This window comes from Streptomyces sp. NPDC090022, assembly GCF_044748145.1.
GTDB lineage: Bacteria > Actinomycetota > Actinomycetes > Streptomycetales > Streptomycetaceae > Streptomyces.
Genome location: NZ_JBIVFN010000022.1, coordinates 54,543 through 110,706, shown reverse-complemented (window position 1 = coordinate 110,706; position 56,164 = coordinate 54,543). Strand labels below are relative to the sequence as shown.

Annotated in this window: 50 protein-coding genes, 1 tRNA gene, 2 pseudogenes and 1 riboswitch (1 of these 54 running past the window's edge); of the genes and pseudogenes, 32 read left to right on the top strand and 21 right to left on the bottom strand. The window is 72.2% G+C overall.

Features of this window, described 5'->3' with window-relative positions:
* The 15 genes from ACIPXB_RS29370 to ACIPXB_RS29300 all read left to right on the top strand — a co-directional run.
* Window positions 1-875, top strand: partial view of a DUF5941 domain-containing protein gene (locus tag ACIPXB_RS29370; RefSeq protein ID WP_401454624.1) — the 3' portion only. Its footprint begins 907 nt before the window's first position; 875 of the gene's 1,782 nt are visible here — the last part of the coding sequence; the start codon falls outside the window, past its left edge; it ends in the stop codon at window positions 873-875.
* Window positions 872-1,624, top strand: a complete 753-nt coding sequence (locus ACIPXB_RS29365; RefSeq protein WP_401454592.1) for a sugar phosphate nucleotidyltransferase — start codon at window positions 872-874, stop codon at window positions 1,622-1,624. The genes ACIPXB_RS29370 and ACIPXB_RS29365 overlap by 4 nt, the downstream gene beginning before the upstream one ends.
* Complete coding sequence (locus tag ACIPXB_RS29360; RefSeq protein ID WP_401454591.1) at window positions 1,612-2,673, top strand: iron-containing alcohol dehydrogenase family protein; 1,062 nt, start codon at window positions 1,612-1,614, stop codon at window positions 2,671-2,673. The genes ACIPXB_RS29365 and ACIPXB_RS29360 overlap by 13 nt, the downstream gene beginning before the upstream one ends.
* Window positions 2,651-3,430 (top strand): CDP-alcohol phosphatidyltransferase family protein, encoded by a 780-nt coding sequence (locus tag ACIPXB_RS29355; RefSeq protein WP_401454589.1) that lies wholly within the window; start codon window positions 2,651-2,653, stop codon window positions 3,428-3,430. The genes ACIPXB_RS29360 and ACIPXB_RS29355 overlap by 23 nt, the downstream gene beginning before the upstream one ends.
* Before the next feature lie 50 nt (window positions 3,431-3,480).
* Window positions 3,481-4,335, top strand: a complete 855-nt coding sequence (locus ACIPXB_RS29350; RefSeq protein WP_401454623.1) for a glycosyltransferase family 2 protein — start codon at window positions 3,481-3,483, stop codon at window positions 4,333-4,335.
* Window positions 4,336-4,431: 96 nt separating this feature from the next.
* The gene (locus ACIPXB_RS29345; RefSeq protein WP_401454588.1) at window positions 4,432-5,361 is read left to right on the top strand and encodes an ABC transporter permease; all 930 of its coding nucleotides are present in this window, start codon (window positions 4,432-4,434) and stop codon (window positions 5,359-5,361) included.
* Window positions 5,354-6,133: an ABC transporter ATP-binding protein gene (locus ACIPXB_RS29340; protein WP_401454587.1), complete on the top strand. Its 780-nt coding sequence runs from the start codon at window positions 5,354-5,356 to the stop codon at window positions 6,131-6,133. The genes ACIPXB_RS29345 and ACIPXB_RS29340 overlap by 8 nt, the downstream gene beginning before the upstream one ends.
* Window positions 6,134-6,437: 304 nt before the next feature.
* Window positions 6,438-7,352, top strand: a complete 915-nt coding sequence (gene hpnC, locus ACIPXB_RS29335) for a squalene synthase HpnC (protein ID WP_401454586.1) — start codon at window positions 6,438-6,440, stop codon at window positions 7,350-7,352.
* Window positions 7,349-8,299, top strand: coding sequence for a presqualene diphosphate synthase HpnD (gene hpnD, locus ACIPXB_RS29330; RefSeq protein ID WP_401454584.1), 951 nt, complete (start codon window positions 7,349-7,351; stop codon window positions 8,297-8,299). Before hpnC ends, hpnD begins: the two co-directional genes overlap by 4 nt.
* Window positions 8,300-8,402: 103 nt before the next feature.
* Window positions 8,403-9,803: a hydroxysqualene dehydroxylase HpnE gene (gene hpnE, locus ACIPXB_RS29325; RefSeq protein ID WP_401454581.1), complete on the top strand. Its 1,401-nt coding sequence runs from the start codon at window positions 8,403-8,405 to the stop codon at window positions 9,801-9,803.
* Window positions 9,804-9,862: 59 nt separating this feature from the next.
* On the top strand, window positions 9,863-10,957 hold the full coding sequence (locus ACIPXB_RS29320) for a polyprenyl synthetase family protein (RefSeq protein ID WP_401454579.1): 1,095 nt from the start codon (window positions 9,863-9,865) through the stop codon (window positions 10,955-10,957).
* A 126-nt stretch (window positions 10,958-11,083) separates the two neighbouring features.
* Window positions 11,084-13,270, top strand: a complete 2,187-nt coding sequence (gene shc / locus ACIPXB_RS29315; protein WP_401454578.1) for a squalene--hopene cyclase — start codon at window positions 11,084-11,086, stop codon at window positions 13,268-13,270.
* Window positions 13,270-14,022: a 1-hydroxy-2-methyl-2-butenyl 4-diphosphate reductase gene (locus tag ACIPXB_RS29310; protein WP_401454576.1), complete on the top strand. Its 753-nt coding sequence runs from the start codon at window positions 13,270-13,272 to the stop codon at window positions 14,020-14,022. The genes shc and ACIPXB_RS29310 overlap by 1 nt, the downstream gene beginning before the upstream one ends.
* Window positions 14,023-14,027: 5 nt before the next feature.
* Window positions 14,028-15,059: an adenosyl-hopene transferase HpnH gene (gene hpnH, locus ACIPXB_RS29305; RefSeq protein ID WP_401454574.1), complete on the top strand. Its 1,032-nt coding sequence runs from the start codon at window positions 14,028-14,030 to the stop codon at window positions 15,057-15,059.
* Window positions 15,056-16,462 carry an aspartate aminotransferase family protein gene (locus ACIPXB_RS29300; protein ID WP_401454573.1) on the top strand — a complete coding sequence of 469 codons (1,407 nt, stop codon included), beginning with the start codon at window positions 15,056-15,058 and terminating at the stop codon, window positions 16,460-16,462. Before hpnH ends, ACIPXB_RS29300 begins: the two co-directional genes overlap by 4 nt.
* Before the next feature lie 77 nt (window positions 16,463-16,539).
* Here ACIPXB_RS29300 and ACIPXB_RS29295 read toward each other — a convergent pair whose 3' ends face one another.
* Window positions 16,540-17,346, bottom strand: a complete 807-nt coding sequence (locus ACIPXB_RS29295; RefSeq protein ID WP_401454572.1) for a tyrosine-protein phosphatase — start codon at window positions 17,344-17,346, stop codon at window positions 16,540-16,542.
* A gap of 279 nt (window positions 17,347-17,625) precedes the next feature.
* Window positions 17,626-17,825: riboswitch (cyclic di-AMP (ydaO/yuaA leader) on the top strand.
* 2 nt (window positions 17,826-17,827) lie between these two features.
* Between ACIPXB_RS29295 and ACIPXB_RS29290 the strand changes: the two genes are divergently transcribed.
* The 6 genes from ACIPXB_RS29290 to ACIPXB_RS29265 all read left to right on the top strand — a co-directional run bounded on the left by ACIPXB_RS29290 (window position 17,828) and on the right by ACIPXB_RS29265 (window position 24,020).
* A complete protein-coding gene (locus tag ACIPXB_RS29290) occupies window positions 17,828-18,802 on the top strand; it encodes a peptidoglycan DD-metalloendopeptidase family protein (RefSeq protein WP_401454570.1) in 975 nt (324 codons plus the stop codon).
* Window positions 18,803-18,996: 194 nt separating this feature from the next.
* On the top strand, window positions 18,997-19,794 hold the full coding sequence (locus tag ACIPXB_RS29285; RefSeq protein ID WP_401454620.1) for an SGNH/GDSL hydrolase family protein: 798 nt from the start codon (window positions 18,997-18,999) through the stop codon (window positions 19,792-19,794).
* Between the two features lie 149 nt (window positions 19,795-19,943).
* A complete protein-coding gene (locus ACIPXB_RS29280) occupies window positions 19,944-21,137 on the top strand; it encodes an MBL fold metallo-hydrolase (RefSeq protein ID WP_401454567.1) in 1,194 nt (397 codons plus the stop codon).
* Window positions 21,138-21,516: 379 nt separating this feature from the next.
* Window positions 21,517-21,837: an acyl carrier protein gene (locus ACIPXB_RS29275; RefSeq protein WP_401454564.1), complete on the top strand. Its 321-nt coding sequence runs from the start codon at window positions 21,517-21,519 to the stop codon at window positions 21,835-21,837.
* 4 nt (window positions 21,838-21,841) lie between these two features.
* Entirely contained in the window at window positions 21,842-22,813 is a 972-nt protein-coding gene (locus tag ACIPXB_RS29270) for an acyl-ACP desaturase (RefSeq protein ID WP_401454563.1), read from the top strand.
* Window positions 22,803-24,020, top strand: coding sequence for a beta-ketoacyl-[acyl-carrier-protein] synthase family protein (locus tag ACIPXB_RS29265; protein WP_401454561.1), 1,218 nt, complete (start codon window positions 22,803-22,805; stop codon window positions 24,018-24,020). Before ACIPXB_RS29270 ends, ACIPXB_RS29265 begins: the two co-directional genes overlap by 11 nt.
* A 40-nt stretch (window positions 24,021-24,060) precedes the next feature.
* Here the strand turns inward: ACIPXB_RS29265 and ACIPXB_RS29260 are convergent, their stop codons facing one another.
* From ACIPXB_RS29260 to ACIPXB_RS29250, 3 genes are all read right to left on the bottom strand, one after another.
* Entirely contained in the window at window positions 24,061-24,366 is a 306-nt protein-coding gene (locus ACIPXB_RS29260) for a hypothetical protein (RefSeq protein ID WP_401454559.1), read from the bottom strand.
* A gap of 73 nt (window positions 24,367-24,439) precedes the next feature.
* On the bottom strand, window positions 24,440-25,096 hold the full coding sequence (locus tag ACIPXB_RS29255) for an alpha/beta fold hydrolase (protein ID WP_401454557.1): 657 nt from the start codon (window positions 25,094-25,096) through the stop codon (window positions 24,440-24,442).
* A gap of 154 nt (window positions 25,097-25,250) precedes the next feature.
* The gene (locus ACIPXB_RS29250; protein WP_401454556.1) at window positions 25,251-26,201 is read right to left on the bottom strand and encodes a pirin family protein; all 951 of its coding nucleotides are present in this window, start codon (window positions 26,199-26,201) and stop codon (window positions 25,251-25,253) included.
* A 344-nt stretch (window positions 26,202-26,545) separates the two neighbouring features.
* Between ACIPXB_RS29250 and ACIPXB_RS29245 the strand changes: the two genes are divergently transcribed.
* From ACIPXB_RS29245 to ACIPXB_RS29220, 6 genes are all read left to right on the top strand, one after another.
* Complete coding sequence (locus tag ACIPXB_RS29245) at window positions 26,546-28,996, top strand: ATP-binding protein (protein ID WP_401454554.1); 2,451 nt, start codon at window positions 26,546-26,548, stop codon at window positions 28,994-28,996.
* 29 nt (window positions 28,997-29,025) lie between these two features.
* Window positions 29,026-29,454 carry a roadblock/LC7 domain-containing protein gene (locus ACIPXB_RS29240; protein WP_401454617.1) on the top strand — a complete coding sequence of 143 codons (429 nt, stop codon included), beginning with the start codon at window positions 29,026-29,028 and terminating at the stop codon, window positions 29,452-29,454.
* Window positions 29,451-29,837 carry a DUF742 domain-containing protein gene (locus ACIPXB_RS29235; RefSeq protein ID WP_401454552.1) on the top strand — a complete coding sequence of 129 codons (387 nt, stop codon included), beginning with the start codon at window positions 29,451-29,453 and terminating at the stop codon, window positions 29,835-29,837. Before ACIPXB_RS29240 ends, ACIPXB_RS29235 begins: the two co-directional genes overlap by 4 nt.
* Window positions 29,815-30,462, top strand: coding sequence for a GTP-binding protein (locus ACIPXB_RS29230; RefSeq protein ID WP_401454549.1), 648 nt, complete (start codon window positions 29,815-29,817; stop codon window positions 30,460-30,462). Before ACIPXB_RS29235 ends, ACIPXB_RS29230 begins: the two co-directional genes overlap by 23 nt.
* Window positions 30,459-31,010, top strand: coding sequence for a GAF domain-containing protein (locus ACIPXB_RS29225; RefSeq protein WP_401454546.1), 552 nt, complete (start codon window positions 30,459-30,461; stop codon window positions 31,008-31,010). The genes ACIPXB_RS29230 and ACIPXB_RS29225 overlap by 4 nt, the downstream gene beginning before the upstream one ends.
* A gap of 179 nt (window positions 31,011-31,189) precedes the next feature.
* A complete protein-coding gene (locus tag ACIPXB_RS29220) occupies window positions 31,190-31,546 on the top strand; it encodes an MmcQ/YjbR family DNA-binding protein (protein WP_401454544.1) in 357 nt (118 codons plus the stop codon).
* Between the two features lie 34 nt (window positions 31,547-31,580).
* Here the strand turns inward: ACIPXB_RS29220 and ACIPXB_RS29215 are convergent, their stop codons facing one another.
* Together ACIPXB_RS29215 and ACIPXB_RS29210 are read right to left on the bottom strand one after the other, a co-directional pair.
* Entirely contained in the window at window positions 31,581-32,486 is a 906-nt protein-coding gene (locus ACIPXB_RS29215) for a transketolase family protein (RefSeq protein ID WP_401454543.1), read from the bottom strand.
* 13 nt (window positions 32,487-32,499) lie between these two features.
* A complete protein-coding gene (locus ACIPXB_RS29210) occupies window positions 32,500-33,201 on the bottom strand; it encodes a transketolase (RefSeq protein ID WP_401454542.1) in 702 nt (233 codons plus the stop codon).
* A 136-nt stretch (window positions 33,202-33,337) separates the two neighbouring features.
* Here ACIPXB_RS29210 and ACIPXB_RS29205 point away from each other — a divergent pair.
* Window positions 33,338-33,411 (top strand) — tRNA-Pro (locus ACIPXB_RS29205).
* Between the two features lie 112 nt (window positions 33,412-33,523).
* On the opposite strand, the pseudogene ACIPXB_RS29200 reads toward ACIPXB_RS29205, so the two are convergent.
* Window positions 33,524-33,910: pseudogene (locus ACIPXB_RS29200) on the bottom strand (tyrosine-type recombinase/integrase); the annotation flags it as partial.
* Window positions 33,911-34,184: 274 nt separating this feature from the next.
* On the opposite strand from ACIPXB_RS29200, the gene ACIPXB_RS29195 reads away from it, so the two are divergent.
* Window positions 34,185-34,886 carry a hypothetical protein gene (locus ACIPXB_RS29195; protein WP_401454541.1) on the top strand — a complete coding sequence of 234 codons (702 nt, stop codon included), beginning with the start codon at window positions 34,185-34,187 and terminating at the stop codon, window positions 34,884-34,886.
* Window positions 34,887-36,101: 1,215 nt separating this feature from the next.
* Window positions 36,102-36,473, top strand: a complete 372-nt coding sequence (locus ACIPXB_RS29190; RefSeq protein WP_401454540.1) for a hypothetical protein — start codon at window positions 36,102-36,104, stop codon at window positions 36,471-36,473.
* A 33-nt stretch (window positions 36,474-36,506) separates the two neighbouring features.
* Here the strand turns inward: ACIPXB_RS29190 and ACIPXB_RS29185 are convergent, their stop codons facing one another.
* The 5 genes and pseudogenes from ACIPXB_RS29185 to ACIPXB_RS29165 form a co-directional block, all read right to left on the bottom strand.
* Window positions 36,507-38,090: an AAA family ATPase gene (locus tag ACIPXB_RS29185; protein ID WP_401454539.1), complete on the bottom strand. Its 1,584-nt coding sequence runs from the start codon at window positions 38,088-38,090 to the stop codon at window positions 36,507-36,509.
* A complete protein-coding gene (locus tag ACIPXB_RS29180) occupies window positions 38,083-38,949 on the bottom strand; it encodes a universal stress protein (RefSeq protein ID WP_401454538.1) in 867 nt (288 codons plus the stop codon). Before ACIPXB_RS29180 ends, ACIPXB_RS29185 begins: the two co-directional genes overlap by 8 nt.
* Window positions 38,950-39,239: 290 nt before the next feature.
* Window positions 39,240-39,389 (bottom strand): annotated as a pseudogene (locus ACIPXB_RS29175) (RidA family protein); the annotation flags it as partial.
* A gap of 117 nt (window positions 39,390-39,506) precedes the next feature.
* Window positions 39,507-39,821, bottom strand: coding sequence for a hypothetical protein (locus ACIPXB_RS29170; protein ID WP_401454537.1), 315 nt, complete (start codon window positions 39,819-39,821; stop codon window positions 39,507-39,509).
* 614 nt (window positions 39,822-40,435) lie between these two features.
* Complete coding sequence (locus ACIPXB_RS29165) at window positions 40,436-40,876, bottom strand: CBS domain-containing protein (protein WP_401454615.1); 441 nt, start codon at window positions 40,874-40,876, stop codon at window positions 40,436-40,438.
* A gap of 502 nt (window positions 40,877-41,378) precedes the next feature.
* Here ACIPXB_RS29165 and ACIPXB_RS29160 point away from each other — a divergent pair.
* Window positions 41,379-42,098 (top strand): hypothetical protein, encoded by a 720-nt coding sequence (locus tag ACIPXB_RS29160; protein ID WP_401454536.1) that lies wholly within the window; start codon window positions 41,379-41,381, stop codon window positions 42,096-42,098.
* A 19-nt stretch (window positions 42,099-42,117) separates the two neighbouring features.
* On the opposite strand, the gene ACIPXB_RS29155 is transcribed toward ACIPXB_RS29160, so the two are convergent.
* Entirely contained in the window at window positions 42,118-43,167 is a 1,050-nt protein-coding gene (locus tag ACIPXB_RS29155; RefSeq protein WP_401454535.1) for an NAD(P) transhydrogenase subunit alpha, read from the bottom strand.
* A gap of 141 nt (window positions 43,168-43,308) precedes the next feature.
* Between ACIPXB_RS29155 and ACIPXB_RS29150 the strand changes: the two genes are divergently transcribed.
* Entirely contained in the window at window positions 43,309-46,935 is a 3,627-nt protein-coding gene (locus tag ACIPXB_RS29150) for a hydantoinase B/oxoprolinase family protein (protein ID WP_401454533.1), read from the top strand.
* Window positions 46,936-47,411: 476 nt separating this feature from the next.
* Here the strand turns inward: ACIPXB_RS29150 and ACIPXB_RS29145 are convergent, their stop codons facing one another.
* The 8 genes from ACIPXB_RS29145 to ACIPXB_RS29110 all read right to left on the bottom strand — a co-directional run bounded on the left by ACIPXB_RS29145 (window position 47,412) and on the right by ACIPXB_RS29110 (window position 56,050).
* Entirely contained in the window at window positions 47,412-47,663 is a 252-nt protein-coding gene (locus ACIPXB_RS29145) for an acyl carrier protein (RefSeq protein WP_401454531.1), read from the bottom strand.
* Window positions 47,660-49,012, bottom strand: coding sequence for a dihydrolipoamide acetyltransferase family protein (locus ACIPXB_RS29140; RefSeq protein WP_401454530.1), 1,353 nt, complete (start codon window positions 49,010-49,012; stop codon window positions 47,660-47,662). The genes ACIPXB_RS29145 and ACIPXB_RS29140 overlap by 4 nt, the downstream gene beginning before the upstream one ends.
* A 1-nt stretch (window position 49,013) precedes the next feature.
* Window positions 49,014-50,021: an alpha-ketoacid dehydrogenase subunit beta gene (locus tag ACIPXB_RS29135; RefSeq protein ID WP_401454527.1), complete on the bottom strand. Its 1,008-nt coding sequence runs from the start codon at window positions 50,019-50,021 to the stop codon at window positions 49,014-49,016.
* Entirely contained in the window at window positions 50,018-51,088 is a 1,071-nt protein-coding gene (pdhA, locus tag ACIPXB_RS29130) for a pyruvate dehydrogenase (acetyl-transferring) E1 component subunit alpha (RefSeq protein WP_401454525.1), read from the bottom strand. Before pdhA ends, ACIPXB_RS29135 begins: the two co-directional genes overlap by 4 nt.
* Before the next feature lie 29 nt (window positions 51,089-51,117).
* Window positions 51,118-52,914: an acetate--CoA ligase gene (acsA, locus tag ACIPXB_RS29125; RefSeq protein ID WP_401454523.1), complete on the bottom strand. Its 1,797-nt coding sequence runs from the start codon at window positions 52,912-52,914 to the stop codon at window positions 51,118-51,120.
* The gene (locus ACIPXB_RS29120; protein ID WP_401454521.1) at window positions 52,911-53,279 is read right to left on the bottom strand and encodes a hypothetical protein; all 369 of its coding nucleotides are present in this window, start codon (window positions 53,277-53,279) and stop codon (window positions 52,911-52,913) included. Before ACIPXB_RS29120 ends, acsA begins: the two co-directional genes overlap by 4 nt.
* A 75-nt stretch (window positions 53,280-53,354) precedes the next feature.
* Entirely contained in the window at window positions 53,355-54,716 is a 1,362-nt protein-coding gene (locus tag ACIPXB_RS29115; protein ID WP_401454520.1) for a nicotinate phosphoribosyltransferase, read from the bottom strand.
* Between the two features lie 455 nt (window positions 54,717-55,171).
* Window positions 55,172-56,050, bottom strand: coding sequence for a universal stress protein (locus ACIPXB_RS29110; RefSeq protein ID WP_401454517.1), 879 nt, complete (start codon window positions 56,048-56,050; stop codon window positions 55,172-55,174).
* Window positions 56,051-56,164: the final 114 nt, after the last annotated feature.

The window sequence follows — 56,164 nt, the reverse complement described above, 5'->3', positions numbered from 1 at the left end:
ATCACGACGCGACGGCGAACACGAGTCCCACCGCGGCCCTGTCCGACCGGCTCGACAGCGTCGGCTGGACCGTCTGGGTCCGCCGGATGATCATCCTCCCGATCGGTGAGCGCTGGGCGATGATCGCGGTGCTGACCGCCGTCACCACCCCTCGGACCGTCTTCTACGCGCTCCTGATCGGCTGCGCCTTCGGCGCCCTCTACACCACCGCGGGCCGGGTGCTGCGCTCCCTGACCCGCAAGGCGACCCGCACCGACCGGGCCGCCCAGGCGCTGGCCGACCTGGCCGACTCCGGCGTCCTCGCCTGGTCCCGGCCGCCGCGCCCCGCGCGCCACCGGCCGGGCTACAGCTCGCTGCTGATGGCCGCCGCGGGCACCGTGCTGATGGTCGGCGCGGCGGTCACCCGCGACTTCGGCACCCCCTGGCTGATCGCCACCGCCCTGACGTACGCCATCTTCGCGGGCGGAGCCGTCGACGCCCCCCTCAAGGGCACCCTCGACTGGCTGATCCCGCCGCTCTTCCGCGCCGCCGAGTACGTCACCGTCCTCGTGCTGGCCGCCAAGGCGGACGTCCCCGGGGCCCTGCCCGCGGCATTCGGACTGGTCGCGGCGGTCGCCTACCATCACTACGACACGGTCTACCGCATCCGGGGCGGCTCGGGCGCGCCCCCGCGCTGGCTGGTGCGGGCGACCGGCGGCCACGAGGGCCGGGTCCTGCTGGCCGTGGTCCTCGCCGCAGCCCTTCCCCGGGACGCGTTCCCCGTCGCGCTCACGGCCATGGCCGTGTACGTGGCACTCGTGGTGCTCGTGGAGAGCATCCGCTTCTGGGTCTCCTCCGGAGCACCCGCCGTACATGACGAAGGAGAACCAGCATGATCGGCCTTGTACTCGCGGCCGGTGCCGGACGCCGCCTGCGTCCCTACACCGACACCCTCCCCAAGGCCCTCGTGCCCGTCGGCCCCGAAGGGGACGAGGAGAGCCTGACGGTTCTCGACCTGACCCTGGGCAACTTCGCCGAGGTCGGCCTCACCGAGGTCGCGATCGTCGTCGGCTACCGCAAGGAAGCCGTCCACGCGCGCCGGGAGGCCCTGGAGGCCAAGTACGGCGTCAAGATCACGCTGATCGACAACGACAAGGCCGAGGAGTGGAACAACGCCTACTCCCTGTGGTGCGCCCGTGAGGTCCTGAAGCAGGGTGTGATCCTCGCCAACGGCGACACCGTCCACCCGGTCTCCGTCGAGAAGACCCTGCTCGACGCCCGCGGCAACGGCCAGAAGATCATCCTCGCCCTCGACACGGTCAAGCACCTCGCCGACGAGGAGATGAAGGTCGTCGTCGACGGCGCCCAGGGCGTGCGGAAGATCACGAAGCTGATGGAGCCCTCCGACGCCACCGGCGAGTACATCGGCGTCACCCTCATCGAGCCGGAGGCCGCCGAGGCCCTCGCCGAGGCGCTCAAGACCACCTTCGAGCGCGACCCCGACCTCTACTACGAGGACGGCTACCAGCAGCTCGTCGACGACGGCTTCGTGATCGACGTGGCCCCCATCGGCGACGTCAAGTGGGTCGAGATCGACAACCACGACGACCTCGCCAAGGGCCGGACGATCGCATGCCAGTACTGACCAGGCTCATCCCCTCCCCGGTCGTCGTCGACATCACCCGCGGCGCCATGGACGACCTGGCCGGCCTCCTGGCCGACCAGCGGATCTCGGCGTCCGGGAAGCTGGCGATCGCGATCAGCGGCGGCTCCGGCCAGACGCTGCGCGCGAAGCTGGAGCCCGTACTGCCGCACGCCGACTGGTACCCGGTCGTCGACGGCACCATCGACTCCGCGGTCAAGCTCGCCGACGACATAAAGGGACGGCGTTACGACGCCGTGGTGGGCCTGGGCGGCGGCAAGATCATCGACGTGGCGAAGTACGCCGCGGCGCGGGTCGGGCTGCCCATGGTGGCCGTCGCCACCAACCTCGCCCACGACGGCATCTGCTCGCCGGTGGCGACCCTCGACAACGACAACGGCCGCGGCTCCTACGGTGTCCCGACGCCGATCGCGATGGTCATCGACCTCGACGTGATCCGCGACGCACCCGTGCGGTTCGTCCGCTCCGGCATCGGCGACGCCGTGTCCAACATCTCGGCCATCGCCGACTGGGAGCTCTCCCACGAGATCACCGGCGAGACCGTCGACGGCCTGGCGGCCGCCATGGCCCGTACGGCCGGCGAGTCCGTGCTGCGCCACCCCGGCGGCTGCGGCGACGACGAGTTCCTCACCGTGCTCGCCGAGGCCCTCGTCCTCACCGGCATCGCCATGTCGATCAGCGGGGACACCCGCCCGGCCTCCGGCGCCTGCCACGAGATCAGCCACGCCTTCGACCTGCTGTACCCGGGCCGCTCCGCGCTCCACGGCGAGCAGGTCGGCATCGGCGCCGCCTTCGCCATGTACCTGCGGGGGGCCAAGGAGCAGTCCGGGCTCTTCGCCGAGGTGATGCGCCGCCACGGCCTGCCCGTGGTGCCCGAGGAGATCGGGTTCAGCGCGGACGAGTTCGTCGCAGCCGTCGAGTACGCCCCCCAGACCCGTCCGGGACGCTTCACCATCCTGGAGCACCTCAACCTGTCCGCAGCCGAGATCAGGGACGCTTACTCCGACTATGTCAAGACCATCCGTAGCTGAACTCCGGCCCGTCGTGCACCCGGCGGGCGTGAAGGACCGGGTCAGCGGGGAGCACTGGGGCGGGCGCCTCTACATGCGCGAGATCTCCCTGCGCGTCACCCGCGTCCTGGTCACCACGAAGGTCACGCCGAACCAGCTGACCTACGTGATGACCCTCGCCGGCGTCCTCGCCCTCCCGGCCCTGCTGGTGCCGGGCATCTGGGGTGCCGTGCTCGGCGTGGTCGCGGTCCAGCTGTACCTGCTGCTCGACTGCGTCGACGGCGAGGTCGCCCGCTGGAAGCAGCAGTACTCGCTCTCCGGGGTGTACCTGGACCGGGTCGGCGCCTACCTGTGCGACGCGGCGGTCCTGGTCGGCTTCGGCCTGCGCGCCTCGGACCTGTGGGGCGGCGGGCGCGTCGACTGGCTGTGGGCCTTCCTGGGCACCCTCGCGGCGCTCGGCGCGATCCTGATCAAGGCCGAGACCGACCTGGTCGGCGTGGCCCGGCACCAGGCCGGCAAGCCGGTGGTCAAGGACGCGGCGGCCGAGCCGCGCTCCGCCGGCATGGCGCTCGCCCGCCGGGCCGCCGCCGCGCTGAAGTTCCACCGGCTGGTCCTGGGCATCGAGGCGTCCCTGCTCATCCTGGCGCTGGCGGTGGCCGACCAGATCCGCGGCGACCTGTTCTTCTCCCGGCTCGGTGTCGCCGTACTGGCCGGCATCGCGCTGCTGCAGACGGTGCTGCACCTGGTGTCCATCCTCGCCTCCAGCAGGCTGAAGTGAGGGCGCCCGTGAGCGCGCCGCCGCTGCGCCTGGGCGTGGTCATCATCACCATGGGCAACCGGCCCGCCGAGCTCGCCGCCCTGCTGGACTCCGTCGCCCGGCAGGACGGCGACGCCGTCGAGGTGGTCGTGGTGGGCCAGGGCGTCGAGCTCACCGGCCTGCCCGAGGGCGTACGCACGATCGAGCTGCCGGAGAACCTCGGCATCCCGGGCGGGCGCAACGTCGGCATCGAGGCGTTCGGCCGGGACGGCGGCGACGGCTACGACGTGGACGTACTGCTGTTCCTCGACGACGACGGGCTGCTGGAGCGCACCGACACCGCCGAGCTGTGCCGGCGGGCCTTCGCCGAGGACCCGGAGCTGGGGATCATCAGCTTCCGGATCGCCGACCCGGACACCGGCGCCACCCAGCGCCGGCACGTGCCGCGGCTGCGCGCCTCGGACCCCCTGCGGTCCTCCCGTGTGACCACCTTCCTGGGCGGCGCGAACGCCGTGCGGACGTCGGTGTTCGAGCAGGTCGGCGGCTTGCCGGACGAGTTCTTCTACGCGCACGAGGAGACCGATCTGGCCTGGCGCGCCCTCGACGCCGGGTGGCTGATCGACTACCGGGCGGACATGGTGCTGCTGCACCCGACGACGGCCCCCTCCCGGCACGCGGTCTACCACCGTATGGTGGCCCGTAACCGGGTCTGGCTGGCCCGCCGCAACCTGCCGGCCCCCCTGGTCCCCGTCTACCTGGGCGTCTGGCTGCTGCTGACGCTGCTGCGCAGGCCCTCGGTCCCGGCGCTCAAGGCCTGGTTCGGCGGGTTCAGGGAAGGCTGGACGACCCCCTGCGGTCCCCGGCGCCCCATGAAGTGGCGGACCGTGTGGCGGCTGACCCGGCTGGGTCGCCCGCCGGTGATCTGACCAGCTCGCATCTGGGACCATGGGCGTCGGTCCCGACGCCCGTCCCCCTGGACGCGAGACCCCTCCTGCCGCATTTGAAGACGAAAGTTTGCACTTGTGAGTGACACAACCCACGACGGCGCCCTCGCCACGAGCAAGCCGCCGTCCGCCGACGAGGGGCTGACCCCCGCGGAGCTCGCCGAGAAGTACGGACTGTCGGTCAGCGGTGCCCGGCCGAGCCTCCCCGAGTACGTGCGGCAGCTCTGGGGCCGGCGCCACTTCATCCTGGCCTTCTCGCGGGCCAAGCTGGTGGCGCAGTACAGCCAGGCCAAGCTCGGCCAGGTCTGGCAGGTGGCGACCCCGCTGCTGAACGCGGTCGTCTACTGGCTGATCTTCGGCGTGATCATCGGCGCGGGCAAGGAGATGCCCCCCGGCGTCTACGTGCCGTTCCTGATGATGGGCATCTTCGTCTTCACCTTCACGCAGAGCTCGCTGATGGCGGGCGTCCGGGCGATCTCGGGCAACCTGGGCCTGGTGCGGGCGCTGCACTTCCCGCGCGCCTCGCTGCCGATCTCGTTCTCGCTCCAGCAGCTCCAGCAGCTGCTGTACTCGATGATCGTCGTCTTCGTCATCGCCCTCAGCTTCGGCAACTACCCGCGGCTGTCCTGGCTGCTGGTGATCCCGACGCTGGCGCTGCAGTTCGTCTTCAACGTCGGCCTCGCCATGATCTTCGCGCGGCTGGGGTCCAAGACCCCGGACCTCGCCCAGCTGATGCCGTTCATCATGCGTACGTGGATGTACGCGTCCGGTGTCATGTTCCCGATCGCGGCGTACCTCAAGGACCAGCCGGCCTGGATCAGCGACGTGCTGCTGTGGAACCCGGTGGCGATCTACATGGACCTCGTCCGGTTCGCGCTGATCGACGACTACTCCAGCAGCAACCTGCCGCCCCACGTGTGGGCCTTCGCGGTGGGCTGGGCCGTGCTGATCGGCCTCGGCGGCTTCGTGTACTTCTGGAAGGCTGAGGAGCGTTACGGCCGTGGCTGACAACACCCAGGGGCGCGTCCCCACCGTCATCGCGGACGACGTGCACATCGTCTACCGCGTCAACGCCGGTCGCGGCGGCAAGGGCAGCGCGACCGCCGCGCTGAGCAAGATAGTCCGCCGCAAGGGCGATGCGCCGGGCGTGCGCAGGGTCCACGCGGTGCGCGGCGTCTCCTTCACCGCGTACCGGGGCGAGGCCATCGGCCTCATCGGCTCCAACGGCTCCGGCAAGTCCACCCTGCTGCGCGCCATCGCCGGCCTGCTGCCGTGCGAGTCCGGCCGGGTCTACACCGACGGCCAGCCCTCGCTGCTGGGCGTCAACGCCGCGCTGATGAACGATCTGACCGGCGAGCGCAACGTCATGCTCGGCGGCCTCGCGATGGGCATGTCCCGCGAGCAGATCAAGGAGCGCTACCAGGACATCGTCGACTTCTCCGGCATCAACGAGAAGGGCGACTTCATCTCCCTGCCCATGCGCACGTACTCCTCCGGCATGGCGGCGCGGCTGCGTTTCTCCATCGCGGCCGCGAAGGACCACGACGTGCTCATGATCGACGAGGCGCTGGCCACCGGTGACCGCGCGTTCCAGATCCGCTCCGAGGAGCGGATCCGCGAACTGCGCCAGCAGGCGGGCACCGTCTTCCTCGTCAGTCACAGCAACAGCTCGATCCGTGACACGTGCGACCGGGTCCTGTGGCTGGAGAAGGGCGAACTCCTGATGGACGGACCCACCGAGGAAGTCGTCTCCGCCTACGAGAAGGAAACCGGCCGCTAGTTCGGCCCCCGACGAGGTCCGACCGGACCGGCCAGACCCCCGCCGCGCGCGCCCGCGGCGGGGGTCTGCTGCGTGGGGTGCGCGACATCCGGGCTCGGTCGGGCACCCGAGCGGCCCCTCCGACGTTGTACGACGTAAGCTGGAGCGGTCCTGAATCGCGGCAACTGAGGACGAAAACTCCGGCGGCGTGTCCGAAATAGGATGTATTGGGTCGGCAGTGTAGAACGGGAGATGTGACGGCAATGGCTACGGGAACACTCCCGCCCCCAGGCGGACCGGCCGTCCCCGCCCCGGGCGGCGGGCGGTGACCCGCGGGCCCGGCACCCGGCCCGGCGCCGTCGCGCACGCCACCCTCGACAAGGCCACCGCGGAGAACTTCCCCGTAGCCCCCGCCTTCCTGCCGCGCGCCTGGCGCCGGGGACTCATGGCCGTCTACGGGTACGCCCGCCTCGTCGACGACATCGGCGACGGCGACCTCGCCCCCGGCGGAGCCGACGCCGCCCACCTCGGCATCGGCCCCGACCGTGCCGACGACCGCCTCGCGCTGCTCGACGCCCTCGAGGCCGACCTGCTGCGCGTCTTCGACGGCGCCCCGCACCACCCGCTGCTGCGCTCCCTGCAACCCGTGGTCCGCGCGCACCGCCTGACCCCCGAGCCCTTCCTCGCCCTCATCGAGGCCAACCGCCAGGACCAGTACGTCACGCGCTACGAGACGTACGAGGAACTGCGCGCCTACTGCGAGCTGTCCGCGAACCCCGTCGGCCGACTGGTGCTCTCCCTCACCGGGACCAGCACCCCCGAGCGGATCCGCCGCTCGGACGAGATCTGCACCGCCCTGCAGATCGTCGAGCACGTCCAGGACGTCGCCGAGGACCTGCGCGGCCGCGACCGGATCTACCTTCCGGCCGAGGACATGCGCCGCTTCCACGTCACCGAGGCCGACCTGGAAGCCCCCTCCGCCGGAGCCTCCGTCCGCGCCCTGATCGCCTTCGAGGCGGAACGTGCCCGCACTCTGCTGGACGCCGGCACCCCGCTGGTCGGCAGCGTGCACGGCCGGCTGCGCCTGCTGCTCGCGGGCTTCGTCGGAGGGGGGCGGGCCGCCCTGCGCGCGGTCGCCGACGCGGAATTCGACGTCCTTCCCGGTCCGCCCGGGCCCACCAAGACCGGCCTGCTCCGCGAGGTGGCCGCCGTCCTGCGCCCAGCGCCGAGAAAGGGGTGAGCCCGACCGTGGAGGGCCCCACGCACGCGTCCGCACCGGTACTCGCCGCCTACAGCTACTGCGAGGCCGTCACCGGCTCCCAGGCGCGCAACTTCGCCTACGGCATCCGGCTGCTGCCCACCGACAAGCGGCAGGCCATGTCGGCGCTCTACGCCTTCTCCCGGCGCGTCGACGACATCGGCGACGGCGCGCTCCCGCCCGACGCCAAGCTCACCCGGCTGGAGGAGACCCGCGCCTTGCTCGGCCGGATCCGCGAGGGCCGGGTCGAGGAGGACGACACCGACCCCGTCGCCGTCGCGCTCGCCCACGCCGCCGACCGGTTCCCGATCCCGCTCGAAGGACTCGACGAGCTGATCGACGGCGTCCTGATGGACGTCCGCGGCGCCACCTACGAGACCTGGGACGACCTCAAGGCGTACTGCCGCTGCGTGGCCGGGGCCATCGGGCGGCTCTCGCTGGGCGTGTTCGGGACCACCACCGGCGCACGTGACGCGGCACGCGCCCCCGAGTACGCCGACACGCTGGGCCTCGCCCTGCAGTTGACCAACATCCTGCGCGACGTCCGCGAGGACGCCGGCAACGGACGGGTCTACCTGCCCGCCGAGGACCTCGCCAAGTTCGGCTGCGCCGACGGCTTCCACACCGACCGGGCCCCCGCCGGGTCGGACTTCGCCGGGCTCGTCCACCACGAAGTCCGGCGCGCCCGCGCCCTGTTCGTCGAGGGCTACCGGCTGCTGCCCATGCTCGACCGGCGCAGCGGAGCCTGCGTCGCCGCCATGGCCGGCATCTACCGGCGCCTGCTGGACCGCATCGAGCGCGAGCCGGAGGCCGTACTGCGCGGCCGCGTCTCACTGCCGGTGCGGGAGAAGGCGTACGTCGCGGTGCGCGGACTGTCCGGCCTGGACGCGCGGACCATCTCCCGGCAGAACACCAGGCGGCGGGTCTGATGGGTCAATACCGTACGACCGGGACGAACCGGCAGTACCGTGACGCAACCCGGCCCGGCTCCGCCGCGTCCGCCGGGACGGCACGCGTTTCCCTGGAGGGCGTATGACCGGCAACCGTGCGGTGGTCGTCGGCGGCGGACTGGCCGGAGTCACCGCCGCCCTGGAACTCGCCGACGCCGGACTGCGCGTGACCCTGCTGGAGGGCCGGCCGCGGCTGGGCGGACTCGCGTTCTCCTTCAAGCGCGGCGAGCTGACCGTCGACAACGGCCAGCACGTCTACCTGCGCTGCTGCACCGCCTACCGCTGGTTCCTGGACCGGGTCGGCGGCGCCGCCCTGGCCCCGCTCCAGGACCGGCTCGACGTACCCGTCCTCGACGTCGCCCACCCCGGGGGACCGCGGCTGGGCCGGCTGCGCCGCACCGCGCTGCCCGTACCCCTGCACCTGGCGAGCTCGCTGGCGCGCTACCCGCACCTCTCGCTCGCAGAACGGGCGAGCGTGGCCCGCGCCGCGCTCGCCCTGCGCGCACTCGACCCCGCCGACCCGGCCCTGGACGGACTGGACTTCGAAACCTGGCTCGCCCGCTACGGCCAGTCCCCCCGCGCCATCGAGGCCCTGTGGGACCTCGTCGGCATCGCCACCCTCAACGCCACCGCCGACCAGACCTCCCTCGCCCTGGCCGCCATGGTCTTCAAGACCGGGCTGCTCTCCGAGCCCGGGGCCGCCGACATCGGCTGGGCCCGGGTCCCGCTCGGCGACCTGCACGACGCCCTCGCCCGCAAGGCGCTGGACGCGGCCGGCGTCCGGACCGAGGTCCGTACCCGGGTCACCGCCATCTCCCGTGACGCGCAAGGGGATTGGCGGGTGGACACCGAGGGGGACAGCCTGACGGCCGACGCCGTCGTGCTCGCCGTACCGCAGCGCGAGGCGCACGGCCTGCTGCCGCACGGAGCGCTCGCCGACCCCGACAAGCTCCTCGACATCGGCACCGCGCCGATTCTCAACGTCCATGTCGTCTACGACCGCAAGGTGCTCAAGCAGCCCTTCTTCGCGGCGCTGGGCACACCCGTCCAGTGGGTCTTCGACCGCACCGACGCCTCCGGGCTCACCGACGGCGGCCAGTACCTGGCGCTGTCCCAGTCGGCCGCCCAGGACCACATCGACGAGCCCGTGTCCGTCCTGCGCGCCGCGTACCTGCCCGAACTGGAGCGGCTGCTGCCCGCCGCGCGCGGCGCCAAGGTCCGCGACTTCTTCGTCACCCGGGAGCGCACGGCGACGTTCGCCCCCACCCCCGGCGTCGGCCGGCTCCGCCCCGGGGCCCGCACCGACGCGCCCGGCCTCTACCTCGCCGGTGCGTGGACCGCCACCGGCTGGCCCGCGACCATGGAGAGCGCCGTCCGCAGCGGGCAGGCCGCGGCGCACGCCGCACTCGCCGCGCTCGGCCGCCACCGCGAGAACCCTCCCCTCGGCTCCGCCGGGGCGACCCCCAGCAGGAGCTCGGCATGACGATCACGAGTACCACCAGCACGTCCCGCACAGCAGCCACAGGAACCAGAGGAGAGCCAGTGAACCCGGGGAATCCGGATGCCGGGAACGCGACGGACGCGAAGGGCGGGACGCCCGCCGAGAGCGCGGACACCCTCGCCCTCCTGGAGCGCGGCCGCACCCTCTCGACGCCCGTGCTCCGCGCGGCCATCGCCCGTCTCGCCCCGCCCATGGACACCGTCGCCGCCTACCACTTCGGCTGGATCGACGCCCACGGCAACCCGGCGGACGGCGACAGCGGCAAGGCCGTACGCCCCGCGCTCGCGCTGCTCTCCGCCGAGGCCGCGGGCGCGCCGGCCGAGGTCGGCGTGCCCGGCGCGGTCGCCGTGGAACTCGTCCACAACTTCTCGCTGCTGCACGACGACCTGATGGACGGGGACGAGCAGCGCCGCCACCGCGACACCGTGTGGAAGGTGCACGGCCCGGCCCAGGCCATCCTGGTCGGCGACGCCCTGTTCGCCCTCGCCAACGAGGTGCTGCTGGAGCTCGGCACCGTCGACGCCGGCCGCGCCACCCGCCGCCTGACCACCGCCAGCCGCAAGCTCATCGACGGCCAGGCGCAGGACATCTCCTACGAGCACCGCGAGCGCGTCAGCGTCGAGGAGTGCCTGGAGATGGAGGGCAACAAGACGGGCGCGCTGCTCGCCTGCGCGGTCTCCATCGGCGCGGTCCTCGGCGGCGCCGACGACCGGACCGCCGACAAGCTGGAGGAGTACGGCTACCACCTCGGCCTCGCCTTCCAGGCGATCGACGACCTGCTGGGCATCTGGGGCGACCCGGAGGCCACCGGCAAGCAGACCTGGAGCGACCTGCGCCAGCGCAAGAAGTCCCTGCCGGTCGTCGCCGCGCTGGCCGCCGGCGGCCCGGCCTCCGAGGAGCTCGCCGAGCTGCTCGCCGCCGACGCCAAGAGCAGCGACTTCGAGAACTTCTCCGAGGAGGAGTTCGCCCACCGCGCCGCCCTCATCGAGCAGGCCGGCGGCCGCCGCTGGACCGCCGACGAGGCCCGCCGCCAGCACGCGGTCGCCATCCGGGCCCTGGACGACGTCGCCATGCCGCAGCGCGTACGGGAGGCCCTGGTGGACCTCGCCGACTTCGTCGTCGTACGCAAGAGGTGACCGCCACCACGCAGCAGCGGATATGACGCGCAAGTCGCCGGCCGGTGCCCCCGCCTGAACCAGGCGCGCACCGGCCGACGGCAGACCCCAGCACAGCAGCGGACGCAACTGTACGAAGGGGAAGCCATGACTGCGACGACCGACGACGGAGCCGGGACGGCAGGTCCGGGCTCCGCATCCGCCGGAGACACCACCACCACCACCACCGACACCGCACGGCCACGGCCACGGGCCCGGCCCGCCGCGGGGGACGGGCCCGGTCACGGGGCCGTGCACGCGGCCACCGCCCGCGCCGTGGAACACCTCCTCGCCCGCCAGGACCCCGAGGGGTGGTGGAAGGGCGACCTGGAGACCAACGTCACCATGGACGCCGAGGACCTGCTGCTGCGGCAGTTCCTCGGGATCCGGGACGAGCCCACCACCCGCGCCGCCGCCCTGTTCATCCGGGGCGAGCAGGGCGAGGACGGCACCTGGGCCACCTTCCACGGCGGACCGCCCGACCTGTCCGCCACCATCGAGGCGTACGTCGCCCTGCGCCTGGCCGGGGACGCCCCGGACGCCCCGCACATGGTGCGGGCCTCGGCCTGGGTGCGGGCGCACGGCGGGATCGCGGCGTCCCGCGTCTTCACCCGGATCTGGCTGGCCCTGTTCGGCTGGTGGAGCTGGGACCACCTGCCCCAACTCCCGCCCGAACTGGTCTTCCTGCCCCCCTGGGTGCCGCTGAACATCTACGACTTCGGGTGCTGGGCGCGCCAGACCATCGTGCCGCTGACGGTCGTCTCCGCCAAACGCCCGGTGCGCCCGGCGCCGTTCGCACTGGACGAGCTCCACACCGATGCCCGCACGCCCCACCCCGCCCGGCCGCTGGCTCCGCTGGGCACGTGGGAAGGCGCCTTCCAGCGCATGGACCGGGCGCTGCACGTCTACCACCGCTTCGCCCCGCGCCGGCTGCGCGAGGCCGCCATGCGCAGCGCGGCCCGCTGGATCGTCGAACGGCAGGAGAACGACGGCTGCTGGGGCGGCATCCAGCCGCCCGCCGTGTACTCGGTGATCGCCCTGCACCTGCTCGGCTACGACCTGCGCCACCCGGTCATGCGGGCCGGCCTGGAGTCGCTGGACCGGTTCGCCGTGTGGCGCGAGGACGGTGCCCGCATGATCGAGGCCTGCCAGTCCCCGGTCTGGGACACCTGCCTGGCCGCGATCGCGCTCGCCGACGCCGGGCTGCCCGCCGACCATCCCGCCCTGGTCAGGGCCGCCGACTGGATGCTCGGCGAGGAGATCGACCGGCCCGGCGACTGGTCCGTGCGCCGGCCCGGACTGGCCCCCGGCGGCTGGGCGTTCGAGTTCCACAACGACAACTACCCTGACATCGACGACACCGCCGAGGTCGTCCTCGCGCTGCGCCGCATCCGGCACCCGGAGCCGGGCAAGGTCGAGGCGGCCGTGGCCCGGGGGGTCGCGTGGAGCCTCGGCATGCAGTCGCGCAACGGTGCGTGGGGCGCGTTCGACGCGGACAACACCAGCTCCTTCCCCAACCGGCTGCCGTTCTGCGACTTCGGCGAGGTCATCGACCCGCCGTCGGCCGATGTCACCGCGCACGTCGTGGAGATGCTCGCCGTCGAGGGCCGGGCCTGCGACCCGCGCGCCCGCCGGGGCATCGCCTGGCTGCTGGCCGAACAGGAGGCGAACGGCTCCTGGTTCGGCCGCTGGGGCACCAACTACGTGTACGGGACGGGCTCGGTGGTCCCGGCCCTGACGGCCGCGGGTATCGCGCCGTCCCATCCCGCGATCCGGCGCGCCGTCGCGTGGCTGGAGTCCGTGCAGAACACCGACGGCGGCTGGGGCGAGGACCAGCGCTCCTACCAGGATCCGGGGTGGGCCGGGAAGGGCGCGTCGACGGCCTCGCAGACGGCGTGGGCGCTGATGGCCCTGCTGGCGGCGGGGGAGCGGGAGGGCAAGGCGGTCGAGCGCGGGATCGCGTACCTGGTGGACACGCAGGCGGCCGACGGCTCCTGGGACGAGCCGTACTTCACCGGTACCGGCTTCCCCTGGGACTTCTCCATCAACTACCACCTGTACCGGCAGGTGTTCCCGCTGACCGCACTGGGCCGCTACCTGTGCGGCGAACCCTTCACCGCAGGCGCGGCGCGGACGAGCGTTTCGGTGGGGACGGGCACTGCCGTGGGGACGGACGGCGTGGTGGGAACCGGCGCCGCGGTGGGGAGGGGCGGCGGGCCGGGCGCCGGCGGCGCGGCGGGGGCGGCCGGCGGCGTACCCGCGCGGCGGCCGGCCGGCGAGGGGAGCGAGGGCTGATGGCCTTCCGCCGGGGCGGGCACCCGCCCTCCGGGCCCGGTGCGGACGCCGCGCCGGCGGGCCCGCCGGACCGAGCCGCCGCGCCCGCCGGTTCCCGCGCCGACGTGGCCGCGCCGCCGCTGCTCGTCGCCTGCGCCCTCGGCATCGAACGCCTCGCCCTGCGCAGCGGCGAACGGGCCGCCGGAACCCACCCGCGCGTCACCGTCGTACGCACCGGCATGGGGCCGCGCGCGGCCGAACGGTCCGTGGCCCGGGCCCTCGCCGAACCCGCGCTGCGCGGGGCCGCCGTGGTCGCCACCGGCTTCTGCGCCGGGCTCGTCCCCGGCATGCACCCCGGCGACCTGGTGGTCGCCGAGGAGACCCGCGACCCGCTGGGCACCGTCACCTGCGCCGGCAGCGCGACCCTCGCCGGGGCGCTGGCGCGGGTCGCCCCCGGGCGGACCGTCCACACCGGTGTCCTGACCGGCTCCGACCACGTCGTCCGCGGCGCCGAGCGCGCCGAACTGCGGGCGACCGGGGCCATTGCCGTCGACATGGAGTCGGCCGCGACCCTCCGCAGCGCGCTGTACGGCCCCGGCGCGCCGCCGGGCGGGCGTCCGGTTGCGGCCGTCCGGGTGATCGTGGACGCTCCGGAGCATGAGCTCGTCCGTATCGGCACGGTGCGCGGTGGAATATCGGCCTTCCGCGTACTGCGTGCCGTACTGCCCGCTTTTTATGACTGGCACCGTTCTTTGCCGCTCCCCAGGAGGTGAGCCAGATGGCCATGCCGCTGCGACAGTCCATCAGGGTCGGGACCTATCTCTTCGAACAGAAGCTCCGGAGGCGCGAGAAGTTCCCCCTCATCGTGGAGCTCGAACCGCTCTACGCCTGCAATCTCAAGTGCGAGGGATGCGGGAAGATCCAGCACCCCGCCGGGGTCCTCAAGCAGCGCATGCCGGTCGCCCAGGCGGTGGGTGCGGTCCTGGAGTCCGGCGCCCCGATGGTGTCCATCGCGGGCGGCGAGCCCCTGATGCACCCGCAGATCCACGAGATCGTGCGGCAGTTGGTGGCCCGGCGCAAGTACGTCTTCCTGTGCACCAACGCCCTGCTGCTCCGCAAGAGGATCGAGGACTTCACCCCCTCCCCGTACTTCGCCTTCGCCGTGCACATCGACGGCCTGCGCGAACGCCACGACGAGTCCGTGGCCAAGGAGGGCGTCTTCGACGAGGCGGTGGCGGCCATCAAGGAGGCCAAGCGGCGCGGCTTCCGCGTCACCACCAACTCCACCTTCTTCAACACCGACACCGCGCAGACCGTCATCGAGGTCCTCAACTACCTCAACGACGACCTCAAGGTCGACGAAATGATGATCTCGCCGGCGTACGCGTACGAAAAGGCGCCCGACCAGGAACACTTCCTCGGTGTCGAACAGACCCGTGAACTCTTCCGCAAGGCCTTCGCGGGCGGCAACCGGCGGCGCTGGCGGCTCAACCACTCACCGCTCTTCCTCGACTTCCTCGAAGGAAAGGCGGATTTCCCCTGCACCGCCTGGGCCATTCCGAATTACTCCCTCTTCGGCTGGCAGCGGCCCTGCTATCTCATGAGCGACGGATACGTCCCGACGTACCGGGAACTCATCGAGGACACCGACTGGAGCAAGTACGGCCGCGGAAAGGACCCGCGCTGCGCCAACTGCATGGCGCACTGCGGCTACGAGCCCACGGCCGTCCTGGCCACCATGGGATCCCTGAAGGAATCCCTGCGGGCAGCCCGCGAGACGGTCTCGGGGAACCGGGACACCTCGGCATGACCGGGCCGGGCGCGGGTGCCGGCAAGGAATTCGATCTCGGCGCGCTGCTGGCCGAGCGGGGCGCGGAGCGCTACGAGCTGCACGCCCGGCACCTCAACCACCAACTGCCCCGCATGCTGCACACCATCGGCTTCGACAAGGTCTACGAGCGGGCCGAGGGCGCCCACTTCTACGACGCCGAGGGCCACGACTACCTCGACATGCTCGCCGGGTTCGGCGTGATGGGCCTGGGCCGGCACCACCCCGTCGTGCGCAAGGCCCTCCACGACGTCCTGGACGCCCAGCTCGCCGACCTCACCCGCTTCGACTGCCAGCCCCTGCCCGGGCTGCTGGCCGAGCGGCTGCTGTCGTACAGCCCGCACCTGGACCGGGTGTTCTTCGGCAACAGCGGCACCGAGGCCGTCGAGACCGCCCTGAAGTTCGCCCGCTGCGCCACCGGCCGGCCCAGGGTCCTCTACTGCGACCACGCCTTCCACGGGCTGACCACCGGCGCCCTCTCCGTCAACGGCGAGGGCGGCTTCCGTGACGGCTTCGCCCCGCTGCTGCCCGACACCCGGATCGCGCTCGGCGATCTGGCGGCGCTGGAGCGCGAGCTGCGGCGCGGCGACGTGGCGGCCTTCGTGGTGGAGCCCGTCCAGGGCAAGGGCGTGCACGCGGCCCCGCCGGGCTTCCTGCACGCGGCGCAGGACCTGCTGCACCGGCACAAGGCCCTGCTCATCGCCGACGAGGTGCAGACCGGGCTGGGGCGTACCGGGGATTTCTACGCCTACCAGAACGAACCGGGCGTGGAGCCGGATCTGGTGTGCGTGGCCAAGGCGCTCTCCGGCGGCTACGTCCCCGTGGGCGCGACCCTGGGCAAGGACTGGATCTTCAAGAAGGTCTACTCGTCCATGGACCGGGTGCTGGTCCACTCGGCGAGTTTCGGCTCCAACGCACAGGCGATGGCGGCCGGACTCGCGGTGCTGTCGGTGATGGAGAACGAGTCGCTCGTCGCCCGCGCCCGGGAGGTGGGCGACTCCTTGCGCGGGCGGCTCGCGGCGCTCGTGCCGGAGTACGAGCTGCTGCACGAGGTGCGCGGGCGCGGCCTGATGATCGGCATCGAGTTCGGCCGGCCCTCCTCGCTGGGCCTGCGCAGCCGCTGGACGATGCTCCAGGCGGCCCGCAAGGGGCTGTTCGCGCAGATGGTCGTGGTGCCGCTGCTGCAGAGGCACCGGATCCTGACCCAGGTCTCCGGAGACCATCTGGAGGTCATCAAGCTGATCCCGCCGCTCGTCGTGGACGAGGCCGACGTGGACCGCTTCGTGACCGCCTTCCGGGCGGTCATGGACGACGCGCACGGCGGGGGCTCGCTGATGTGGGACTTCGGCCGGACGCTGGTGAAGCAGGCCGCCGCACAGCGGTGACGGCGCCGCCTCCCGCGCGGGCGTGAGCGCCGCCTCCCGCGCGGGCGTGGGTGCTCCCTCCCGCGCGGGCGTGAGCGTCAGACGAGGAGCTTCTCACGCAGCCGGGCGAGGGTCTCGGGGGCGAGCCCGAGGCCCTCGCCCAGGTAGGCCGGCACGCCGCCCCAGGTCTCCTCGATGGCGTCGAAGGCCTCGGTCAGGTACTCGGCGCGGGCGTCGAAGAGCGGGGCCAGCAGTTCCATCACCTCGGGCGAGCGCGCCTCGGGCGCCTCGCTGCCACGGCGTACCCGGTAGCGGCGGTGCGGGGCGTTCGACTCCAGGTAGTCCGCCACGATCGCCTCGCGCTCGACGCCCACCGCGAGGAGGGTGACGGCGACCGAGAGCCCGGCCCGGTCCTTGCCGGCCGCGCAGTGCATGAGGGCGGGCACGCTGTCCTCGGCGAGGGCGTGCAGGACGCGGCTGTGCTCGGCGGTGCGCCGGGTGATGATCTCGCGGTACGAGCGCGTCATCCGGTCGGCCGCCCGGCCCTCGCCGAGCAGATCGCGCAGCTGGCCGAGGTCGCCGTCGCGCACCATCTTCCAGAACTCCTTGCCGTCCGCCGGGTCGGAGAGGGGAATGTTCACATTCCGTACACCCGGAAGTTCCACATCGGGTCCCTCGAGGGCGTGGTCGGCCGCATTGCGGAAATCGAAGACGGTGTGGAGGCCGAGCGACGCGAGGAATTCTGCGTCGGTTTCGGTGGCATGGGCGAGATGTCCGCTTCGGAACAGTCGTCCCGTACGGACCTGCCGCCCGTCGGTGGTCGGCAGCCCGCCCACGTCACGGAAGTTGCGTATGCCGGTCAGCTCCGGCTCCGTGGGCCGGGTCCGAGGTATCTGCTGGGTCATGAGTGCCCCCTCCGTATCGTCGCGGTTGTCCGAATTGCGCTGCTTGGCCCCAACGTGCCCGGGGGAGAAGGGAGATCGCCTCCCGCCCCCGTGAGCAGGATCATACGGTGACCGTGAGTGCCTGATCGCGGAGGCCGAATTCCCTGCGGTGGCTGGCTGTTGAAGCGACGGAATGGACGGAGGGTGACCGGAATTCCGGCGGACTCTCATCAACGGGAATCCATGGGGGAATTCGTGGCTTGTTTCGCGCGGCATGGCTGGATTACGTTCACGACCGATCCGGATGGACCGCCGAATCCTGCCACCATCCGGACACCGCACCCGACTATTCATGTACGTGGCAGGAGCGGGGGAACCAGGTAGGCCCGCCGGATCGGATCTTGATATCCGAATGGCTCGGGGTGAAGCCGTAGTGATACGGCCGGACAGCTCCAGTCCGAACCCGACAGCTCACCTCGCAGGCGCCGGAGAGGAAAACGCCATGCCCGGAAAAGGCAAGCACCGACGCCCCAAGTCCCGCTCCCTGACCCGCGGTTTCGTCGCCGCCGGCACGGGCGGTGCGGCCCTCGCGCTGCCGCTGATGGGCGCCACCGGCGCGAACGCGGCCGGGGCTCCCGCCGCCGCCCCGCAGGCCCCGGTCACGGCCCAGCTCCCGGCGCAGGTGCCGGCCGCCCTCCAGGCCGCCCCCTCGCACGCGGCGCCCCGGCCGGCCCCCAGCACCTACACCGTCGTCCAGGGCGACTGCCTCTCGCGCATCGCCGAGGACCGCGGCCTCTCCGGCGGCTGGCAGGAGCTGTACGCCGACAACCGTGACGCCGTCGGCACCGACCCGTCGCTGATCCACCCGGGCCTGGAGCTCACCCTCGGGGACCGGGGCGCGGCCCCCGTCGAGTCGGCCCCCGTCGAGTCGGCCCCGGTCGAGTCGACGCCCGTCGAGTCCGCCCCGGAGTCGGCCCCGGCCCGGCCCGCCCCGGTCGCGCCCGCCCCCGAGCGCGGTTCCGCCGACCGGACCCCGGCCCAGGGCTCCGGCACCGCCGCCGCCCCGGGCAAGGCCGGCTTCGTCGCCCCGGTCGGCGGCGGCGTCTCCACCGCCTACCGGGCCTCCGGGGCCATGTGGTCCAGCGGCTACCACACCGGTGTCGACTTCATCGCGCGCTCCGGCACCTCCGTCAAGGCGGTCAGCGCGGGCACCGTCGTGTCCGCCGGCTGGGGCGGCTCGTACGGCAACGAGGTCGTCGTCAAGCACGCCGACGGCCACTACTCGCAGTACGCCCACCTGTCGCAGCTGTCGGTCTCGGTCGGCCAGAGCGTCACCGCCGGCCAGCAGCTCGGCCTGTCCGGCTCGACCGGCAACTCCACCGGCCCGCACCTGCACTTCGAGATCCGCACCGGCCCGGGCTACGGCTCGGACGTCGACCCGCTCGCCTACCTCCGCTCCCACGGCGTGAGCATCTGACGGCAGCGGCGGCCGCCCAACGGGGGCGGCTCCGGGAAACGTGTGAGGCCAGGGCCCGAGGGGGGTCCTGGCCTCACGCCTTGTTATTCCTCCCTGACCGGGTGGTATAGATCACGGCCCGTCAACCCCTTCCTACGGTGGCGTAGGTCACGTCTCGAGGTGAAGGATGTGGTCCCGTGGCAGCGACGACAACGATGAACAACTCGACACGACGGACCATCGGCAGCATCGACACCATCGGCTCGTACGCGGCGATCGGAGACAGCTTCACCGAGGGTGTGGGGGACCCGGGACCCGGGGGAATCTACGTCGGCTGGGCCGACCGGCTCGCCGTACTCCTGGCCGACCGGCGTGACGAGCACGACTTCCGGTACGCGAACCTCGCCGTACGCGGACGCCTGCTCGACCAGATCGTGGCCGAGCAGGTGCCGCGGGCCAAGGAGCTCGCGCCGGACCTCGTCACCTTCTGCGCCGGCGGGAACGACATCATCCGGCCCGGCAGCGACCCCGACGACGTGGCGGAGCGGTTCGAGGCGGCCGTGGCCGACCTCACCCGAGCCGTCGGCCAGGTCATGATCACCACCGGATTCGACACCCGCGGGGTGCCGGTCCTCAAGCACCTGCGGGGCAAGGTCGCGACGTACTCCGCGCACGTGCGGGCCATCGCCGACCGCTACGACTGCCCGGTGCTCGACCTCTGGTCGCTGAAGTCCGTACAGGACCGGCGGGCCTGGGACGACGACCGGCTGCACCTCTCCCCGGAGGGGCACACCCGGGTGGCGCTGCGCGCGGCCCAGGTGCTCGGGATCGACGTACCGGCCGACCCGGACCAGCCGTGGCCGCCGCAGCAGCCGCGCGGATCGGCCGAGGTCACCCGCGACAACATCCAGTGGGCGCGCGAGTACCTGGTGCCGTGGATCGGGCGGCGGCTGCGCGGGGAGTCCTCCGGGGACCACGTGGAGGCCAAGCGGCCGGACCTGCTGCCCCTGTAGCGCCGTGCGCGGGGCGGGGCGCCGACCGGTCCGGGACCGGGCTCCGGCCCGGAAGCGGAATCCTTCCGGGCCGGTGTGCGTTGGGAACGTCGAAGAGAGCAGGATCCCCTGTCCCATCCCCTCGCCACACTCCCCTCCCAGGAGGCGCCTTGACCGGCTCCCGTCCCTTGCGTCCTCGGCTGCGCGACCTGCGGCCCGAAGCCTTCGGCGCGGATCCGTCCGGCGCGCGCATGGAGCGGATCCGCCGCTCGCCGAACTTCGCCGACGGCGTCTTCCAGAACCCGGTCGGGGCCCGGACCAGGCCCTCCGGCTCCATGCGGGAGTTCGCCAAGATCTACTTCCACAAGGAGCAGCGGCAGCGCCGCGGCCCCGCCGCGGGCGTTCCGGTGCACCCGACGACCCTGGCCGACCTGGCGAAGCCGCCGGTCACGGGGCTGCGGCTGACGTGGATGGGGCACTCCAGCGTGCTCGCCGAGATCGACGGGCGGCGCGTGCTGTTCGACCCCGTGTGGGGAGAGCGGTGCTCTCCGTTCCCCTTCGCCGGCCCCAAGCGACTGCACCCCGTACCGGTGCCGCTGGCCGCACTGGGACCGGTGGACGCGGTGGTGATCTCCCACGACCACTACGACCACCTGGACCTGCCGACGATCAAGGCGCTGGCCGGTACGGACACCGTCTTCGCGGTGCCGCTGGGCGTCGGCGCGCACCTGGAGCGGTGGGGGGTGTCGGCCGACCGGCTGCGCGAACTGGACTGGAACGAATCCACCAAGATCAACGGGCTGGCCCTGACCGCGACCCCGGCACGCCACTTCTGCGGCCGCGGCCTGCGCAACCAGCAGCACACCCTGTGGGCGTCCTGGGTGGTCGAGGGCGACGAGCACCGCATCTTCCACAGCGGTGACACCGGCTACTTCCCCGGCTTCCAGGACATCGGGGCCGCGCACGGGCCCTTCGACGCCACGATGATCCAGATCGGCGCGTACTCGGAGTACTGGCCGGACATCCACATGACCCCCCAGGAGGGCGTCCAGGCCCACCTCGACCTGCAGGGAGCGAAGCCGCACGGGGTGCTGCTGCCGATCCACTGGGGCACCTTCAGCCTGGCCCTGCACGCCTGGGCGGAGCCGGGCGAGTGGACGCTCGACGCCGCCGGGGAAGCCGGCCAGCCGGTGGCGGTCCCGCACCCCGGCGAACCCTTCGAGCCTGCCGGCACGCTGCCCGTGGCCCCCTGGTGGCGCCCGGTCTCCCACCCGATCACCCACCCGTGGCGCCACCCGAAGCCCGTCGACCGCCCGGCTGACGACTCCCGGGCCGGCGACCTGGACCTCGCCGGCGAGCGCTGACGGCGGGCGGGGAGCCGTGCGGCGTCGCGGGCCGTGCCGGCGTGCGAACGCTCAAGAGCCGGTGCCTGGAGCAGGCACCGGCTCTTCATGGTCGAGCAGCGCCGCCGAGGCCGCGCTGCTGAACTCCTCCGGGGTCGGCTCACCGTTGCGGTCGGCGTCCGCCGCAGCGGCGAGAGCGTTCCAGTGACCCCGGTGGGGATACCAGTCCGGGGGGAGCGGTCCGGGCGTGTCGGCCCGGTGGGGTGACGACCGGTGGTGCGGACACCTGCTCGCGCCCGGGAACGTCCGTACGGACCGGCTGAACGGGCGACAGGCGGTGACCTGCCGTCACCCGGGAAGGTTTGGCCGGTGACGACCCCTGTGTGACGGGAGTGCTGTGATGACGGAACAGGCAGCCCAGACGTTCGACGCCGCGGCGCTGGCGACTCTGGTCAAGGACTACTTCGCCCTGCCGGCCGAGAAGCTCGTTCCGAGTGCCACGATCGCCGACCTCGGCCTGGACTCGCTGGCCCTGATGGAGTTGATGGTGGCCGTCGAAGAGCGCACCGGAACCGGACTCGTCGCACACCTGGGGGACGTCTCCCCGCACCACACCCTGGAGGACCTCGCGAGGAACCTGAACGACACCATGACAGGGCCGAAGGGGACAGCGGCCGGGCAGGGCGCGGCGGTCCTCGACCTCCGTCCGGAAGGTTCCTGAACCCGTGTCCGACCAGGGGTCGTGTGCCGCTCCGGTGAGCCGCCGTACCGATCTGCTCGCCGATCTCGAACCGATCGTGGCCGGCGGGCTCGACCGGCATCTGGCCGCGGCCCAGGACTGGTTCCCCCACCAGTACGTGCCCTGGGGCCGGGCCAGGGACTTCGACGGCCCGTTGGGCGGCGAGGGCTGGCAGCCCGGCCAGTCCCCGCTGTCCCCCGTGGTGCGCGACGCGCTGCTGGTCAACCTGCTCACCGAGGACAACCTGCCCAGCTACCACCACGAGATCGCCTCCCGCTTCGGTCGCGACAGCACCTGGGGCGTGTGGGTCAACCGCTGGACCGCGGAGGAAGCCCGCCATTCGGACGCGCTGCGCAGCTACCTGCATGCCATCCGGGGGCTCGATCCGGTGGAGCTGGAGCGCTCGCGAATGGCCCACGTCAGCGCCGGCTACGTCAGCGGCCAGCCCACCGTGGCGCACGCCCTCGTGTACGTCACGATCCAGGAGCTGGCCACCCGCGAAGCGCACCGCAACGCCGGTGTGCTGTGCGCGGAACCGCACGGCACCCGGCTGATGAGCCGGATCGCGGCCGACGAGAACCTGCACATGATCTTCTACCGCGACGTGTGCGCCGCCGCCTGCGACCTCGACCCCGACCGGCTGCTGCGGGCGTTCGCGGACGTCGTCCGCGGCTTCACGATGCCCGGCCACCGGATCCCCGGCTTCGCCGCCCGGGCGGCCAGGATCGCGGCCGCCGGCATCTACGACGTCGCCCTGCACCACGAGCGGGTCCTGCTCCCGCTGCTGCGCCATCTGCGCCTGATGGAGCGCACGGACGTCGGACCCGCTGGAGAGGAGGCCCGTGAACGGATCGGCCACCTCATGGAGACTCTCGAGGACAAGGCGCGGCGCCTACGGGAACTGCGTGAGCGGATGCGGCACACCGGCCGGCAGAGCGGAGCGACCCGTGGAGCGTGAAGTGGCCGTGACGGGCCTGGGCCTGCTCACCCCGGCGGGCACCGACCCGGACGGCATCTGCAAGACCCTCGCCGAGGGCCGCTCGCTCGCGGCACGCAACCCCGCCCTGGCGGGACTGCCGGTGGACATCTCCTGCAACGTGACCGGCTTCGACGCCCGGGCCGAGCTCGGTGTGCGGCTGGCCCGCCGGCTCGACAGGTTCACGCACCTGGGACTGGCGGCCGCCCGCCGTGCCGTCCACGACGCGGGGCTGGAGATCACGGGCGCGCTGTCGCACCGTGTCGGTGTCGTGCTGGGCGTGGGATCCAACAGCCTGCTGACCTACGTCGCGGAGTTCACCCGCCTCGGCGAGGGCAGGCCGGAGACGGTCTCACCCCTGGCCCTGACGCGCAGCGTGCCCAGCATGGTGGCCGGGGAGATCGCCGTGGACGTCGGGGCGCGCGGCCCCAACTTCACCGTCTCCAGCGCCTGCGCGTCCGGCACCACCGCCCTGGGCGTCGCCCGGGGCATGCTGCTGGACGGCCAGTGCGACGTCGTCCTGGCGGGTGGCAGCGATGCGTGGTCGCCGATGACCGCGACCTGCTTCTCGCAGATGCGGGCACTGTCGAAGCGCTGCGACCGGCCCGACCTCGCGTCCCGGCCCTTCGACCAGGGCCGGGACGGCTTCGTACTCGGCGAGGGCGCGGCCGTCCTGGTCCTCGAACGGCCCGCGCACGCCCGCGCCCGCCGGGCCCGGGTGCGCGCCATGCTGTGCGGCTACGGCGCTTCCGCCGACGCCTACCACCCCACCGCCCCGCGCCCCGACGGGCAGGGTGCCGAGCAGGCGGTACGGCAGGCCCTCGGCCAGGCGGGCTGCCGGCCCGGCGTGATCGGCCACGTCAACGCCCACGGGACCTCCACCCGGCTCGGGGACGCGGCCGAGGCCGTCATGCTGCGCAGGGTCTTTCCCGACGGACCCCCGGTCACGGCGAACAAGAGCATCGTCGGGCATGCCCTGGGCGCGGCCGGCGCCATCGAAGCGGCGTTCACCGTCCTCGCCCTGGAGCGGCAGGAGGTCCCTCCCACGGCCAATCTCGTCGCCCAGGACACCGGCTACGAACTGGACATCGTCACCCGCCGCCCGCGCCGGGTGACGCACGATTACGCGCTGTCCACGTCGTTCGGCTTCGGCGGGCAGAACGCCGCCCTGGTCTTCGCGAGGGCGTGACCGTGTCGCCCGGCCCAGGGGCCGGGCGACACGCACCGCCTCACGCCCACGGCCCGCCGTGTGAAGGGGGGCCGTCGGCGAGGGTGACCGGCAGGTGCTGGAGGCTTCGTGCCACCCAGGTGGCCTCGGTGGCCTGCCGGGCCAGGCGGCGCAGCCGGTCGGTGTTCCGGGGGGTGAACGGCGCGCGGACCAGGTCCCCCTGGTGGGTGTGACCGGGCGGGTCGGTGAGGACGAAGACCCGCGCGGGAAACCCGTAACTCGTCGTCTCACGGATGTCCTGGGCGCCGTGGCCGAAGCGCGGGTCGCGAAGGACCGTCTCCGCCTCCCGTCGGCGGACCGGGTTCACCGAAGAAACGCCACTTCACGCCGCACCCCGACGCCGCACCCGTGACGCCGTACAGCGGGCCGCCCCGATGGGTTCACGGCACCGAGCACACGTGCTCCAGCAGCAGCCGCGATGTCACCTCGGGCGCCTCCTCGGGGATGAAGTGCCCGACGTCTTCGAGGAGTTCGAGACGGTAGGGGGCGGCGACCCAGTTCACGGTGTCGTCGACGCCTGAGCGTGCGATCGCCGCGTCCGAGGTGGAGGCGATGAGCAGGGTGGGGACGGCCGTCCTGGCCGGCTGCGGGAGGCCCCCGGCGCGGTACCAGTTCAGGGCTGCGGTGAGCAGGCCGGGCTCACCCGCGAACCGCCGGTAGTAGAAGTCGCTCCGGTGAACGGGCAGGCCGAGCCGGTCGAAGTGGGCGAGTACCGCCTGCTCGGGGACCGGCGACGGCTGCCGGAACAGGTGCATGTACCGCGACTTCCGCCGCTGAACGGGGTCCTCGCGCAGCGCGCGGCCGAAGGCACCCGGGTGGGGAACCGAGACGGAGGTCAGGGTGCGCACCCGATGCGGCACGCGCGTGGCCGTCACCCAGGCGACGGCGGCGCCCCAGTCGTGTCCGGCCAGGTGGAAGTCGCCCCAGCCCAGTGCGTCGACGATGCGCAGGACGTCGTCCGACAGGTGACGGACGGCGTAGTCCTCGACGGCCGGCGGCCGTACCCCCGGCGAGTAGCCCCGCTGATCCGGTGCCACGGCTCTGCACCGTGTGCGGCCAGCGTGCGCAGCTGGTGCTCCCACTGGACGGCGAACTGCGGGAAGCCGTACAGGAGAAGGACGGGCGTGCCGTCCCTGGGCCCGGCGACCAGCACGTCGAACACCCCGACCTCGGTGGTCAGGGTCTCCTGTGTCACCACGTTCGGATCTCCGTCCGGTCGGCACGGTGGGCGGGGTTCCTGCGGGGTGCGATGACGGCGTGGGGCAGGGCCGGGGCCGGCAGCCGGTCGCCGGGGTAGCCGTCGACGGTGCCGAAGCGGTCGGAGGCGCGCTCCCAGTCCTCCCGCGCCTGGACGATGTCCTGGTGGCTGCGGCCGATGAAGTTCCACCACATCACGATCTCCTCCTCGAAGGGCGGGCCGCCCAGGAGCACCGTCCGGGCGGGGCGGCCGGAGGTGTTGGCGAGGGTGAGGGTGGTGCGGCCGGGGGCGGCGTAGCCGAGTTCGGCGGGGCGCAGGAGGGTGCCGGCGAAGTGGACGTCGCCCTCGTCGACGAGCAGGCCGTGCTCGAAGTCCGGGTCGACGTCGAGGGTGACGGTGGCGCCCGCGTCGATCAGGATCTCGGCGCCGAGGAGCGGGCTGAAGGTGCGGACCGGTGAGGTCCCGCCGGCGAGGGTGCCGAGGAAGACCCGCAGTTCCGCTCCCTCGACGCGGAGCGGCTCGGGTGCGTGGTGCTGGAAGTCGCGGGGGGCGTGGCGGTGTTCGCCGGGGAGGGCGACCCAGAGCTGGACGCCGTGCAGCACGGTGGTGCCGGGGGTGGAGACCTCCGTGTGGCTGATGCCGTGGCCCCCGGTCATGAGGTTGATCTCGCCGGGCCGTACGAGGGCGTGCGTGCCCAGGCTGTCGCGGTGCTCGATCTCCCCGCTGAACAGCCAGCTGACGGTCTGCAGCCCGGTGTGCGGATGGGGGGCGACATCCATGCCGCCGGAGTCGGCGACGCGGTCGGGGCCGTAGTGGTCGGCGAAGCACCAGGCGCCGATGAGCGTACGGGCCCGCTGGGGCAGGGTGCGCCGTACGGTCATCGCCCGCGGTCCGCCCAGCGGGACGTCCCGGGCGGCGAGGATCTCGACCTCCGTGTGGTCCATCTCCCGGCCCCTCTCACACCAAAATAGTTTTGATTTCAACAATCATGGTGATCATAGTCGCGATGACGACCCGCGACAACATGGTGAAGGCCGACCGGGACTCGACCGGGGGCGCACCCCCGGCGCCAGGGAGGTCGCCGTGGTGGGAAGGGTACGCCCCCGCGCGTACGCTCCCGGCGCATTCGGGCGGCCGTACGAGCGCTCCTTCCGGAGCGGGAAGCACCCCGGTGAAGTTCCCCAACTGGCCGACCAGGGCGGGAGGGTGCGGTCTAGCGTGGGTATTCGGTGATCAACACCGGACCCCGGAGCACCTGGGGGTCCGGCCCCACGTACCGAGGACGCGAATGTCCGGACTCCGCGCCGCCCGCCACGCCCCGTCGCGCCACACCGTCACGGGACCGGGGCGGCAGATACGCCCCCAGCTGGTCCGTGCCGCTGTGCTGCCCACGCTCGCCGCCGGGCTCAGCGGCGCCGCCGCGGTGATCTTCGCGCTCCAGCTGGGCCACGGCCCCGGCGGGCCGGACGCCCGGCTGTGGCCGGTCCTCACCGGCTGCGGACTGCTCGTCGTCGGCGCGCTCGCCGCCGCCCTGCTCGGCGCGCAGCGCGCGGCCAAGGCCGTACACGACCGCTGCGAGGCGCTGCGGCGGTCCAGCGTGCGGGGCCGCCAGGAGCTGAGGACGGCGGCCGAGCGCCTGGAACGGGGCGAGAGCCCGGCCCGGGTGGTCCGGACCCCGTCCGGCCCGCCGCCCGCGGACGCCCGCCCCGGGGTGGACGAATTCTGGCTGCTGTCGCAGGAGTTGCGCGGCGCACGCGAACACGCCCAGGCCACGCTGGCCCGGCTGGCCGGCCCCGCCGCGCCCAGCGACAGCGAGCAGAAGGTCGAGGTCTTCGTGAACCTCGCCCGGCGGCTGCAGTCGCTCGTGCACCGCGAGATCTCCCTGCTCGACGAGCTCGAGGACACGGTCGAGGACCCGGACCTGCTCAAGGAGCTCTTCCACATCGACCACCTGGCCACCCGGATCCGCCGGCACGCGGAGAACCTGGCCGTCCTCGGCGGTGCCGCCTCGCGGCGGCAGTGGACCCGGCCGATCGACCTGAGCGAGGTGCTGCGTTCGTCGGTCGCCGAGGTCGAGCAGTACACGCGGGTCAAGGTGGTGCCCCCGGCGGGCGGCACGGTACGCGGCCATGCGGTCGCCGACGTGGTGCACCTGCTGGCCGAACTGGTCGAGAACGCCACCGTCTTCTCCGCGCCCGACACCGACGTGGTGGTGCGCGCCGAGCGGGTCACCGCCGGGATCGCCGTCGAGGTCGAGGACCGGGGCCTGGGCATGCCGGTGGACGAACAGCACCGGATGAACGCGCTGCTCGGCGACCCGGACCAGGTCAGCGTCAAGCACCTGCTGGCCGACGGGCGGATCGGCCTGTTCGTCGTGTCGTCGCTGGCCCGCCGGCACGGCATCGCGGTGGAGCTCAAGTCCAACATCTACGGCGGCGTGCTCGCCGTGCTGGTCCTGCCGCAGGAGCTGCTGGGCGCCGACGTCCCCGTGGGCGCGGACGCCGTGGGCGGCTCACGCGCCACGACGTGGGGTACGGCGACGACGCCCCCGCCGTCGCCCCCGCCGCTCCTGGAACCGGTACGGGTGCCCCTGCCGCCGTCGGCTGCCCCTGCTGCCCCTGCTGCCCCTGTCACCCCGGCCCCGCCGACGGCAGCCGACCCGGTGGCGCCGACGGTGGCCGACCCACCGCTGCCGCGCCGGATCCCGCGCACGCGGACGGTACCGGCCGGGGGGCCGCAGCGGAGGGCGTACGCGGAGCCACAGCCGCAGCCGGGGCCTGGGCCGGAGCCGGAGCAGGGGCCCGAGCGGTGGCCCGCGCCGGCGTCGGAGCCCGGCGCGGCCCCGGTCCCGGCCCCGGGGGTGGAGCCGGACGCCCCCCTGTGGCCGGCCACCGCCCCGGCATCCGTACGGGATCCCGGCCCGGCCCTGCCCCGCCGGGCGCCCGCCACCCGGCCCGGCCCGGCGGCCGGCCCCGACCGCCGCGCGGCTTCGGACCCGGGCCCGTCGGGCCCGTCGGGCCCGTCGGGCCCCGGCCGGTACGGCGCAGGCGGCCCGGCCCTGGGGCGTGGCCCGGACCCCGTCGACCCGGACGCGGGAAGGACGCGCGCGACGCCGGAAGCGCGGTGCGACATGGCGCCGCCGGTGTTCTGGGGTGCCGACCCGGGGACGGCGGCGCTCGCCGCGGCCGCGGAGGCGCTGGGGCCGGTGCCGCCTTCGGCTTCCGTCGCCGCGCCGGGGCCCGGGCTGGCCTGGGCCGCCGTACCGGAGGACCGCGTACCGGAGCGGCTCGCGCCCGAGGCGTCCGCACCCGAGGTGCTTGTACCGCGAGAACCCGTGCCCGAGGCGTCCGTGCCCGAGGCGCTCGTACCCCGGGAGCCGGTACCCGAGGTGTTCGTACCGCGCGAGCCCGTGCCCGAGACGTCCGTGCCGCACGCGTCCCGCCCGGACCCCGTCCCGCAGGCCGGGCCCTCGTGGGCGCCCGCCGAAGCCAGGATCCCGGCGGCCCGGGAGAGCGCGGAGGGCGTTCCGATCCCTGGTGCCGCGGGGAGCCGGGACCGGGGCGACGACGAACGGCCGCCGCTGCCCAGGCGGCGGGCGCAGACCCACATCGTGCCGCAGCTGCTGGAGGCCCCCGTACCGCGGCCGCCGGTGGTGGGGGAACAGCCCCTGCACGACCCCGGCCTGATGGCCGCCTTCCAGCGCGGCTTCGGCCTCGCCCAGACGGAGAACCAGTCATGACCCCCCACCTCAGCAAGGAGCGCACCGCCATGGCCAGCGAAGTGGCGACCAGCCAGCTGTCCGACCTCGACTGGCTGCTCGGCGGCCTCGTCCAACGCGTGCCGTACACCCGCAGCGCCGTACTGCTGACCGCCGACGGCCTCGTCACCTGCGTCCACGGGCTGGACGCCGACAGCGCCGACCACATGGCCGCGCTGGCGTCCGGGCTCTACTCCCTCGGCCGCAGCGCGGGCGCCCGCTTCGCCGGCGGCGCCGAGGTCCGGCAGGTCGTCGTGGAGCTCGATTCCGCGCTCGTCTTCGTGTCGGCCGCCGGTGCCGGGACCTGCCTCGCCGTCCTCGCCGACCGCGAGGCCGACGCCGGCGTCCTCGGCTACGAGATGGCCATGCTGGTCAAGAGCGTCCGGCCGTACCTCGCCGCGCCGCCGCGCCGGCCGGTCGCCGTCGCCCCGGAGCAATGAGGACCGCCCGCGACACGCCGTGGCTCGACGACTCCGCGGGCCGGGTGATGCGGCCGTACACCGCGAGCGGCGGCCGGACCCGCCCGGACGTGGACGTTGCGCTCGACCTGTTGTCGCTGGTCACCGCCACCGGCGTGCGCCCGCGCGCACCGCTGGGCCCGGAGCACGCCTTCGCGCTCCGGCTGTGCGCGGGCACCGGCGTGGTGTCGGTGGCCGAGGTGGCCGCGCAGCTGCGGCTGCCGGCGGTCGTCGCCAAGGTGCTGCTGTCCGACCTGATGGAGTACGGGGCCGTCACCGCACGCGCCCCCCGCTTCCTGAACAACCCTGCCGATGACGTGTGTCTGCTGAGGGCGGTGCTCGATGGACTGCGCAAGCGCCTGTGAGGGCGCGCCCGTGACCCTGAAGATCCTGGTCGCGGGCGGGTTCGGAGCGGGCAAGACCACCTTCGTGGGCGCGGTCAGCGAGATCGAGCCGTTGTCCACGGAGGAGCTGCTCAGCGGCCTGAGCGAGCACGCCGACCGGCTGGAGGGGGTCGAGGCGAAGACCGCGACGACCGTCGCCCTCGACTTCGGCCGGATCACCCTGGACTCCCGGCACGTCCTGTACCTCTTCGGCACGCCCGGCCAGCAGCGCTTCTGGTTCCTGTGGGAGGAGCTGTGCGCGGGCGCGCTCGGGGCGGTCGTGCTCGCCGACACGCGCCGGCTCGCCGACTGCTTCGCCGCCGTCGACTTCTTCGAGCGGCGGGGGATCCGCTTCGTGGTCGCCGTCAACGAGTTCGACGGCAGCCACCGGTACGCGGCGCACGAGATCCGTGACGCGGTGGGGCTCGCGCCCGACGTGCCCGTCGTACGGTGCGACGCCCGCCTGACCGGCTCGGGTACGGGGGTCCTGGCCACCCTCGTCCACCACCTGCTCACCACGGCCGGGGCCCCGTCGTCCGAGGCCTCGCCCGTCAAGGCGCCCTTCAAGGCGCCCTTCAAGGAACCGTCACTCGGGGGAACACCATGACCTACTACGAATCGACCGGACACCTGCTGCTGACCCCGGTGGACCGGGAGGCGCCCGCGCGCGTCGTCCGGCTGCGCGAGCTGGGCCTGGGGGAGCGGGTGGACGCCCGCCTCGACCTGTTCGCGCGGCGTGTCGCTCAGACCCTCCAGGCGCCGTACGCGGGGGTCAACTTCATCGGCGAGGAACGGCAGTTCTTCGCCGGGCTGCACCACGCCGCCGACGCCCCGGCGAGCGGCTACCCGGCGCGGGTCCTGGCCCGCGACCACGGCTGGTGCCCGCACGTGGTGGTACGGCGCAGAGCGCTGGTGCTGGAGGACGTACGCGACTTCGCGCGGTTCGCCGGCAACGCGGTGGTCGACGAGAGCGGGATCCGCTCCTACCTGGGGGCGCCGGTGACCGACCGGCAGGGGGTGGTGCTCGGCACGGTGTGCGCGGTGGACGTGGTGCCGCGCCGGTGGGGGACGGAGGGGCTGGGGACCATCAAGGCACTGGCGGCGGAGCTGGTGGCGGACCTGCACGAGCGGGAGGACGGCCTGCGCGCGGGCTGAGGACGGACGCGGGCCGAGGCACGGGCGGGGGCGACGGGCGCGGGCGACGGGCGCGGGATCAGCGGCGGTTGTCAGTGCCGGGGGCTACGGTCGGAGACGACGCGGTTCCTCCGGAGGGCGGGACCGCGCCGACGGAGCCGACCCGATCGCCGCACCACCGGCGGAGAGGAGCCGCGGGCATGACCACGACCGCCGACGACGTCCGTGAGATCGCGCTGTCCCTGCCGGACAGCAGCGAGAAGCCGGCCTGGGGCATGCCCACCTTCCGGGTGGGCGGGAAGATCTTCGCCGCGCTCGGTGACGACGACGCGTCCATCGGGGTGAAGTGCCCCAAGGAGGAGCGGGCCGAGCTGATCGGGGCGGAGCCGGAGAAGTTCTTCATACGCGAGGGCCACGACGACAACTACGCCTGGCTGCGGGTGCGGCTCGCGGCGCTGGAGGACACCCGGGAGCTGCGCTCGATCCTGGTCGACTCCTGGCGCCAGGCCGCGCCCAAGCGGCTCGCCGCGGCGCACCCGGAGCTGGGCGGGGCATAGGGGCGCCTGCGGGAGAGCCGTCGGGGCACCCTGGTCAGCGGCCCCGCGCCAGGAACGTGGTGATGCGTGCGCGCAGCGAGTGCGGGTCCAGGCCGTGCGCGGCCGTGTGCTGCTCGACCGTGCCGTAGCGGCGCAGCTCGGCCCGGCCCACCCCCAGGCCGAGGACGCGGTGCGGACGGTCGGCGAGAGCATCGCCCGCCGCGGTGGTGGAGGTGCCGGCCAGGTACGGCTCCACCAGGACCACGTCGGCCGGGCCCCGCCCGACCGCCGCGCGCAGGGCCGCGTCGTCGAAGGGCCGCACCGTCGTCGCGTAGAGCACGGTCACGTCCAGGCCCCCGGTGGCCGCGAGCACGTGGTCGAGGGTCGGACCGACGGCCAGGACCACGCCCCCGCCGCCCTCGCGGACGGTGTGGAACCGGGCACCGTCCACCGCGCGCGGCGCGGCGTTCGACAGCGCCGACAGCCGGACGTAGACCTTCTCGTCACCGTCGGCGTACGCGTGGCGCAGCAGGGCCTCGGCCTCGTCGGGGTGGCCCGGGACATGGACGGTCCAGCCGTCGAGCGTGTCCAGGAGCGCCACGTCACCCGGTGCCATATGGGTGAACCCGCCGGCCGGCCAGTCGTACGAGGCGGACGCGCTGACCAGCACCCCGCCGGTGCCCTGGTGTCCGAAGTCCAGCTTGACCTGCTCGAACGGCCGCTCCACCAGGAAGCTCGCGAAGGTGTGCACGACCGGTCGCAGCCCGGTGAGGGCCAGCCCGCCGCCGACCCCGACCAGCAGCTGCTCGCGGATGCCCACGTTGATCACCCGGTCCGGGTGCCGGTCCCGGGCGGGCCGGAACCCGTCCATGGTGATCTCCGCGAGGACGAGCGCCAGCCGCGGATCCTCGTCCAGGGCCTCCGACGTCACCGTGATGAACCGTTCCCGCATGGTGTCCATGAGTGCCTCCCCCTCAAGCCTTCTTCTCGACGCGGGCGACGACCACGTGCGGCCGGCCCGGATGCGGAGCGGTGAAGGCGGCGTGCAGCGCCGCGTGGTCCCGCCCGTCCACGGTCACCGCCGACCAGCCGGCGGCCTCGAAGCGCGACGCGATGCCGCCGGGCCAGCCGTGGGTGGCGGAGTCGTTGTCGATCACGATGGCGTGCAGCCGCTCCAGGCCGGCCGGGCCGGCGTACGCAAGTGCCTCGTGATTGCTGCCCTCGTCCAGCTCGGCGTCCCCGATCAGCACCCACACCGCCGGGTCGTCCAGCCCCTGGGCCCGCAGCCCCAGGGCGGTGCCGACGGCGAGCGGCAGCCCGTGCCCGAGCGACCCGCTGCCGATCTCGACGCCCGGGACGAGCGTGCGGTCGGGGTGGTGGCCGAGCGGGGAGTCGTACCCGCCGAACCCGTCGAGCCACTCGACGGGGAAGAACCCCTTGGCGGCCAGCACGGCGTAGTACGCCATCGGCCCGTGCCCCTTGGACAGCAGGAACCTGTCCCGTCCCCGGTCCCCGGCGCTCGCGGGCGTGACCCGCAGCACCCGGTCGTAGAGAACCCACAGCACGTCCAGCGTGGACGTGGCCGCGGGTCCGTGCTTCTCGGCCCCGGTCATGCGCGCCATGAGCGCGCCCAGATCCTCGTGGCGGAGCCCCGTGTCCCCAGGTGTCTGTGTCATGCACCGATCTTGTGACCCCAACCCCACTTGAGGTCAAGCGCCGCCCGCGGCGGAAAAGGTGCGCGCGACCACCCCGCGAAGTGCGGTATTGTTCTCGTGCGCGTTCATCCGGGGGAAACCCCAGGTCAGCGGGCATCGGGACGTGGCGCAGCTTGGTAGCGCACTTGACTGGGGGTCAAGGGGTCGCAGGTTCAAATCCTGTCGTCCCGACTAGAGGTTCGCCTCGTAGTCGCAGATGAGGGCCTTGTTTCACTTACGTGAGGCAAGGCCCTTGATCGTTTTTCGGGCTCGTCGTGTCACAAATCGTCACAGACGCTGTCGATCACGTACCGGACAACAGCTCGCCCAGCTTGTCCGAACCGGCCCTGAGGCTCTGCGGATCAGGATGGACATACACCCGCTTGGTGAACGACAAGTCGCTGTGGCCGGCCCAGGCGGACACCACCGTGTCGGGCACACCGTTGTTGGCCATCCACGACAGGCACGCGTGGCGCGCATCGTAGAGACGGACCTTCCGGACGCCGGCTTCTGCCATCAGCCGGTGGGCCTCACGACGAAGCTTGTCGGTCTTGAACGGGCGCCCCAACCCGTCGACGACGACGTAGCCGCTTGCCTCGTACGCCTCACCCGCGGCGAGCCGCTCGTTTGCCTGACGCGCCCGCAAGCTGATCAAGGCTGCCTGCACAGGTTCGGGCAGCGGCAGGACTCGCCGGCCATTGTGGGTCTTGGGATCCTTCTCGACAACCGTGTTCCGCTGTCCTCGTGTCGTGCATCCAGCCCCCTCCTAACACGCGCCACCACCCACGGTCACCGACCTGTAACCGTAGCGCGCGAAGGGCGGATGATCTGCTCTTCGGGCAAAAGCTGATCCCCTGGCGAACCCAGAGAATCGGACAGCACCTCGCTCTGGCGGAAGATATGCATCGACTCCAGTCAGTGGAACCCCACGTGCAGGAGGGCAGTCCTGACGACACGCTGAGGCCATGGCTCTGAGTGAGAACCCCTCTGCCAGCGAGCCCGAGGGTGCAACGGAGCGCAACGCTCCTGGCAGATCAAGTTCCAAGAAGCGTTACGAACAGGCACAGGCTTGGATTGGGACGCTAGTCGGCGTAGTGGCTCTGGGACTCTCGATCTACAACCTGCTGGCCCTCCAGCGTGAACCAGCGGTCGATGTTGCCCTGCCGCACATCGTGCGCATTGCCCAGGGCCGCGACACCTGGCTGTACCTCCAGCCGACGTTATCCACGCGGGTCAAAACCGAACGCGTCGAGGTCATCACCCAGATCGACCTTCAGTTGCGGCCCACCACAACCAGCACCAAGGCGCCGGCCTTCTTCTGGGACGAGACCGGCTCCTACTCATACAACGCCGCTGCCCATGACCTCACCTACCAGCGGGTGGCAGACCCGAGTCCCCTCCTGGTAGACCAAGGCAGACCCCAGCAACCGCTGCTCCTGTTCAACGCGGTCGGATGGAACTTCGCTGAAGGCCGGTACGAAGGAACGCTGGTGCTTGAGCGAGCAAGCGGGCAGAAGCCCCTGCGGGAGAGCTTCTGCCTCGTGGTCTCCAAGAACGCCGTTAAGACCATGCAAGACGCCGGACAATACCGGCACCACGGCTTCCGTGACGACGTACCAGGCAGTGATCCCCAGAAGACGGGCTGCTACATGTTCCCTCCGCTATGACCAGCCCCCGCCCGCAGACGCTCTTTGCCCTGAGGCTTTGGCCGATGACCTGCATCGTGCTGGGAGCGGGGAGGCCGTACGCTGCCCAGCAGATCGGGCATCAGTACAGATGCCCGCAGGAGCCCGATGTGGCCTGCCCGCGTCGGGCCCCAGCGCGAGGAAGGTGGGTAAAGCCTCAGGGCCAACCATTCGGCTTGGCCGCTCCTGCGCACGAGCAAGATCGATGCCTGCTGCGGTGATCGACACTAAGCTTCCTGTCAGCCCGTGCCGGAATGGAGTGTGCGGGTCAGGCTCCGGTGCCCCCGCTCTGCGGGGACGCAGTACGACCAGAGCCGCACCTGCCTCGGGTGGCCCACGCGGTCATCCCAGGCCTTCCCTTCACAGGCCGTAGATCCACTAGGCAGGCGCTTGCCGCCGAGTGACCACAAAGCCGACTACGACCACGCCGTGCTTCCTGAAGGCTCTGGTGACACCACGACGCACTCCAGATGAACCAGCCGGCATGTCACCGCTGTGTCACGCACCTCGCCTCCACACATGAAGAACAAGCCCCTGACCTGGACGTTTGTCAGACGCCACGGACTCATGCGGACGGTACGGACTGGGTCTCAGCTTCTGGGGGTCAAGGGGTCGCAGGTTCAAATCCTGTCGTCCCGACTTGCGAGTACGCAGGTCGGAGGCCGTATCGGAAGCATCCGATACGGCCTCAAGATCATTTTTGGGGACCAGTTGGGGACCAAGCCGGTCCGAGCGGGTCAGACGGCGGCCATGGTCGTGAGTGGCCGTGAACGAGGTGCACGGAGCGCCATGAGGTGCGCAGACAGTGCCGCACCAGCTGCCGTGATCTGATCAGCGTCGGGGTGTAATGGTGGAGTCGGGTATTGGAACTGCCCGAATACCCTCTTCGAACGCTTGTGGCGCTGATCGCGGCAGCGTCAGTCGTCAGCTGCGACGAGGAGAGTGAGCGTCGCTGTCAGGCGGTCGATGAGGACGAGTTCGTGGTAGTCGATGCTTCAAGCCGGCCCTGATGACCCGTATCGGCGTGGTCCGGCGGCTGCGCCGGGTGCGTATCGGGGTCACCGCGATGGCCGTCACCGCCTGGGCCGTGATCACCGGCACCTGGTCGTCTACGCCTGGTACCGGGAGAAGACGCCGGACAGCCCGCGGTCACAGCTGCCCGCCGACCCGGGAACGGCGGACTGGCACGAGTTCGGCATGGAACGGAAGGAGCACATCGCCCGCCGCACCCGGCGCCCAAGAGGACTTCCCCCACACGAAGAGCCCGAAGGCCCCATCTCGGCCGCCATCATCGCCGCCGGCGTCGGAGCGGTCGCCCTCGGCCTGCTCACCACCCTCTCGGAGGCCGGTGAGGACGTGGCCGGCGCTCTCAAGCGGAGCGATGCGGTGGGCTCGCTCTCCGGCAAGACGATCCTCGCCGTGGTGGCGTGGCTCGTGGCCTGGGCGGTGCTGCACATCATCCTGCGCAACAAGGCGTACGAGACCACGCGCGCGCTCGTCATAGGCCTCGTCCTGATCGGGCTGGGCGTGCTCGGGACCCTCCCGTCGTTCTTCCAGCTCCTCGGGTAGTCGCCCGCAGGATCCCGGTTCGCCTGCCCCAGGCTAGTCGGGCTCCATGTAGGGGCGGCGGAAGATCAGGGGGGCAGTGCCGTGCGGGCGTACGGCTGCCAGTGCCCGAGCGACCGCTGTCTCCAGAGGGCCGCTGGTGTCGACCGTGACGGCTTCCGCCCACGGCGGCTCCCGCTCCGCCATGGCGGCGGCCACCTCGAGGCCGGCGTCGGACGGCCCGGCGGCGCGGGTGGTCAGACGGGCTGCTGTCATGTCGTCAGGGACCTGGCAGTGCAGGGCCACGAGGTCGGCGCTGGTGCGTTCGGCCAGGCGGTGGGCGGCTTCGCGCTGTGCGGCGTTCGACCAGGTGGCGTCCAGGACGACGGACTCGCCGCAGGACAGCAGGGTGGACGCGCGCTCGAGCAGGGCGGCGTAGGTCTTGGCGGTCCACTCGGGCGTGTACAGCCCCTCGCCGTAGGCGGCGGGAGCGGGTTGGTCCGCCGGGATGCCCGCGAGTTCTTTGCGGAGACGGTCGCTGCTGAGCAGCGTGACGCCGAGGCGGTCGGCCAGGGCACCGGAGAGCGTGGACTTCCCGCTGCCGGGGAGGCCTCCCACAAGGGTCAGACCGATGGTGGAGGCGTACAGGTGACGCAGGGTCGTCGTGATCAGTCGCCGTGCGGCGAGGTCTGTCCCGGTCGCGCCTTGGCGGGCTTGGATCAGGGAGACCTTGGCGCGGACGAAGGCGCGGTAGGCGACGTAGTGGTGACGCAGAGACGGTGGTGCGGGGTCGCCGGAATACTCGCTGTACTGGGCGAGGAAGAACGCAGCCGACTCCGGTGCGTCGAGCTGTTCCAGGTCCATGGCGAGGAAGGCGGCGTCGTCGAGGCCGTCGACGTAGCGGAGGTGGTCGTCGAACTCCAGGCAGTCCAGGACGCGGGGGCCGTCGTCGAGGCAGAAGATGTCCGCTGCGAGCAGGTCGCCGTGGCCGTCGACGATGCGGCCTTGCTCGATGCGCATATCGAACAACCGTTCGCGGCCGGCGAGGTAGCGGCGGACCAGCTCCTCGATCTCCTCCACGCCATCCGGCACGTGGCCGTCCCCGGACAGCGCACGTACCTGCGTGAAGCTCGCTTCCCAGCGCGACGACAGGGCGTCCCGCGTGCCCTGCGCGTCCACGTCCGGCGTGCGGGATGCGTCCGCGTGATGGGTGGCGAGCAGTCGGGCGACGGCCCGAAGGACCTCGTCGACATCCGCTCCCTCGCGCACGAGCCGGGACAGGCGGCGCTCGGCCGGCATGCGGCGCATCACCACGAGAGGTTCGGGCGCCCCCGCGTGCGGGACGCTGATGTCGCCCACGCCCAGGTAGACATCGGGGGCGAAGTGGCGGTTGAGAGCGGTTTCCCGCTCGCACGCGGCGCGCCGAGCCTCCACGGTGGTGTAGTCCAGGAACGTCAGGTCGACGGGCTTCTTGATCTTGTAGGCGCGGTCGCCGAAGAAGAACACCACAGCGGTGTGCGTCTCGCAGACCTCCGCCCGCGGGAACGGGCCGGTGCCGAGGGCGGCGCCAGTCCGGAGCACGGACGCATCGTGCCGCGGCGCCGACGCGCCCGGCTCCCCGGGGTGGCCCGACTCAGTCATGGGGGACGACCGCCACAGGGCAGCGTGCGTGGTGCAGGGCCGCATGGGCCACCGGGCCGAGGCGCGGGGCAAGCGCGGGACGCTGCTTGCGGCGGCCGACGACCAGCAGCCCGGCCCCCTCGGCGGCCCGCAGGACCGCCTGGGCGGGGCTTTCGAGCCGGATGACAACGGCCGGCTTCATGCTGGGGAACTTCTCGCGCCATGGGTGAAGGACCTGATCCAGTTGCTGCTGCGCCTCCTCCGTCAGCTTGCTGGTGAGGCCGTGGTCCACGCCCCAAGGGGTGTGTGCATGCATCGGCAGGCTTCGGCCGTGGACCACCTGGAGGGGCACATCGCGGGCCGTGGCGGAGGCGAAGGCGAAGGCGAGGAGTTCGTCGCAGGGGCCGTGCAGTTTCAGCGCGACCACGATGCCGCCCGGAGCGGGCGACGGGCCTCCTTCGCGGCTCGCGGGACGTACCAGGACCACGGGCTGGGCGGCCCGTGCCACCACGGCCACTCCGATGGAGCCGAGGAAGTAGCTCTCGGCCGGAGCCAGGCCGCGTGAACCGAGCACGGTCAACTCCGACTCCGATGCCGCCTTCAGCAGGGCGTCCTGGGCGTCGTCGGCGACCAGGTTGCCGACGATCACGAGGCCCGGGTGGCGTGCCTGGAGTTCGGCCTGGGCGTGGTGCACGAGCCGTCTCGCCCAGTAGTTCTGATCGATCTCCGAAGGGATGCGGGTCGGTTCGGGCACCAGCATGGGCCAGGCGTGCATCAGGCGCAGCGTGAGCTTGCGGCGCTCGGCCTCGTCGGCGGCCCAGTGAGCGGCAGCCATGCTTTCGGGTGAGCCGTCGAGGCCGACCGTGATGACGGGCTCCATGGCGACTGCCTCTCTCTCGTACGCCGCTCGACCACGTGGATGGCCGGGCGGATATGCGGGCCTCGCTCACCAAGGGTGAAGCGCGCCGCTTCCTCTGCTTCGAGGAGTACCGCAGATCGTCCGGCCGCGCATGTGGGCGTCGATGTGGCCGGCCACCCCCATGAGGCCACTGCGGCGACCCTTGCCCGCGCCACCGGCGCGCGGACGACAGCCGGCTCCGACACACCCCCGTTCGTCGATGGCCTCCCGGCTGCCACCCACCACGCCACCCGGGCCGACCGCGGTACTGATCAGTCGAGGACCGCGGTGGCCTCGATCTCGACCAGGTGCTCGGGCACGTCCAGCGCCGCTACGCCGATCAGCGTGGCCGGCGGCACCGGCGTGACTCCGAGCTTCGCGGCCGCCCGGGAGACCCCGTCCGCGAGCAGGGGCATCTTGTCGGCCAAGGACGAAGCCGATGTGACACGGGCGGATTCCTTGCCGCGGGAGGTCTTCACGGACATGGCCAGGTCGTTGCCGGCGACGACGAATACGTGGGGTGGGTGGGGGCTGCGGCGCTAGGAAGGTCCTGCCCCGTCCCGCCATGTGGCCGCGGGGATGTCCTGAGGGACGGTTGCGGCCCCACCGGCGCGTACGGCATCCACTACGGCTTGGTGCAAGAGGCGGCTGCCCTCCTCGGATACGCAGCGCACCGGACTGCCGGTGACGGTGAACCAGTCCGAACCGCCCGTGTACTGCACTGCCACCTGGGCCTCGCAGCCCGACCAGGTGGTGTGCACCGTCAGGTTTCCGCTGAGGACCCCCGCGTCGTCCGTACGTACTCCGCCCCGCCCGGCGAACACCCCTGTCGTGGTCCACGAAGCCCAGGTCATGTCATCGCCCCTCACGAGCAGCCCCCTGCTTCCCCAGGTTACGGCGGGTCGTGCGTCCCCGCGTGGTCACCGCGCCGCAGGACGGCCAGGGCCAGCAGCCCGGCGCCGGCCGCTGCGGCGGCGAGGAGGACGAACCCCCAGGAGTAGATCGTCGGTGACGCTCTTGGCCAGCCCCATCGCGACGAGCGCGAACGCGCACACAGCGGAAGGGGAAGCCCCGCCCGAGGGCGTCGGCCAGCTGGACCGTGCTGAAGGCCGACAGAGCCGTGCCGCCCGTGCCGACGCCGAGGATCCCCGGTGCCGGCCCGCGGCGCTCGGGCGGATACCAGGCGTTGACGAACGGCACTCCGACGGCGAACGCCGTCCCGCCCAGCCCGAGGAAGAATCCGCCCGCCAGCACGCCGGCCAGTGAGCGTGCCCCGTGCCCCAGGAAGAGCACGGGTGCGATGGTCAGCGCCGCGACCAGGGGCCCGAGCGGGGCCAGCAGGGCCCAGGCCCAGAAGCAGAGGGCACATCCGATCGTGGCCAGGGTGGGCATCAGCGCCGGCCGGGGCGACGCGGTGTCCTGAGGCTTGCTCCCCGTACTTCCGCTCACCGTGCGTCCCCTTCAGAGGTCATGTCTCGCGCGGCGGCGTCGCCGCGGAGGGGGGCCCGGGTGGCTCCTCGAGGACACTCCAGGCCACAGGGCCCAGCAGATCGGCCACGCGCTGGAACACGTCCATCAGCATGTCGTCCACGGTCAGCATGCCCACCACACGGTGCCCGTCCAGAACGGGAAGGCGCCGGACCCCGGACCTGTGGAAGATCCGGTACGCCTCACGGATGTCGGCGGTCGTGTCCACGGTGATCACAGGTGAGGTCATCACGCTTTCCACCGGCTCGTCGGTGTCCAGCCCCTGGGCCACGGCCCGCAGCGCGAGATCACGATCGGTGACGACACCTCGCAGCGTTCCGCCTGCTGTGACCACCACCGAACCGACCCCGTACTCGTCCATCCGCCGGGCCACCTCGCCGATCGGTGTCCGGGTCGGGACGGCCACGACCGGTGAACTCATCGTCTCGGCGACGTTCATCGTCTGACCGCCGGGGCATCCAACCGGATCGCCCTTGTCGTGCCACTCGTCTGTGTGATGCCGACTGGCTCCATGGCGGCTGCCTCCATGTCGTAGGGGGCTGGGGATGGATCGACAGACACGGCCACTTCTCATTCGAGAATGCCCCGCGCCTGAGCGTGCCGCATACGCAGACCCCTCACCTGCTCACGGCCGCAGGTGACAACCGCGACCGCCGCCGCGATGAGGAGCGAGGCCAATCCGCTGCCTGAACAGGTCTGCCGCCCTTGAGGTCCTCCGCACCATCGCCTCTGCCCCGATGGCAGGTTCCTCACAACGCCCCGGCTTGACGGACCATAGGGAGACGGGGACGACAACGGGTTCCATGAAGACGAGATCGTTGCCGTAGCAACGTGCTCACCCGACCTGACGGGCTGGTTCGGCGGCTGCTGCGCACGGCGCGCCGTCCCTTTTCGACACGCGGTGGTCTGGCATCCTCGTGCGGTTGCAGGAGCCGACGCCGCAGTTGTGGTTGCCGGCTGGGATCGCGACCCGGCGGGTGGAGTGGCAGGAGCGGGAGTTCGACGTGGACGAGAGAGACCGCGCGGGGACGGACCCGACCGCGGGACGGGTAGCCCATGTGCTTGGGCTGGCGCACACCGCGCTCACCCTTGCCACGGCCGCACTCGCGGGAACCGGCCCCGGCGCGGAGGAGGCGATGGCCTCCCTCAGCGGTGCCCTGGCCGAGCTGCGGCGCGCCGCGGACGACTTTGGCCCAGCGGATGAGGCTGCACCCTCGCCCGCAGGCGCAGACATTCCCTCTGTCCTGACGGGCCTGTACGTCGGCCAGGACGTGGGGCGTATCGACCTGCTGATCCGCCAAGTGGCCGATATCGCCTGGGCGCGGTGGTCGCGGCAGCCGCTTCCCGGGGAGGTGTGGCTTCCTGTGCGGGATCTGGGAGAGGCGTGTCTCAGGTTGATCGGCCGGGCGAGTGACGTCGTCGAGCTGTCCGCGCCCTCCGTGGTCATGGACAGCGAGTTGGCGGACATCGGGCGCAGGCAGCGTGAGCTTGGCCGCCTGCTGCTGGTGAGGGGGGCATCCATGGCGACCGACGATGCCATCCACGCGGCGGTGCTCGGTCGCTGCTACGAGGAGTGCGGAAACCGGGCCGTGGCCGTCGCCCGCCTCGTCGGCCTGCTTCGGGAGACCACGGCAGTGCGGTGAGGCCAGCGGGCGGCCTCGGTCAGGGCAGGCCCGCCAGAGCGGTCTGGTCCAGGATCAGCCGCCACACGGCCTCCTGGAGGACGAGGGTGCCGTGGGTGACCATCATGGCGGCCATGATCGGGTCGGCCGGGTCGATCAGCAGGTCGCCGTCGCACACGATGTGCTCGAGCAGCGCCGTGACGTTGTGGGTGTACGCGATGGATGCCGGTCGGGGGATGCTTTCGGGGAGCCGACCGGCACCGATCACGGTGACTCCCGGTGCCAGGGTCGTGGTGGCTTCCGGCCGTGCGCCCTCGACGTTTCCCCCGTCCGGTCCGACCGCCGTGTCGACGATCACGGACCCGGGGCGCATGCGGGCGATCGCCTGGGCGGTCACGAGCACGGGCGGCCTGAGGGGAGGCCGGAGCCGGACTGCCGTGATGACGATGTCGGCGTGCTCGGGCAGCGAGGGGCCCGGCGTGCCCAGGACGGCGTCACCGGCCTGTACGTCCGCCCCGAGGCTGTGGAGTGTGTCGGCCGCCTGCCGCGCGGTGGCATCCGCCCCGATCACCAGGGCACGTGCGGGCTCCGGGAAATCGGGACTGGCCGTGCCCGACAGAGGGCGCCCGAAGCGGTCGGCCGCAAGCAGGGCCGCCTCGTGGCCGGCGAGGCGGCCCTGGGAGGCGACGGCGTCCATCGGGCGGGCCAAGACGGACGTGTCGGGCGCGAGGTCCAGGCCGATGGCGGTCACTCCCTCGTCCGCCCAGCGCCGCACGTGGAAGGGGATGTCCAGCGGGTCCAGCAGCGCGATCAGGATCTGCCCCCGGCGGAACCGTGAGGTCGCCGGGGGGAACGGCGGCCGTACCCCTACGAGGATGTCCGCCCGGGCGTAGAGCTCCGTGTGTGTCGCGACATCGGCGCCCGCATGCCGGTACAGGCGGTCCGGCATCCAGGCTGCTGCGCCGGCCCCGGTCTCCACCAGCACGTTCAGACCGAGGGCCTGCACCGCGTGGACAGCATCCGGTACGAGGGCGACCCGCTGCTCTCCCGGCGCTGTCTCCCGGCAAATGCCCAGCGTCATGGGGATCATGGATCATCCACCTCCGTCCGAGGCATTCCCCGCCCCCAGTATGGATCTCACGCACCGTGCAGGGTCTTGTCGCCCTGCGTGTCCGGCAGGTCGTGCTGGGTATGCACCTGGCCGCTCCCAGGTGGGAAAGGAAGGCGTGGCATGGCCACCGAAACCGGTCCTGGCTGGCAGTTCTGGATCGATCGGGGAGGCACCTTCACCGACGTCGTCGCCCGAATGCCGGACGGCCGACTGCTGGCCCGCAAGCTCCTCTCGGAGAATCCGGCCCGCTATCGAGATGCGGCGGTCGCGGGAATCCGTACGCTGCTCGGCCTGGCTGAGCACGAGGAGATCCCGCCGTGCGCGATCGAGGCGGTGCGGATGGGCACCACGGTGGCTACCAACGCCTTGCTGGAGCGGACCGGTGAGCGGACAGCGCTGGTCGTCACCCGCGGTTTCCGCGACGCCCTGCGCATCGGCTACCAGAACCGTCCCGGGATCTTTGACCGCCGGATCGTTCTTCCCGAAGCCTTGTACGAACGTGTGATCGAGGTGGACGAGCGGATCACCGCCGACGGTGCCGTACTGAGCCCGCCCGACCTCGACACGCTTGCCGTCGAGCTGAGGCACGCGTACGAAGACGGCATCCGCGCCGTCGCGGTGGTGTGCCTGCACAGTCCCCTGCACCCCGCCCACGAGCAAACCATCGGCGAACTGGCCGAACGGATCGGGTTTCCCCAGATCTCCCTGTCCACCGGTGTCAGCCCCCTGACCAAGCTGGTACCCCGTGGCGACACCACGGTCGTCGACGCCTACCTCTCCCCGGTCCTGCACCGGTACGTACGGCAGCTCGCGGACCAACTGCACGGCGTGCGGCTGATGTTCATGCAGTCCAACGGCGGCCTGGCCGAAGCGGGGCACTTCCGCGGCAAGGACGCCATCCTGTCCGGTCCGGCGGGCGGCATCGTCGGCATGGCGCGCCTGTCCCAGCTGGCCGGCTACGAGAAGGTCATCGGTTTCGACATGGGGGGTACGTCCACCGACGTGTCCCACTTCGCCGGCGATTACGAGCGGGTGTCCACCTCGCAGGTGGCGGGGGTCCGGCTCCAGGCACCCATGCTGGACATCCACACCGTCGCCGCCGGCGGCGGCTCCCTCCTGCACTTCGACGGCAGCCGCTACCGTGTCGGCCCGGACTCCGCTGGAGCGGATCCCGGCCCGGCCTGCTACCGCGCGCAGGGACCGCTGACCGTCACCGACGCCAACGTGATGCTCGGCCGCATCCAGCCGGCCTACTTCCCGCACGTCTTCGGGCCGGACGGCGACCAGCCCCTGGACCAGGACGTCGTACAGCAGCGGTTCACCGAACTCGCCGACGAGATCCGCGCGCGTACCGGCGACCGGCGATCGCCGGAGCAGGTCGCCGAGGGCTTTCTGCAGGTGGCGGTGGCCAATATGGCAGGCGCCGTCAAGCGGATCTCCGTGCAGCGCGGACACGACGTCACCCAGTACGCACTGACGTCCTTCGGCGGGGCCGGCGGCCAGCACGCGTGCGCAGTCGCCGACGCCCTCGGCATCCGGACCGTCCTCGTACCTCCCATGGCAGGGCTGCTCTCGGCACTCGGCATCGGGCTCGCCGACACCACCACCGTGCGCGAGCAGTCCGTGGAACTGCCCCTCGAAGAGGCGAGCACGGAGCGGATCGACAACGTGGTCCGCGAACTGGATTCCGCGGCCCGCGCCGTGCTGCACGACGAGGACGTCCCCGCCGAACGCATCCAGGTCACGCGCAGGGCCCGGCTGCGGTACGACGGCACCGACACGGCCGTCACCGTACCGCTGGCCGGGCCGGCCGCCATGACGGAGGCATTCGAGGACATCCACCAGACCACGTACTCGTTCCTGCTGGAACGCCCCGTCATCGTAGAGGCCCTCTCGGTCGAAGCCAGGGGCGTCACCCCACAGCCCGATCTCGCACACCTTGCCGTGACCGCCCCGGACGCCGACAGCTGCGTGCCCCCCGGCACCGTCCGGCTCCACACGGACGGAGCGTGGCGCGAGGCCGTACTGCGGCAGCGCGAACGGCTGCGCCCGGGCGAAGCGGTGCCCGGTCCCGCCGTGATCACCGAACCCCATGCGACCACCGTCGTGGACCCCGGCTGGAAGGCGACCGCCACCGTCACCGGACATCTGCGCATCGAGCGCGTCACCGTGCCTGCCGGGGCCGATGTCGAGACCCGGGCCGACCCCGTCATGCTGGAGATCTTCAACAACCTCTTCGTGTCAATCGCCGAGCAGATGGGAGCACGGCTGGCCTCGACGGCCCAATCCGTCAACATCAAAGAGCGACTGGACTTCTCCTGCGCGCTGTTCGACCCCGAGGGGAACCTCGTGGCCAACGCGCCGCACATCCCGGTCCACCTCGGCTCCATGGGAACCGCGGTCAGGGAGGTCATCCGCCGCCGGACCATCGCGGCGATGCGGCCCGGCGACGCCTACGCGGTCAACGACCCCTATCACGGAGGCACCCATCTGCCCGACATCACCGTGGTGACCCCGGTCTTCGACGAGCGGGGCGGAACGCCCGGGGCCGAGATCCTCTTCTTCGTCGCCTCACGCGGACACCACGCGGAGATCGGGGGTCTGACGCCGGGGTCCATGCCGGCGAACAGCCGCGAGATCGACGAGGAGGGTGTCCTCTTCGACAACTGGCTGCTCGTCGAGGACGGCAGGCTGCGAGAGGCCGAGACCCTGCGCCTCCTGACCGGGGCGCCGTACCCCTCGCGTGCCCCCGCAACCAACCTAGCCGACCTGCGTGCCCAGATCGCCGCGAACCGCAAAGGCGTGGAGGAGGTCGGGAAGATGATCGACCATTTCGGTCTGGACGTGGTACGGGCGTACATGCGTCACGTCCAGGACAACGCCGAAGACGCCGTCCGCCGAGCGGTCGTCACCCTCACCGACGGCGAATACCACTACGAGATGGACTCCGGGGCCGTCATCAGCGTCCGTATGACGGTGGACCGGCAACACCGTTCGGCGACCATCGACTTCACCGGTACCTCCCCCCAGCTGACCACCAACTTCAACGCGCCCACCTCCGTCGTCCACGCCGCCGTGCTGTACGTCTTCCGCACCCTCCTCGCCGAGGACATCCCGCTCAACGACGGCTGCCTGAGACCTCTGCGCATCATCGTCCCGGCCGGATCGATGCTCGCACCCGTCCCGCCGGCCGCCATCGTCGCCGGGAACGTCGAGACCTCCCAGGCGATCACCGGAGCCCTCTACGCTGCCCTGGGCGCGCAGGCCGAGGGCAGCGGCACCATGAACAACCTGACCTTCGGCAACGACCACCACCAGTACTACGAAACCGTCGCTTCGGGCGCCGGCGCCGGACCGGGCTTCGACGGGGCATCAGCGGTGCAGACCCACATGACCAACTCCCGCCTCACCGACCCCGAAATCCTGGAGCTGCGCCTCCCCGTCCTCGTGGAGGAGTTCTCCCTTCGCGCCGGCAGCGGCGGCGAGGGACGCTGGCACGGCGGCGACGGCGCCGTACGCAAGCTCCGATTCCGCGAACCCATGACGGTCAGCGTCCTGTCCGGGCACCGCCGAATCCCGCCCTACGGCATGGCCGGCGGATTCCCGGGCGCGCTGGGCAGCAACCATGTGGAACGAGTCGACGGCACCACGACACCCGTCGCGGGCTGCGATTCCGTCGCAGTGCAGCCTGGCGACGTCCTGGTCATGAAAACACCCGGTGGAGGCGGCTACGGCAAGCCGGACTGAGCTCACCGTCCGCCGGGGGTCCAGTACGCGAGCGGGTCGACGACGCTGACCCCGGACGGCGGTAACGGCACGAGTGAGTCGATGCGGGCGTGACGCCTTGCAGAAACGCGTCAGCCAGCTCGACCAGTACATCGCCGAGCTGCGGCAACAGCTTGCCGACCGCGACGAGGTCGGCATGCCGACCGAGCCGATCTGGAAGCCCGCCAGGCCACCGAGTCCGCGGGAACCCAGCACCAGCAGTCCGGCGTCCACGGCCTCGGTCGCGAGGGCGGCAGCGGGCCGGCCGCCTCCCGGGCACCCCAGCGCGCTGCCGCCCGGCTCTCGGGGGAGCCGTCGACGCCGACGGTCACATGGTGCTGCACGGCAGGACCTCCTCAGCGCCGCACGCCGTGCGGCACGTTTCCCAGGTTCACCTCGGGCTCCGGGAGGGCGGGAGGGCCGGGTGTCCCCCTCTCAGGTCCGACCGGCCTCCGCCCTCACCCCTCGGACATGCGGGAGACCACATAGGCTGCGCATCCGTCCAGTGTGCTCAGGGCGGGGTAGTCCTGCTCCGGCAGCGGCAGGCCCGTGCGTCCCCCCAGCGCCTCGACGAAACCGAGGAAGTCCAGCGAGTCCATCTCCAGGCGGTCCCGGAAGTTCTCTTCGGGTGAGACCGCGGCGACATCGGCGCCGGGGACCGCCTCCGCGAGGACGTCTTTGATCATTTCGACGGTTTCGTCGTGGGTCACAGTTCCTCCGGTTGCTGGAGCAGGCGGTCGAACGCCGTCAGGAACCGGGCGCCGGTCGCCCCGTCGCTGGCGCGGTGGTCGGCGGAGAGCGTGGCCGTCACGGTCGGGTGGACGGTGAGCATCCCGTCCACTGCCACGGGACGGTCGGTGACGCGGCCCAGTCCGACCAGCGCCACCTGCGGCGGGTAGATCACCCCGTAGACGGCCTCGGCCCCTTGGTCGCCCAGATTGGTCACGGTCAGCGTGGGGTCAGCGGTCTCGGAGGACCGCAGGCGCCCGCGGCGGGCGCGGGCCACGAGGTCCTTCAGCGTGGCCATCAGATCCGGGAGCGGCAGCCGGTCGGCGTCGGCCAGGGCGGGTGCCACCAGCCCGCCGCCGCGCAGTGACACGGCCATGCCGAGCCGCACTCCCTCGGCGGGGACGAAGCGGTCGTCCTTCCAGTACCCGTTCAGCTCCGGAACCTCGCGCGCGGCCAGAGCCACCGCCTTGGTCAGCAGCGCGGCCGGGATGAGCCGGTCCGCCGCCGGGTGGGTGGTGTTCCGTTCGCGCATCCAGTTCATCGCCGCCGCGAGGTCGACGGTCGTGGACAGGTAGTAGTGCGGGATCTCACGGTTGGCGCGGGTCATCAGCGCGGCGATGGCACGGCGTCCGGTGGACGGAGCCGGGGCCCCGGCACGGACCGGTGGGGCCTGGGGCGCCGCGGCCGCGGGTGGCACGTGGTCGGAGGGGGCTTCGGCGCCCGCCGACCGGGCGGCCGTCTCGGCCGCCGCACGTACGTCGTCCGCCTTGATCACGCCCCTGCTGCCCGTGCCCTTCACGGTGGCGAGGTCGACGCCCAGAGCCCCGGCGAGGCGGCGGGCCAGCGGCGATGCGGCGACCCTGTCCGCCGACGGGCGGGTCGGGGCCCGGGCAGGCGCGGGCTGCGCCGCGTGTGCGACGTCCGACCGGGTGATGCGACCACCCTTGCCGCTGCCGTGCACGCCCGCGAGGTCCACTCCCCCCTCGGCTGCCAGGTGCCGGACCAGGGGGGTGGCGAGGGGACTGCCGGGCGCCGGGGGCAGGGGAGCGGACGGCGCGTCCTCCGGGACGGTGGCGACGGCAGGAGCCGCGGGCGCCCCGGGGCCGATGACGGCCAGCGGTGTGCTCACCGGAACGGTGGTGCCGGGTTCGACGAGCAGGGTGCTGACGGTGCCGGACTCGAAGCACTCCACCTCGATGGCCGACTTGGCCGTCTCCACGACGGCGACCACATCGCCTCTGGACACCTTGTCGCCGGGGCGGACGAGCCACTCGACGAGGGTGCCCTCGTCCATGTCGGCGCCGAGAGACGGCATGGTGAACTCGCCCATGTCAGGCCACCGCCTGCCGGACGGCGGCCACGATGGACGCCGACTGGGGCAGGGCGGCCTCCTCGAGCTGCCGCGCGTAGGGGATGGGCACTTCCTGGCTGCACACGCGCTGGACCGGGGCGTCGAGTTCGTAGAAGGACCGTTCCGTGATGCGCGCCGTGATCTCCGCGGAGAGGCTGCCGCTGCGCCAGCCCTCGTCCACGATCACGGCCCGGTGCGTACGGGCGACCGACTCGGCGATCGTGGCGTCGTCCAGGGGGCGCAGCGACCGCAGGTCCACGACCTCCGCGCTGATGCCGTCCGCCGCCAGGGTCTCTGCGGCGGCCGTCGCCTTGGGGAGGGAACCTCCGTACGTGATGACCGAGACGTCCGTACCCGGCCGGTGCACGGCCGCGGAGTCCAGCCCGACGGAGTCGATGGTGCCGTCCAGTACGCCCTCCTCGTTGTAGAGGCTGCCGTGCTCGAAGAGCAGCACCGGGTCGGGGTCCGCGAGGGCGGCGGCGAGCATGTGCCGGGCGTCGTCGACGGTCGCCGGGGCGAGCACGCGGATGCCGGGGATGTGCGCGTACCACCCCTCCAGACTGTGGGAGTGCTGGGCGGCGAGCTGGCGCCCGGCCCCGGTGGTCATCCGGATCACGATCGGCACGTTCAGCTGTCCGCCGGACATGTGCAGCAGAGTGGCCGCGTTGTTCATGATCTGGTCGAGCGCCAGCAGGCTGAAGTTGACGGTCATGATCTCGACGACCGGCCGCATCCCGCCCAGCGCGGCACCGATGCCGGCTCCGACGAAGGCGGACTCCGACAGCGGCGTGTCGCGGATCCGGTCGGGCCCGAACTCCTCCAGCAGTCCGAGGCTCACGCCGAAGCAGCCGCCGTACCGGCCGACGTCCTCGCCCATGAGGAAGACCCGGTCGTCGGCGCGCAGTGCCTGGCGCAGCCCTTCGCGCAGCGCCTCCCGGTACGTCGTGCGGGTGGGCGTGCGGCTCTCGGACGGCTGACGTGCGTTCATGTCGTGCTCCCGGATGTGCTGGTCACGAACCTCAGCAGGTCCGTGACCGGTTCGTACGGGGCGGCCTCGGCCGCGCGTACGGACGCGTCGATCGCGGCGGTCACGTCCTCCTCCAGCTGTTTCCTGACCACGTCGTCGAGGGTGCCCTCGGCGCGCATCCGCTCCTCCAGGCCGGCCAGGGGGTCACGCGTCTTCCACTGCGCGATCTCCTCCTTGCTCCGATAGCGGTCCGGGTCGTACATCGAGTGCGCGCGGAAGCGGTACGTCCGCGCTTCGAGGAAGTGCGGACCGCCACCCGCCCGGACGGAGTCCGCCGCCCGCCGTGCGGCCGCCTCGACGGCCAGCACGTCCATGCCGTCGACCGTCCAGGCGGGCATACCGTACGACGCGGCGCGCATCGCGAGGTTCGTCTGCGCGTGTTCCCGCGCCAGACTGGTCCCCATGGCGTACAGGTTGTTCTCGCAGACCAGCAGCAGGGGCAGCTGCCACAGGGCGGCGAGGTTGGCGGTCTCGTGGAACTCGCCCTCCGCGTAGGCGCCGTCGCCGAAGAAGCAGCAGGTCACCCGTCCGGCGCCGCGCATCCGGTCGGCCAGGGCCAGGCCCGCGGCCAACGGCAGTCCGCCCGCCACGATGGCGTTGCCCCCGTAGAACCGCCGCTCGGCGTCGAACAGGTGCATCGAGCCGCCGCGGCCGCGGCTGCACCCGGTGGCCTTCCCGTACATCTCGGCCATCACGGCATCGGCCGGCACGCCGCGGGCCAGGGCATGGCCGTGCTCGCGGTACGTCGACACCACGGCGTCGCCGTCGGTCAGGGCCTGGCCGACCCCTACGGCGACGGCCTCCTCCCCGATGTACAGGTGGACGAAGCCGCGGATCTCCGCGGCGCTGTAGAGCTCGACGCAGCGCTCCTCGAAGCGGCGTACCAGGAGCATCTGGCGCAGGAGTTCCAGCTCGTGGCTGCCGGGGGCGCCGGGCTCGTCCGCAGGGGGCGGCTTGGCGGCTCGCCTGCCACGGCCTTTCCGGGCGGGTGCCCCCGCCTGGCTCCCGGTATGTCCGGTCGTGCTCATGGTCGTCCCCTCTCGTCCTGGACTTGTCGTCAGCCGGGGCTCTCCAGGGTGGACAGGTCGCCCTCGGGCAAGCCCAGTTCACGGGCCCGCAGCAGTCGGCGCATCACCTTGCCGCTGCGGGTCTTGGGCAGGTTCTGGTCGAACTCGATCTCCCGCGGGGCCACGGCGGGCCCCAGCCGCTGTCGGGCGAACGCCAGCAGTTCCCGCTTGAGCGCGGTGCCGGGCTCACGGCCGGGGTGCAGGGACACGAACGCCTTGACGACGGACCCGACAACCGGGTCCGGGCGGCCGATGACCCCTGCTTCGGCGACGGCCGGGTGCTCCATCAGCGCACTCTCGACCTCGAAGGGACCGATGAGGTGCCCGGCCGACTTGATGACGTCGTCCGCCCGTCCCACGAACCAGAACCAGCCGTCCTCGTCCTGCCGGGCAAGGTCGCCCGTGAGGTACCAGCCGTCGGCGAAGCACGCCGCGTAGCGCGCCGGTTCGTTCAGGTAGCCGCGGAACATGGACGGCCAGCCCGGCCGCAGCGCCAGCTCGCCCTCCACGTCTGGCTCCGGCACCGGGCGTACGTGTCCGTCGGTGACGGCCGCCCGCCCGTCCTCGCCCCGTTCGAGGATCGCGGCGTGCACCCCGGGCAGGGGCCGGCCCATCGAGCCGGGGCGGATGTCGCAGGAGGCGAAGTTGGCGATCATGATGGCGCCGGTCTCGGTCTGCCACCAGTTGTCGTGGACCGGCAGGCCCAGCACCTCCTGGCCCCACAGGACGGCCTCGGGGTTCAGCGGCTCGCCGACGCTGGCGACGAAGCGCAGGGCCGACAGATCGTACGGTCCGGGGAGCCCGCGGCCGCCGCCCCGCGGTGTGGCGCGCATGAGCATGCGGATGGCGGTGGGAGCCGTGTACCAGACCGCGACCTTCTGGCCGTCGAGGATCCGGTACCAGCGGTGCACGTCGAACTCGCCCTCGTCCACCACCAGCGTCGCCCCGTGGGTGAGCGGGGCGATGATCCCGTACGAGGTGCCCGTCACCCAGCCCGGGTCGGCAGTGCACCAGAACACGTCCCGGGGGCCGAGGTCCAGCGCGAAGGCGGCCGTCGCATGGTGGGCCACCACCGCTTCGTGAACGTGCACCGCGCCCTTCGGAGTGCCGGTCGTCCCACTGGTGAAGTGGAGCAGGGCCATGTCCTCGGGGTCGGTGGGCGGCACCGTGAACGCCGGCGACGCGCCGGCCATGAGGGTGTCGAAGGAGACCGTCCCGGGCGGCGGGTCCGTGACCGGGCCGACCAGCAGCACGTGCTCCAGCCGCGGCAGCAGGTGCCGGCTCTCCTCGACCTTGCGCCGGTACAGGGCTTCGGTGGTGACGAGCACCCGCGCGTTGCCCAGGGCGAGCCGCTGCCTCACCGGCTCGGGTCCGAACGCGGAGAACAGGGGGCACAGGACGCGCCCGGCGCGCAGTGTGCCGAGGACTGCCGTGTACAGCTCGCGCCGCCGGCCCAGCAGAGTGAAGACGCGGGCCTGCCGGGGCACACCGAGGGATTCGAGCAGGTTTGCGAATCGGGAGGTGTCCGCGGCGAGCTCCGCGTACGTGACACGGGTGACGCAGTCGTCGGCGGTCACGCATCGCAGCGCCTCCCACTGCCCGTGCCCCGTCGCGAGGTGCCGGTCCACGGCCTCGAACCCGATGTTCAGTCCGCCGCCCGGCAGCCCGCCCAACCACGACCGGGCCTCGTTCCACGTGAACGTGGCACGCGTGTGCTCGTAGTCCGGCAGCCGCCAAGACTTTCCGGGCCGGTGGCGTTTGCGGATCGTCTGGTTCGTGATGGTCACGGACCCAGCTTCGGGCGGACGGAGGCGCACGGTGGAGGGCCGAACGGGTCCGGGCCAGGGCCCGGTCGGCCCTGTGGCCCGGCTGCCGGTGGGGACGGGGAGCGGGCCGCGGTGGCGTCGGTGCCCAGCAGGGCGAGCTGCGGGCGCTTCTCGAAGGCCGCCCAGCCCCGGCCGGGCACCTTCCGCGTCCGGCCGAAGTCGCGTACCGAGGCGGCCCCGGCCGTGCCCCGCGGACCGAAGGCGCCCGGGGGATGCCCTCCGCTGCGGTCGGGGACGGCAAGCCGGCAGCCCTCCAGCCGCGCGGCCGCGGCCAGCGTGAACCACAGAGCAAGGACTTCGAGGCCAGCGACAGTGCGGGTCGGCACGCTCTGACGGTCCCGTGAGAACAGGGCGATCCCCTTCAGGGATACCTCTCGCGGAGGCCGACTGCGGTCGGCGTATCAGCTCGGGGACGCTGTGGTGTCGGGTGGCAGGTCACTTCCGATCGAGGCGGTGATGCGTCGCCTCACCTCGTCTGTCAGGGCGGCCAGGCGGGGCGATACGGCGGCGACCGGCGCCCGGGGCTGGTCGATCCTGCGTGCCGCCTCCGGCGTTTGTGCGAGATCCATCTCGAAGCGGGTGCGCGCCGATGCCAGGGAGGGGTGCGGACCGACCCGGCGTCCGTTGCGCATCACGGTCCGCAGGAGCGGCTCCGCGTCCTCGGGGATGTCCTCGTCGCTCAGGCCGACGATGTCGTCGAGGCCCGGCCGGCGGAAGACCTGCTTGGGGGCGGGTGCGGTCGCCTTGGCGGAGGAGAGCTTCATCACCGGGCGGCCGTCGTACGCGACGAGCTTGTACGCCGCGTCGAGATACGGGGCGTCGGCGGCCACGCCCATCTTCGTACCGACCGCGTACACGTCGATCGGTGCCCCGGCCCGGACGAGGGCGTCGACCGCGTACTCGTCCAGGCCGCCGCTCGCGATGATCCGCACGCCCGGCAGCCCCTCTGCGTCGAGCACGGCGCGGGCGCGCCGGGCGAGGGCGTCGAGATCCCCGCTGTCGAGCCTGACCGCGCAGCCGGCCGGGTCGTCCAGTTCGTGGAAGACCTGCGCGGCGGCCTCGACCCCGTGCTCGGTGTCGTAGGTGTCGACGAGCAGGGTGACGGGACCGGGGTGGGCCCGGACGAAGGCCCGGAACGCATCGAGTTCGGTGGGGAAGGACTCGACGTACGAGTGCGCCATCGTGCCGGAGGCGGGAAGGCCGTACTGCACGGCGGCGGCCACGTTGCTGGTTCCGGCGAACCCCACCATTGCGCTGAGCCGGGCCGACGCCCTGCCTGCCTCGGGGCCGTGGCTGCGGCGCAGCGAGAAGTCGATCACGGGGTGTTCGGCGGCGGCCAGGACGCACCGGGCCGCCTTCGACGCGACGGCGGTCTGGTGGCAGACCAGCGTGAGCAGGTACGTCTCCGCCAGTTGCGCCTGCGGCAATGGCGCGGTCACCTCCAGCAGGGGTTCCCCGGCGAGGACGAGCCGTCCCTCCGGTATCGCCCGCACCTCCCCGTCGAACCGCAGTCCGAGGAGCGGCTGGAGCTCGTCCGGCCGCCGGTGCAGTGCTTCGGCGAAGTCCCGCACGTCGGCCGGGGTGACCGTGAAGGCGGAGAGGAAGTCGAGCGTGGGCTCCAGCCCGGCCGCCACCAGGAACCCACGGCTCTCGGGCAGATCCCGAACGAAGAGACTGAACGTGGCCGGCCCCTGCATTCCCTCGCGGAGATAGGACAGAGCCATGGTGACCTCGTACAGGTCCGTGGTCGTCACTCTGGACATGCTTCCTCCTGCGCGTCGGGCCTCTTGGGCACGCGGCTTCCCGTTCCGTGAGCGGGCAGGCACGCCCCAGCGAACCCTCCGGCGACCGTGCGGACCGTTGCCGCCACCGGGATCAGTGAGCCGTCGCGGGCCTCGCCGGACAGGGCCCGCTGGTGGCCAGGACCCCGCCAACGACCTGGGCCTCGCCGGGGAGGTCGCCGTGGCGCAACGTGTCGACCACTGCGGCTCACCGACCCGGGACGTCCACGCCCATGTGGCCGCGGGGTGATCCGTGAGGACTGCAGGGCGTTCTCCTCGATTCCGGTAATCGGGCTCATCACTGCCTCCTCGGTAGTGTTGCCGCCTGTCGCACGGGGCGCTCTCGGCGGGACGTCCGGGCCCGTCGCGCACTTCGCTGCGCAGCTCCGAGCTGCTGCGTGGTATTCACCAGCGGGTTCGGCCGGAGGCCCTCAAGCTCAGGTGCTCCCCTCGACCTTCGGTACGACCGCGACGGGGCAGAGCGCGTGGTGCAGCAGGGCGTGGGCGACGTGACCGAGTTGCAGGCCCCAGGAGCGCTCATGGCGGTGTGCGCCGACGACCACGAGGTCGGCCTCCGCGGTGTGTTCGACGAGGATCTTGTGCGTGGGCCCCTCCACCAGAGCTCTGTGCAGCCGGACCGACGGGTGTTCCCGCAGCGGCCGGGTGAGGGCCTCGTCGAGCAGGGTGTCGGCACGTGCCTGGTGGTAGACGCATGTGCCGTCGGCGAGTGAAGGGTGATCAACGGTCTCGTGTGCGGGGCATCTCCAGGCACGGACCGCGTGGAGCTCGCAGTCGCGCGCGGCGGCCTCGCGCAAGGCGAACCGTACGGCCTCCCGCCCCCCGGGGTCGTCGGCGACGCCGAGCAGGACGCGGTCGTGCGTGCCGTGGAGGCCGGGCTCGTCGCCGCGGACGACGATGACCGGGCACAGGGCGCGGGCGGCGACGGACAGGCTGACCGAGCCCAGCAGGAGGTCTGCGATCTCGCCCCGGCCCCGTGAGCCGGTGGCCAGGGCCCAGGAGGTGCGGCTCTCCCGAAGCAGCGCATGCGCCGGGTCGTCGGAGAGCACCTCGGTATCCACCGTGAGGTCGGGGTTCCGCCGCTCGGCGCGCCTGGCGGCGACGCGCACGACGTCATGGCCGCCCAGCCGCCCGGCCGACCGGTTCTGGTCGGGTGCCTGGGTCTCATACCGCTCCCACCGGGAGGCGTACACGACCCGCAGAGAGCGCCTGTGCAGTGCGGCCTCGTCCACGGCCCAGTCAAGCGCCTGGAAGCTGGCGTCGGAGCCGTCGAGGCCGACCGTCAGTGGGGGGTCCATCGGGGCCACCGCCCTCTCACGCATAGCCAACCGGTCACAATCAGACTTCCCTTGGCCATGGGTGATGGCCATACGGGGGGCAGGGGCCTGGCCGACGGTCAGTGGCACGGACAG

Excerpts from the sequence above, each read along its gene's own strand:
- ACIPXB_RS29215 (WP_401454543.1), bottom strand. The coding sequence starts at position 32,486 with ATGGACACCATGCGGGAACGGTTCATCACGGTGACGTCGGAGGCCCTG.
- ACIPXB_RS29240 (WP_401454617.1), top strand. The coding sequence starts at position 29,026 with ATGGCCAGCGAAGTGGCGACCAGCCAGCTGTCCGACCTCGACTGGCTG.
- ACIPXB_RS29150 (WP_401454533.1), top strand. The coding sequence starts at position 43,309 with ATGGCCACCGAAACCGGTCCTGGCTGGCAGTTCTGGATCGATCGGGGA.
- ACIPXB_RS29210 (WP_401454542.1), bottom strand. The coding sequence starts at position 33,201 with ATGACACAGACACCTGGGGACACGGGGCTCCGCCACGAGGATCTGGGC.
- ACIPXB_RS29185 (WP_401454539.1), bottom strand. The coding sequence starts at position 38,090 with ATGACTGAGTCGGGCCACCCCGGGGAGCCGGGCGCGTCGGCGCCGCGG.
- ACIPXB_RS29135 (WP_401454527.1), bottom strand. The coding sequence starts at position 50,021 with ATGAACGCACGTCAGCCGTCCGAGAGCCGCACGCCCACCCGCACGACG.
- pdhA (WP_401454525.1), bottom strand. The coding sequence starts at position 51,088 with ATGAGCACGACCGGACATACCGGGAGCCAGGCGGGGGCACCCGCCCGG.
- ACIPXB_RS29180 (WP_401454538.1), bottom strand. The coding sequence starts at position 38,949 with ATGGAGCCCGTCATCACGGTCGGCCTCGACGGCTCACCCGAAAGCATG.
- ACIPXB_RS29195 (WP_401454541.1), top strand. The coding sequence starts at position 34,185 with ATGGCTCTGAGTGAGAACCCCTCTGCCAGCGAGCCCGAGGGTGCAACG.
- hpnE (WP_401454581.1), top strand. The coding sequence starts at position 8,403 with ATGACCGGCAACCGTGCGGTGGTCGTCGGCGGCGGACTGGCCGGAGTC.
- ACIPXB_RS29295 (WP_401454572.1), bottom strand. The coding sequence starts at position 17,346 with ATGACCCAGCAGATACCTCGGACCCGGCCCACGGAGCCGGAGCTGACC.
- shc (WP_401454578.1), top strand. The coding sequence starts at position 11,084 with ATGACTGCGACGACCGACGACGGAGCCGGGACGGCAGGTCCGGGCTCC.
- ACIPXB_RS29230 (WP_401454549.1), top strand. The coding sequence starts at position 29,815 with ATGGACTGCGCAAGCGCCTGTGAGGGCGCGCCCGTGACCCTGAAGATC.
- ACIPXB_RS29140 (WP_401454530.1), bottom strand. The coding sequence starts at position 49,012 with ATGGGCGAGTTCACCATGCCGTCTCTCGGCGCCGACATGGACGAGGGC.
- ACIPXB_RS29220 (WP_401454544.1), top strand. The coding sequence starts at position 31,190 with ATGACCACGACCGCCGACGACGTCCGTGAGATCGCGCTGTCCCTGCCG.
- ACIPXB_RS29115 (WP_401454520.1), bottom strand. The coding sequence starts at position 54,716 with ATGTCCAGAGTGACGACCACGGACCTGTACGAGGTCACCATGGCTCTG.
- ACIPXB_RS29235 (WP_401454552.1), top strand. The coding sequence starts at position 29,451 with ATGAGGACCGCCCGCGACACGCCGTGGCTCGACGACTCCGCGGGCCGG.
- ACIPXB_RS29310 (WP_401454576.1), top strand. The coding sequence starts at position 13,270 with ATGGCCTTCCGCCGGGGCGGGCACCCGCCCTCCGGGCCCGGTGCGGAC.
- ACIPXB_RS29300 (WP_401454573.1), top strand. The coding sequence starts at position 15,056 with ATGACCGGGCCGGGCGCGGGTGCCGGCAAGGAATTCGATCTCGGCGCG.
- ACIPXB_RS29250 (WP_401454556.1), bottom strand. The coding sequence starts at position 26,201 with ATGGACCACACGGAGGTCGAGATCCTCGCCGCCCGGGACGTCCCGCTG.
- ACIPXB_RS29155 (WP_401454535.1), bottom strand. The coding sequence starts at position 43,167 with ATGATCCCCATGACGCTGGGCATTTGCCGGGAGACAGCGCCGGGAGAG.
- hpnH (WP_401454574.1), top strand. The coding sequence starts at position 14,028 with ATGGCCATGCCGCTGCGACAGTCCATCAGGGTCGGGACCTATCTCTTC.
- ACIPXB_RS29285 (WP_401454620.1), top strand. The coding sequence starts at position 18,997 with ATGAACAACTCGACACGACGGACCATCGGCAGCATCGACACCATCGGC.
- ACIPXB_RS29275 (WP_401454564.1), top strand. The coding sequence starts at position 21,517 with ATGACGGAACAGGCAGCCCAGACGTTCGACGCCGCGGCGCTGGCGACT.
- ACIPXB_RS29110 (WP_401454517.1), bottom strand. The coding sequence starts at position 56,050 with ATGGACCCCCCACTGACGGTCGGCCTCGACGGCTCCGACGCCAGCTTC.
- ACIPXB_RS29290 (WP_401454570.1), top strand. The coding sequence starts at position 17,828 with ATGCCCGGAAAAGGCAAGCACCGACGCCCCAAGTCCCGCTCCCTGACC.
- ACIPXB_RS29170 (WP_401454537.1), bottom strand. The coding sequence starts at position 39,821 with ATGACCTGGGCTTCGTGGACCACGACAGGGGTGTTCGCCGGGCGGGGC.
- ACIPXB_RS29355 (WP_401454589.1), top strand. The coding sequence starts at position 2,651 with ATGTCAAGACCATCCGTAGCTGAACTCCGGCCCGTCGTGCACCCGGCG.
- ACIPXB_RS29350 (WP_401454623.1), top strand. The coding sequence starts at position 3,481 with ATGGGCAACCGGCCCGCCGAGCTCGCCGCCCTGCTGGACTCCGTCGCC.
- ACIPXB_RS29225 (WP_401454546.1), top strand. The coding sequence starts at position 30,459 with ATGACCTACTACGAATCGACCGGACACCTGCTGCTGACCCCGGTGGAC.
- ACIPXB_RS29165 (WP_401454615.1), bottom strand. The coding sequence starts at position 40,876 with ATGAGTTCACCGGTCGTGGCCGTCCCGACCCGGACACCGATCGGCGAG.
- ACIPXB_RS29190 (WP_401454540.1), top strand. The coding sequence starts at position 36,102 with ATGGAACGGAAGGAGCACATCGCCCGCCGCACCCGGCGCCCAAGAGGA.
- ACIPXB_RS29365 (WP_401454592.1), top strand. The coding sequence starts at position 872 with ATGATCGGCCTTGTACTCGCGGCCGGTGCCGGACGCCGCCTGCGTCCC.
- ACIPXB_RS29360 (WP_401454591.1), top strand. The coding sequence starts at position 1,612 with ATGCCAGTACTGACCAGGCTCATCCCCTCCCCGGTCGTCGTCGACATC.
- ACIPXB_RS29245 (WP_401454554.1), top strand. The coding sequence starts at position 26,546 with ATGTCCGGACTCCGCGCCGCCCGCCACGCCCCGTCGCGCCACACCGTC.